62 protein-coding genes (1 of these 62 running past the window's edge) are annotated in these 57671 nt (G+C 46.5%); 2 read left to right on the top strand and 60 right to left on the bottom strand.

From position 1 onward, the window contains the following. The 13 genes from mraY to A7D23_RS06950 form a co-directional block, all read right to left on the bottom strand. On the bottom strand, positions 1–278 hold the beginning of the coding sequence (gene mraY, locus A7D23_RS07010; protein WP_019226180.1) for a phospho-N-acetylmuramoyl-pentapeptide-transferase. The gene continues 730 nt to the left of window position 1, outside the view; 278 of the gene's 1008 nt are visible here — the first part of the coding sequence; the start codon lies at positions 276–278; the stop codon falls past the left edge of the window. Positions 279–403: 125 nt separating this feature from the next. After that, a complete protein-coding gene (gene murF, locus A7D23_RS07005; RefSeq protein ID WP_019226179.1) occupies positions 404–1813 on the bottom strand; it encodes a UDP-N-acetylmuramoyl-tripeptide--D-alanyl-D-alanine ligase in 1410 nt (469 codons plus the stop codon). After that, positions 1803–3281 (bottom strand): UDP-N-acetylmuramoyl-L-alanyl-D-glutamate--2,6-diaminopimelate ligase, encoded by a 1479-nt coding sequence (locus tag A7D23_RS07000; RefSeq protein ID WP_019226178.1) that lies wholly within the window; start codon positions 3279–3281, stop codon positions 1803–1805. Before A7D23_RS07000 ends, murF begins: the two co-directional genes overlap by 11 nt. Before the next feature lie 78 nt (positions 3282–3359). Beyond that, positions 3360–5417, bottom strand: coding sequence for a penicillin-binding transpeptidase domain-containing protein (locus A7D23_RS06995; RefSeq protein WP_019226177.1), 2058 nt, complete (start codon positions 5415–5417; stop codon positions 3360–3362). A gap of 47 nt (positions 5418–5464) precedes the next feature. After that, positions 5465–5989: a septum formation initiator family protein gene (locus A7D23_RS06990; RefSeq protein ID WP_019226176.1), complete on the bottom strand. Its 525-nt coding sequence runs from the start codon at positions 5987–5989 to the stop codon at positions 5465–5467. Between the two features lie 21 nt (positions 5990–6010). Further along, positions 6011–6949, bottom strand: a complete 939-nt coding sequence (rsmH, locus tag A7D23_RS06985) for a 16S rRNA (cytosine(1402)-N(4))-methyltransferase RsmH (RefSeq protein ID WP_019226175.1) — start codon at positions 6947–6949, stop codon at positions 6011–6013. A 77-nt stretch (positions 6950–7026) separates the two neighbouring features. After that, a complete protein-coding gene (mraZ, locus tag A7D23_RS06980; RefSeq protein ID WP_019226174.1) occupies positions 7027–7464 on the bottom strand; it encodes a division/cell wall cluster transcriptional repressor MraZ in 438 nt (145 codons plus the stop codon). Between the two features lie 176 nt (positions 7465–7640). Beyond that, positions 7641–8900, bottom strand: coding sequence for a patatin-like phospholipase family protein (locus tag A7D23_RS06975; protein WP_019226173.1), 1260 nt, complete (start codon positions 8898–8900; stop codon positions 7641–7643). A 169-nt stretch (positions 8901–9069) separates the two neighbouring features. Next, the gene (locus A7D23_RS06970) at positions 9070–9264 is read right to left on the bottom strand and encodes a DUF1858 domain-containing protein (RefSeq protein WP_015043552.1); all 195 of its coding nucleotides are present in this window, start codon (positions 9262–9264) and stop codon (positions 9070–9072) included. 97 nt (positions 9265–9361) lie between these two features. After that, positions 9362–11530: a beta-galactosidase gene (locus A7D23_RS06965; RefSeq protein ID WP_019226172.1), complete on the bottom strand. Its 2169-nt coding sequence runs from the start codon at positions 11528–11530 to the stop codon at positions 9362–9364. Between the two features lie 253 nt (positions 11531–11783). Continuing rightward, positions 11784–12206: a transcriptional repressor gene (locus A7D23_RS06960; RefSeq protein ID WP_019226171.1), complete on the bottom strand. Its 423-nt coding sequence runs from the start codon at positions 12204–12206 to the stop codon at positions 11784–11786. Positions 12207–12373: 167 nt separating this feature from the next. After that, on the bottom strand, positions 12374–12544 hold the full coding sequence (locus tag A7D23_RS06955) for a 4Fe-4S binding protein (RefSeq protein WP_019226170.1): 171 nt from the start codon (positions 12542–12544) through the stop codon (positions 12374–12376). 352 nt (positions 12545–12896) lie between these two features. Then, positions 12897–13676, bottom strand: coding sequence for a histidinol-phosphatase HisJ family protein (locus tag A7D23_RS06950; RefSeq protein ID WP_019226169.1), 780 nt, complete (start codon positions 13674–13676; stop codon positions 12897–12899). A gap of 414 nt (positions 13677–14090) precedes the next feature. Here A7D23_RS06950 and A7D23_RS06945 point away from each other — a divergent pair, with 414 nt between their 5' ends. Next, complete coding sequence (locus A7D23_RS06945; RefSeq protein ID WP_019226168.1) at positions 14091–15008, top strand: Na/Pi symporter; 918 nt, start codon at positions 14091–14093, stop codon at positions 15006–15008. Here the strand turns inward: A7D23_RS06945 and A7D23_RS06940 are convergent. The 4 genes from A7D23_RS06940 to selA form a co-directional block, all read right to left on the bottom strand. After that, complete coding sequence (locus A7D23_RS06940; RefSeq protein ID WP_019226167.1) at positions 15005–16954, bottom strand: FapA family protein; 1950 nt, start codon at positions 16952–16954, stop codon at positions 15005–15007. The two genes, A7D23_RS06945 and A7D23_RS06940, sit on opposite strands and share 4 nt — an antisense overlap. Positions 16955–17200: 246 nt before the next feature. After that, a complete protein-coding gene (locus tag A7D23_RS06935; protein WP_019226166.1) occupies positions 17201–18442 on the bottom strand; it encodes an LCP family protein in 1242 nt (413 codons plus the stop codon). Then, positions 18439–19533 (bottom strand): selenide, water dikinase SelD, encoded by a 1095-nt coding sequence (gene selD / locus A7D23_RS06930; RefSeq protein WP_083221881.1) that lies wholly within the window; start codon positions 19531–19533, stop codon positions 18439–18441. Before selD ends, A7D23_RS06935 begins: the two co-directional genes overlap by 4 nt. A gap of 151 nt (positions 19534–19684) precedes the next feature. Continuing rightward, complete coding sequence (selA, locus tag A7D23_RS06925; RefSeq protein WP_019226165.1) at positions 19685–21130, bottom strand: L-seryl-tRNA(Sec) selenium transferase; 1446 nt, start codon at positions 21128–21130, stop codon at positions 19685–19687. A 143-nt stretch (positions 21131–21273) separates the two neighbouring features. Between selA and A7D23_RS16020 the strand changes: the two genes are divergently transcribed. Continuing rightward, a complete protein-coding gene (locus A7D23_RS16020) occupies positions 21274–21456 on the top strand; it encodes a hypothetical protein (RefSeq protein ID WP_019226164.1) in 183 nt (60 codons plus the stop codon). A 21-nt stretch (positions 21457–21477) separates the two neighbouring features. Here the strand turns inward: A7D23_RS16020 and A7D23_RS06915 are convergent, their stop codons facing one another. The 43 genes from A7D23_RS06915 to A7D23_RS06705 all read right to left on the bottom strand — a co-directional run bounded on the left by A7D23_RS06915 (position 21478) and on the right by A7D23_RS06705 (position 56924). Further along, the gene (locus A7D23_RS06915) at positions 21478–22101 is read right to left on the bottom strand and encodes an adaptor protein MecA (RefSeq protein ID WP_019226163.1); all 624 of its coding nucleotides are present in this window, start codon (positions 22099–22101) and stop codon (positions 21478–21480) included. Positions 22102–22216: 115 nt separating this feature from the next. Further along, positions 22217–22669: a hypothetical protein gene (locus tag A7D23_RS06910; RefSeq protein ID WP_019226162.1), complete on the bottom strand. Its 453-nt coding sequence runs from the start codon at positions 22667–22669 to the stop codon at positions 22217–22219. A 2-nt stretch (positions 22670–22671) separates the two neighbouring features. Then, complete coding sequence (locus tag A7D23_RS16620) at positions 22672–22782, bottom strand: RCKP-type rubredoxin-like domain-containing protein (RefSeq protein ID WP_019226161.1); 111 nt, start codon at positions 22780–22782, stop codon at positions 22672–22674. A 126-nt stretch (positions 22783–22908) separates the two neighbouring features. After that, the gene (locus A7D23_RS06900) at positions 22909–23337 is read right to left on the bottom strand and encodes a chemotaxis protein CheW (RefSeq protein WP_019226160.1); all 429 of its coding nucleotides are present in this window, start codon (positions 23335–23337) and stop codon (positions 22909–22911) included. Between the two features lie 40 nt (positions 23338–23377). Next, positions 23378–24157 (bottom strand): flagellar hook-basal body protein, encoded by a 780-nt coding sequence (locus A7D23_RS06895; protein ID WP_019226159.1) that lies wholly within the window; start codon positions 24155–24157, stop codon positions 23378–23380. A 31-nt stretch (positions 24158–24188) separates the two neighbouring features. Then, entirely contained in the window at positions 24189–24596 is a 408-nt protein-coding gene (gene flgB / locus A7D23_RS06890) for a flagellar basal body rod protein FlgB (RefSeq protein ID WP_019226158.1), read from the bottom strand. A 2-nt stretch (positions 24597–24598) separates the two neighbouring features. Beyond that, the gene (locus A7D23_RS06885) at positions 24599–25432 is read right to left on the bottom strand and encodes a flagellar hook-basal body complex protein (protein ID WP_019226157.1); all 834 of its coding nucleotides are present in this window, start codon (positions 25430–25432) and stop codon (positions 24599–24601) included. Positions 25433–25575: 143 nt separating this feature from the next. Continuing rightward, entirely contained in the window at positions 25576–26499 is a 924-nt protein-coding gene (locus tag A7D23_RS06880; protein ID WP_019226156.1) for a flagellar hook-basal body complex protein, read from the bottom strand. Positions 26500–26525: 26 nt separating this feature from the next. After that, a complete protein-coding gene (locus A7D23_RS06875; protein ID WP_019226155.1) occupies positions 26526–27002 on the bottom strand; it encodes a flagellar hook capping FlgD N-terminal domain-containing protein in 477 nt (158 codons plus the stop codon). A 15-nt stretch (positions 27003–27017) separates the two neighbouring features. After that, positions 27018–28295 carry a flagellar hook-length control protein FliK gene (locus A7D23_RS06870; RefSeq protein ID WP_019226154.1) on the bottom strand — a complete coding sequence of 426 codons (1278 nt, stop codon included), beginning with the start codon at positions 28293–28295 and terminating at the stop codon, positions 27018–27020. A gap of 99 nt (positions 28296–28394) precedes the next feature. Further along, positions 28395–29147, bottom strand: coding sequence for a FliA/WhiG family RNA polymerase sigma factor (locus A7D23_RS06865; RefSeq protein WP_019226153.1), 753 nt, complete (start codon positions 29145–29147; stop codon positions 28395–28397). Positions 29148–29162: 15 nt separating this feature from the next. After that, the gene (locus A7D23_RS06860; protein WP_019226152.1) at positions 29163–29579 is read right to left on the bottom strand and encodes a hypothetical protein; all 417 of its coding nucleotides are present in this window, start codon (positions 29577–29579) and stop codon (positions 29163–29165) included. After that, positions 29579–30061, bottom strand: coding sequence for a chemotaxis protein CheD (locus A7D23_RS06855; RefSeq protein WP_019226151.1), 483 nt, complete (start codon positions 30059–30061; stop codon positions 29579–29581). The genes A7D23_RS06860 and A7D23_RS06855 overlap by 1 nt, the downstream gene beginning before the upstream one ends. After that, the gene (locus A7D23_RS06850; RefSeq protein WP_019226150.1) at positions 30058–30654 is read right to left on the bottom strand and encodes a chemotaxis protein CheC; all 597 of its coding nucleotides are present in this window, start codon (positions 30652–30654) and stop codon (positions 30058–30060) included. Before A7D23_RS06850 ends, A7D23_RS06855 begins: the two co-directional genes overlap by 4 nt. 2 nt (positions 30655–30656) lie before the next feature. Then, a complete protein-coding gene (locus A7D23_RS06845; RefSeq protein ID WP_242837088.1) occupies positions 30657–31307 on the bottom strand; it encodes a flagellar brake domain-containing protein in 651 nt (216 codons plus the stop codon). 54 nt (positions 31308–31361) lie between these two features. Beyond that, complete coding sequence (locus A7D23_RS06840; protein WP_019226148.1) at positions 31362–32228, bottom strand: MinD/ParA family protein; 867 nt, start codon at positions 32226–32228, stop codon at positions 31362–31364. Beyond that, positions 32221–33411 (bottom strand): flagellar biosynthesis protein FlhF, encoded by a 1191-nt coding sequence (gene flhF / locus A7D23_RS06835; protein ID WP_019226147.1) that lies wholly within the window; start codon positions 33409–33411, stop codon positions 32221–32223. Before flhF ends, A7D23_RS06840 begins: the two co-directional genes overlap by 8 nt. Then, positions 33412–35475, bottom strand: coding sequence for a flagellar biosynthesis protein FlhA (gene flhA / locus A7D23_RS06830; protein ID WP_019226146.1), 2064 nt, complete (start codon positions 35473–35475; stop codon positions 33412–33414). Positions 35476–36020: 545 nt separating this feature from the next. After that, positions 36021–37088 (bottom strand): flagellar biosynthesis protein FlhB, encoded by a 1068-nt coding sequence (flhB, locus tag A7D23_RS06825; protein WP_019226145.1) that lies wholly within the window; start codon positions 37086–37088, stop codon positions 36021–36023. Beyond that, positions 37076–37855 (bottom strand): flagellar biosynthetic protein FliR, encoded by a 780-nt coding sequence (gene fliR, locus A7D23_RS06820; protein WP_019226144.1) that lies wholly within the window; start codon positions 37853–37855, stop codon positions 37076–37078. Before fliR ends, flhB begins: the two co-directional genes overlap by 13 nt. A gap of 23 nt (positions 37856–37878) precedes the next feature. Continuing rightward, positions 37879–38151 (bottom strand): flagellar biosynthesis protein FliQ, encoded by a 273-nt coding sequence (gene fliQ, locus A7D23_RS06815; protein WP_019226143.1) that lies wholly within the window; start codon positions 38149–38151, stop codon positions 37879–37881. 34 nt (positions 38152–38185) lie between these two features. Further along, positions 38186–38836 (bottom strand): flagellar type III secretion system pore protein FliP, encoded by a 651-nt coding sequence (fliP, locus tag A7D23_RS06810; protein WP_019226142.1) that lies wholly within the window; start codon positions 38834–38836, stop codon positions 38186–38188. Further along, positions 38820–39308 carry a flagellar biosynthetic protein FliO gene (locus A7D23_RS06805; RefSeq protein ID WP_019226141.1) on the bottom strand — a complete coding sequence of 163 codons (489 nt, stop codon included), beginning with the start codon at positions 39306–39308 and terminating at the stop codon, positions 38820–38822. The genes fliP and A7D23_RS06805 overlap by 17 nt, the downstream gene beginning before the upstream one ends. A 2-nt stretch (positions 39309–39310) precedes the next feature. After that, positions 39311–39673 carry a response regulator gene (locus A7D23_RS06800; protein ID WP_019226140.1) on the bottom strand — a complete coding sequence of 121 codons (363 nt, stop codon included), beginning with the start codon at positions 39671–39673 and terminating at the stop codon, positions 39311–39313. A gap of 17 nt (positions 39674–39690) precedes the next feature. Next, positions 39691–40878, bottom strand: a complete 1188-nt coding sequence (gene fliY / locus A7D23_RS06795) for a flagellar motor switch phosphatase FliY (RefSeq protein ID WP_019226139.1) — start codon at positions 40876–40878, stop codon at positions 39691–39693. Continuing rightward, positions 40871–41863: a flagellar motor switch protein FliM gene (gene fliM, locus A7D23_RS06790; RefSeq protein WP_019226138.1), complete on the bottom strand. Its 993-nt coding sequence runs from the start codon at positions 41861–41863 to the stop codon at positions 40871–40873. The genes fliY and fliM overlap by 8 nt, the downstream gene beginning before the upstream one ends. A 27-nt stretch (positions 41864–41890) precedes the next feature. Continuing rightward, on the bottom strand, positions 41891–42328 hold the full coding sequence (locus A7D23_RS06785) for a flagellar basal body-associated FliL family protein (protein ID WP_019226137.1): 438 nt from the start codon (positions 42326–42328) through the stop codon (positions 41891–41893). Further along, on the bottom strand, positions 42318–42533 hold the full coding sequence (locus A7D23_RS06780) for a flagellar FlbD family protein (RefSeq protein ID WP_019226136.1): 216 nt from the start codon (positions 42531–42533) through the stop codon (positions 42318–42320). The genes A7D23_RS06785 and A7D23_RS06780 overlap by 11 nt, the downstream gene beginning before the upstream one ends. A gap of 1 nt (position 42534) precedes the next feature. Continuing rightward, complete coding sequence (locus tag A7D23_RS06775) at positions 42535–42978, bottom strand: flagellar FliJ family protein (RefSeq protein ID WP_019226135.1); 444 nt, start codon at positions 42976–42978, stop codon at positions 42535–42537. Continuing rightward, the gene (gene fliI, locus A7D23_RS06770) at positions 42978–44291 is read right to left on the bottom strand and encodes a flagellar protein export ATPase FliI (RefSeq protein WP_019226134.1); all 1314 of its coding nucleotides are present in this window, start codon (positions 44289–44291) and stop codon (positions 42978–42980) included. Before fliI ends, A7D23_RS06775 begins: the two co-directional genes overlap by 1 nt. Next, positions 44257–45123 (bottom strand): FliH/SctL family protein, encoded by an 867-nt coding sequence (locus tag A7D23_RS06765; RefSeq protein ID WP_019226133.1) that lies wholly within the window; start codon positions 45121–45123, stop codon positions 44257–44259. Before A7D23_RS06765 ends, fliI begins: the two co-directional genes overlap by 35 nt. Then, on the bottom strand, positions 45107–46114 hold the full coding sequence (gene fliG, locus A7D23_RS06760) for a flagellar motor switch protein FliG (RefSeq protein WP_019226132.1): 1008 nt from the start codon (positions 46112–46114) through the stop codon (positions 45107–45109). Before fliG ends, A7D23_RS06765 begins: the two co-directional genes overlap by 17 nt. Before the next feature lie 2 nt (positions 46115–46116). Then, positions 46117–47712 (bottom strand): flagellar basal-body MS-ring/collar protein FliF, encoded by a 1596-nt coding sequence (gene fliF, locus A7D23_RS06755; protein ID WP_019226131.1) that lies wholly within the window; start codon positions 47710–47712, stop codon positions 46117–46119. An 18-nt stretch (positions 47713–47730) separates the two neighbouring features. Beyond that, entirely contained in the window at positions 47731–48051 is a 321-nt protein-coding gene (fliE, locus tag A7D23_RS06750) for a flagellar hook-basal body complex protein FliE (RefSeq protein ID WP_019226130.1), read from the bottom strand. A 3-nt stretch (positions 48052–48054) separates the two neighbouring features. Continuing rightward, positions 48055–48537 (bottom strand): flagellar basal body rod protein FlgC, encoded by a 483-nt coding sequence (gene flgC, locus A7D23_RS06745; protein WP_019226129.1) that lies wholly within the window; start codon positions 48535–48537, stop codon positions 48055–48057. Between the two features lie 6 nt (positions 48538–48543). Further along, positions 48544–49659: a chemotaxis response regulator protein-glutamate methylesterase gene (locus A7D23_RS06740; protein ID WP_019226128.1), complete on the bottom strand. Its 1116-nt coding sequence runs from the start codon at positions 49657–49659 to the stop codon at positions 48544–48546. After that, positions 49643–50089, bottom strand: a complete 447-nt coding sequence (locus A7D23_RS06735) for a chemotaxis protein CheW (protein ID WP_019226127.1) — start codon at positions 50087–50089, stop codon at positions 49643–49645. Before A7D23_RS06735 ends, A7D23_RS06740 begins: the two co-directional genes overlap by 17 nt. A 19-nt stretch (positions 50090–50108) precedes the next feature. Next, positions 50109–52214 (bottom strand): chemotaxis protein CheA, encoded by a 2106-nt coding sequence (locus A7D23_RS06730; RefSeq protein WP_019226126.1) that lies wholly within the window; start codon positions 52212–52214, stop codon positions 50109–50111. A gap of 226 nt (positions 52215–52440) precedes the next feature. After that, on the bottom strand, positions 52441–52950 hold the full coding sequence (locus tag A7D23_RS06725; RefSeq protein ID WP_019226125.1) for a hypothetical protein: 510 nt from the start codon (positions 52948–52950) through the stop codon (positions 52441–52443). 2 nt (positions 52951–52952) lie between these two features. Continuing rightward, positions 52953–53357: a flagellar export chaperone FliS gene (gene fliS / locus A7D23_RS06720; protein WP_019226124.1), complete on the bottom strand. Its 405-nt coding sequence runs from the start codon at positions 53355–53357 to the stop codon at positions 52953–52955. 72 nt (positions 53358–53429) lie between these two features. After that, positions 53430–54869, bottom strand: coding sequence for a flagellar filament capping protein FliD (gene fliD / locus A7D23_RS06715; protein ID WP_019226123.1), 1440 nt, complete (start codon positions 54867–54869; stop codon positions 53430–53432). A gap of 48 nt (positions 54870–54917) precedes the next feature. Beyond that, on the bottom strand, positions 54918–55292 hold the full coding sequence (locus A7D23_RS06710) for a flagellar protein FlaG (protein ID WP_019226122.1): 375 nt from the start codon (positions 55290–55292) through the stop codon (positions 54918–54920). A gap of 174 nt (positions 55293–55466) precedes the next feature. Beyond that, positions 55467–56924 (bottom strand): flagellin, encoded by a 1458-nt coding sequence (locus A7D23_RS06705; RefSeq protein ID WP_019226121.1) that lies wholly within the window; start codon positions 56922–56924, stop codon positions 55467–55469. Positions 56925–57671 lie beyond the last annotated feature (747 nt).

Here is a 57671-nt window from a genome sequence, read left to right as displayed (position 1 = left end):
AAACCAAGCAAGCCAAAGCCCAAGGTCACAAGGAGCATGGTTATTATTCCGGGTGAATAAGGTTTTTCCGCAATAATCAGCACCCCGGCTGTTATTCCAATAAGAAATATAAGTCCGCCAATCGTCGGTGTCCCGGCCTTGGCAAGATGCCGTTTGGGACCATCTGCCCTAATACTTTGACCAAATTTTAACGTACGCAGAACCGGAATCAAAAAAGGTCCCGCCAGAAGACTTACCAGCAGGGCAATTCCTGCCGCCAAATAGATTTTTTCCGTCACTTCCCGAATGTTCCTTTCTTAGCTAAAATAACTTAGTCATTGGGGTAGGTCTGCAGGCCACAATACCGCTTTTCGGCGAATTGCGGTATTGTGGCTCGCAGACCAACCCGAAAAAATATCGTCGTCTACTCTTCCTGACAAAGCGCACCGCTCACGCGCTCCATCCTCATGCCGCGAGACCCCTTAATTAAAATCCACACGTCACTACCCATCTCCTTAATAAGTGACTTCGCAAGCGAAGCGGCCTCAGCGCATTCGCTGCAAACATGAAGGCCGGAGACAGGGAAGCCTGCCTCCGAGGCTCCTTGCGCAATATCTTCAGCCATTTTGCCGACCGTGATCAGCGTGTTGATTCCCAACTTCGCAGCAGTCCGACCGACATCCCGGTGACCGGGGACGGCAGAATCCCCCAATTCATACATTTCGCCAAGCACTGCGATCGTCTTTGCCCCTCCCCTTTCAGCCAGCACGTGCAGTGAAGCTTTCATGGAGGTAGGATTTGCATTATACACGTCATTAATGATCGTACTCCCGAAAACGCCCTGCTGAATCTCAAGCCTCATTTTGGACAGTTCCATTTCCTCGAGTGCTTTGGCTCCTTCAGCCAGGGATACCCCTTTAGCCAGCCCAACACTCAAAGCCGCCAGTGCATCGAGCACATTGTGCTCTCCTGGCAGCGGGAGGCGAACCTCAGCTCTGTCCTCGCCGGATACAACTTCAAAACACGTCGTTAGCGTCCCGGAGCTGTGGATATTGACAGCATAAACATCTGGAGACGCATATTTACCGGAAATCCCGTAGAAGACTTTTTTCACATCAGCAGCGGCTGCCTTGTTGACACTGAACGCATCCTCTGCATTCAGCACGGCTATGCCTCCTTCCGACAGAGCGGCAACCAGTTCCCATTTGGCCTTCGCAATATTCTCCTGTGATCCTAACAACTCCAAATGTGTTGTCCCGATATTCGTGATCACAGCAACCGAAGGGCTGCAAATATGGCAAAGGGCCCTAATCTGCCCGAGTCCGCGCATTCCCATCTCCAGAACCATGATCTCGGTTCCTGCCGGTGCATTCAGGATGGTCAGTGGCAGCCCGATCTCATTATTATGGTTTTCCAGATTTTTATGAACCTTAAAGCTTTTAGCAAGTACGGCAGCCGTCATATCCTTGGTCGTAGTTTTGCCGCAGCTGCCGGTAATCCCAATGACCACAGGATCCAGCGTTTTTCTCCACGCCCTGGCTAAATCCTGCAAAGCCCGTAGAGAATCCTCCACAGCAATGATTGCTTTGCCTGCGGGAATAACCGGAAGCCCCAATTCTCCCAGGCTGCGGGTTTCCGCCAACGCAATTGACGCCCCGGCTTCAAAAGCTTTGTTGATGAATAGATGCCCGTCGGTCTTTTCTCCCCGGATCGCAGTGAACAGCACTCCTTCGAAAGCTGCCCTGCTGTCAATGACGCATCCCTTAAAATAAGCCGACTCCGAACCGTAAAGTCTGCCGCCAAGAATTTCGGCAATTATACCGCTATTCCACATAACCCAATCTCCTAAGAACTTTATCTGCTTCTTCCCGGTCATCAAAATGTATTTTCTCCGTGCCAAGAATCTGATAGTCTTCATGTCCTTTGCCGGCGATAAGTACCGTGTCCCCGGAACCGGCTGCCATACAGGCCTCGTCGATCGCACTGCGGCGGTCTTTTATCACCTTGTAATTGGCTGATTTAAGCCCCGGAATAATATCTTCAATAATTTCATCAGGATCTTCAGTCCGGGGATTATCTGAGGTTACGACAATGTAGTCGCTAAAACGGCTGGCGGCTTCTCCCATGAGCGGCCTTTTTTTTCGGTCCCTGTCCCCGCCGCAGCCAAATACTGTGATCAGCTTTCCAGCAGTAATTTCTCTGGCCGTACGCAAAACATTTTCCAGGCCGTCCGGTGTATGTGCATAATCGACAATAACCAGAAAAGGCTGGCCTTTGCGAATACTCTCAAATCTGCCCGGAACCCCTTTGATACTGTGAAGCGCTTGCATCACAATCTCAGTCGGATATCCGCTTTCCAGTGCCCAGGCAATTGCGGCCAAGACATTGTAAACACTGAATTTACCAGGGGTACTGTAAAAAAGTTCGGCGCTTTTCCCGTGAAAAAGCACGTCAAATTCAACACCTCTGTCTGAAAGCCTGATATTCACAGCCCGGTAGTCCGCCTCGTTGTCAACGCCATACGTGACTACCCTGCAACCTGCCTGTTCTTTCAGAAAAACGCAGGAGCCGTCGTCAGCATTGAGCACAGCCAGCTGGCCGGCTTTTCCGCCGTTCAAGCCGGAGAAAAGTAGCGCCTTCGCTTTGAGGTATTCCTGCATATCCTTATGGTAATCCAAATGATCCTGTGTCAGATTGGTAAAAATCCCGGCATTGAATACGCAGCCGTTGACTCTTCCCAAATCGAGCGCATGCGAAGATACTTCCATCACAGCGAGATCCACATTTTCCGCAACCATTTCAGCTAATAAAAGTTGAATTTCCGTCGATTCAGGCGTGGTATGCTGGCCGGGATACGCATTGTTTCCTATTCTGCTGCCAAGTGTACCGATCAGACCAGTTTTCTTGCCGCTTTGCTGCACGATCCGCTCAATCAGATGCGTCACTGTGGTTTTGCCGTTCGTCCCGGTTACACCGACAAGTTCAAGTCGGTCGGATGGTTTCCCGAAGACCTCAGCAGCTAAAAAACCCATAGCCTTCCGGGTATCCGTAAATTTAAGCTGGGGTACGGCTAGCGGCAAGAACTCCTCCACGGCTAACGCTGTAGCACCAGCCCGGACCGCAGCCTCGGCAAACGCATGACCGTCCGCCTGATAACCTCTAATGCATACATATAGATTGCCCGGAGATACCGTTCTTGAGTCATGAGCGATCCCATTAATTACCGTCTGCGTATCTCCAAGCACTTCAACCTGTTTCATAGTGTCAATGATTTCCGCCAGTGTTTTTTCAAAACTAGACACGAGCTACACCTCTTCTCAGCTATCTTACCACAATCATGCTTTTTTTTCTAACTCCATCCCGATTGTGACCTATCGTCTTTATTCGGCCAGGTCCGGATTCAGGCTGATCGGGATCCGCTCTCCCAGGTTTTCAATCGCTTCCACATCCGGGTCACTCACTTCCAGCCAGGGAGCTAAGGTTTCTTTACCTGTTTCCGTTCCGAGATAAAGCAGCACTGTCGAACCCTTTTCGATCTCTGCGTCACCATGCGGGATCTGGTCAATTACAACTGCGCCGCTTCCTTCAACTTTCACGTTGAATCCCTGTTTTTTAAGGGCGTTTTGAGCCTCAGCTGGAGAATACCCCAAAACGGAAGGCACTGTAGCGGCCTCTTTAACAGCGGGAAACTCCACACCATAAAGCGGTTCTCCCGGAGTGAGCGGAGCATTCAGATCAGGCTGGATGCCAAGATATTTCAGGGAATCGAGCATAACGCTCGAGAATACCGGGGCTGCCACGACCCCGCCGTAGAAAGGGACACCATCAATGACGACCAGAATCGCTAGACGTGGATTATCTGCCGGCGCAAACCCGATAAAAGAAGCAACATATTCTCCCTGGATATAACCGCCGCTGCCGACTTTCTGGGCTGTGCCGGTTTTCCCGGCTACCCGGTAGCCGGGAAGAAAGGTTCTTCTTCCCGTGCCATTGGTGACGACAGACTCCAGGATTTCACGTTCGAGCTTAGCTGTATCCTCACTGATGACCCGACGTACCGTCTTATTTGCAAATGGGACAACCACTTGACCCGTTTGCAGCGTGATTTCCTGAACCAACTGGGGCTCAAGCAGCGTGCCCCCGTTGGCAACTGCCGAAACTGCTGTCAGGAGCTGAATAGGGGTAACATTATTGGTTTGGCCAATGGACATCGTAGCCAGATCCAAGGCCGTTGCTTTCTTCTTTTTGGCCAGGATACCTTTCGCCTCTCCGGACATTTCAATCCCTGTCTTCTGCCCGAAACCGAACGCCGTCAGATATTGATAAAACTTATCCATCCCGAGGCGCTGCCCCAGCATAATAAATCCCGGGTTGCAGGAGTTCTCGACAACTTCCACCATGGTTTGAGTTCCGTGCCCGCCAGCTTTCCAACAGCGGATTTTTTTGTTTAAAATTGTCGCATAACCGGGATCTGTAAAGCTTTCTTTCGGGTTATAGTCACCCTCTTCAATCGCTGCTGCGAGTGTAATGATCTTAAAGGTTGACCCTGGTTCATAGCCATTTTGAATTGCAATATTCCGTCGGGTTGACGCATTGGACGCTTGGTAGTTATTCGGATCATAAGTGGGTGCAGAAGCGATCGCCAGCATCCGTCCTGTTGAAGGCTCCATAACAAGAATAGAGGCATTCTTTGGGACTTTGCCTTCCATGTTGACACCCTGGCCGGCCATCAGTTTAGCCAGCTCTCTTTCGGCAAAAGCCTGGATGTTTTTGTCTATGGTAAGTTTGACTGTATTTCCCTGAACCGGCTGGATAAATTCATGCTGGCCTCCGGGAATTTTTATGCCGTTTGCCCCGTATTCGGTAAGGATGCTGCCGGATGTTCCTGTAAGCTCTTCATCCCTGGAGTATTCAATTCCTTCCAGCCCCTGACTGTCAATTCCGGTAAAACCTAAAATATGCGCCGCCAGTGAGCCATTCGGATAAAACCGTGTACTGTCTTCGATAATACCGATACCCGGGAAATTTTTCCCGGTGATCTCTGCCGCAGCTTCCGCAGATACTTTCTTTTTGACATACTCGACGGAAGTCCGTTTCGTAATTTTTTGCAGGACCTGTCCTTGCTCCATATCCAGAATAGCGGCAAGTCCGGCCGCTATTTCATCCTGCCTCTTGGATTTTCTGACTTCGGCCGGAATCGCATAGACTGTCTGGGCACTGACACTCATCGCTAGGATATTGCCGTTGCAGTCTTCAATATTGCCTCTTTTAGCTGCGACCGGAACGCCGCGGTAATGCTCGGCATCCGCCAGGTCTTTTAGAAAAGGGCCGTCCCGCAGCTGAACAAACGCGAGCCGGATAATCAGAATCAGCAGGAAAAGGCTGCATAGCCCAAATAATAAGAGAATTCTTTTACGCGTCTTGATGTATTGCACCATAGAAAATCTACCCCTTTTGAACAGAGGTAGATTAAACTCAGGCGACGCTATCTTTGGGTTGAAGCAAAAAAACTAGAAAATATGCTGAATACATTTCCAAGTATAGAATTGGCTTTGCCTTCATCCGGCACCGCCGCAGTCTTCTGAGTTTGGTCAACCTCTGCTGTACTCTCAGGCTGGATCAGGCTGCTGGCGATATAGATCGTTCCTTCCGGCTTCTCCATGCCCATCGCCAGAGCAACCTTTTCAATTCTGGAAACGGAGCTGAGCTTGTCGACTTCAACCTGCAACAGATCATTTTCTACGTTCAGGGTCTGAATTTCTTTTTGCAGGGCTTTGATTTCCGCAGCTTTGACCACGGTGATGTGTACTGTTTTGGCCCCAATCAGACCGAACATTCCAATGATCCCCAACATGACCAAGAGCGCTATGGCCCGGTACTTCAACATCTGAGAGGTCTTTTTGGACGGGGTGGCTTTTTTGGCCTTTGGCTTGCCTTTATCAACAATTTGATCATATTCCTGATAGGCAAAGGATTCATTGAATTGTAGTTTTCTCTGTGCTGTTAACATCGTATTCTTCTCCCCCCCTATTTAGACCTTAAGTTTCTCAGCAGTACGAAGCTTGGCGCTCCGCGATCTGGGATTATCATTTTCCTCTTCCCTGGATGGAACAATCGGTTTTTTATTGACCAGCCTCGCAAGGGGTTTTGCCCCGCAGCAACATACCGGAAGAGAAGGCGGACATGTACATTTGCCCATCCAGGACTGAAATTTGTTTTTAACAATTCTGTCTTCCAAAGAATGAAAGGTAATGACGGCTATTCTTCCGCCATCCTGCAGGCAACGCAGAGCCTGATCCAATGTTTCTTCCAGTACCTCAAGTTCTTTATTCACAGCAATCCTTAAAGCCTGAAAAGTGCGCTTGGCAGGATGAGGTCCCTCTCTGCGGGCTGCAGCAGGGACCGCATTCTTTATGATTTCAACAAGTTGCCCTGTTGTTCTGATTCTATCGTGAGTTCGGGCTTCGCCAATAAACTTTGCAATTCTCAGCGCCCATTTTTCTTCTCCGTAATCCCGGACGATTCCGGTCAGGTCTTCCACACTCCAGCTGTTGACGATTTCTTCGGCAGTAAGCGGTTTTCTGCGGTCCATGCGCATGTCGAGCGCTGCATCCTGCATATAGCTGAAGCCTCTTTCCGCTTCATCCAGTTGGGGCGACGAGACCCCTAAATCATACATGATCCCCGCTACCGGCAATAAGCTATTCGCTCGAATCGTATCCTCAAGTTCCACAAAGTTCTTTTGAAAAACAGTGACTCTTGAGTTATTGGTGAACTTCATACGGGCATTGGCAACAGCAGTTTCATCCTGATCAAAACATACCAGCCTGCCCGAAGCACTCAACCGCTGGAGCAACAGTGCCGAGTGTCCGGCTCCCCCCAGCGTACAGTCCACGTATAGTCCGTCAGGGTCTGTAAACAGCATTTCAATTGTCTCTTGCAGCAGGACGCTTTTGTGTTCAAAAACCACTTGAGAGCCATTCCTTCCTTTGCTTTATCGCAAGCGTACCCACTTTTCGTTTACCCTATGTACGATGGTGTATTTTTCTAGATCATTAAACCCATTGCAGCAAGGGACTCAGCATCATCTTCATAATTTTTGGCAGCGTTGGTGCTGTATTCTCTCCATTTCAAGGAATCCCAGACCTCGATTCTATCCATGACACCGACAACAACGACATCTTTTTCCAAAAAAGCACGCTCCCGCAAATTTGCAGGTACCAAGATCCTCCCCTGTTTATCAAATTCACACTCGGCAGCGCTGGAAAAGAACAAGCGGGTAAATTCACGGGCTCTGGTTTGCGATACCGGAAGCTGTTTCAGCTTCTCCACAAAATCAAACCATCCGTTTTCAGGATAAAGAAAAAGACAGTCCTCCATCCCCTTGGTAATAAACGACTTATTGCCAAGAAGCTCTCTGAACTTTGCCGGTATGATCAGACGGCCTTTATTGTCTATCGTATGGAGAAATTCCCCCATGAACATAATCTTCACCCCACCAGGCACCACTAACTTACCACTTCAACCCACTATACCCCACATATTCTCTATTTTTCTGAGAATTCCTGCTACAAAAAAAAGAAAACAAAAAAAATAGGAATTTAGTCCCTATCTTTCATGTTTTCCTTAATCCGCTAATCAAAAAAATCCAAACATAATGGTTAGGTAATGTCCTGCGAATTTTTATTTGGCAGGATCGCAGCAGCAAAATTCTGTTCTTGGAAAAGTTCACGAATCAGTTCCCGCAGAATCAGATTTTTCACCATCTTGGGCAGAACGCCGCTTTGCTTCACGAAAGCAGGCAGGGCGAATGCTTCCCCGCTGCTTTTTGTTTTCACTTCCCGTAAATTCGTACTGACCAATTCCAGAAAATCCTGAAACGAATAGACTCGAAACCGATAAATATCCTGTTCCAGGGCAATAAATTCCAAAAGAGCAATTACCATTTCCTCATAACTTGTTTCTTTTTTCATATCGAGCAAAGCAGCAATCTTCGGTATAATATATTCATAAAGCATCCTCCTGTAAGGAATGCCTTTAAAGCCCAGCTTTTCTCCCAACGCCAAAATTTTTTTCTCACCGAGAGACAGCATCATGCGAATAAAAAAGTCCTCATCCCCTGTTGGTTCGATATAATACTTTTGGCCTTTCAGACGCCTGAACTGCCTTATAACATCGTAATAACCAAGTTCAAGATGGTATCTGGCCTGTTCATTGCTGAAATCCAGGATACTGCCAAGCGTCTCGGCGGGAGAAATATATTGAACATGAACCTCCCTGTCCGTAAGCTTTCTGCGACGGCCCAGCGCGTTGGTCCTGATAGCAATGATCTCTTTGAAACCTTTGCCCACCAGCATGTTTAAAGGCAGATTGTCATAGAAACCGCCGTCAAGATAGTGTTTTCCGTCAATTTTTTCTTGCTGAAAAGCAGGAAGGTTTGAGCTTGCCAGTAAATATTCTACAACTTTGCCCTTGGGGACATCCTCGAGAAAAAATTCCATGGGTTTCATATCCGACAGGGAAACCGTCGTAAATCCGAACAACATTTTGGATTCTCTAAGCTTGTCTTCATCCACGATTTCCTGAAGCAGTTTTTTGATAAATGTGATATCCAGGCCTTTGCTGGAGGCAATCTCCTTGGTCTTTTTCATGTAGTAAAGCAGTCCATCATGGGATATGTCCAACTTTTTAAGTTCTTCCAGCCGTACTTCTTCGATATCAAATACCTTCGAGGGAGACATCTCATACCACAGCTCATACGCTTTATCCAGTTCGTCCTGAACAATCATCGCTCCATTCAGCGCCCCGATAGACGTACCGGCCACTGCCCCGTAGCTTATGCCCAATTCCTGCATCGCCTTACAGGCTCCAATCTGATAGGCGCCCTTTGCCCCTCCGCCTTCCAAAACAAGACCGTACATCCTTCCACTCCTTCACTCAAACTCCTGAGGTTAATACCGATCTCACCTGCACTTAGTTCTATCAAAAATGCTTACACTTTTATGATACACTAAAAAAGCCCTGCGGAATATACCGCAGAGCCTTGTTGTTGTGAGAATGATCGGGGCACTTAGAGTGTATTTAGAGTCCTTACTGTCCGACGGCTTTGTTAAGCTCTGCCACCAGATCATCAGGGTTTTTGCCATGCGTGATCGCAGCGCCTTCAACACTCTCCCTTGTTGCAGACGGGCATCCCAGACAGTGCATACCAAGTGCCACAAAAATTTCTGCAGTTTGCGGGTATTGTCTGAGAACCTGGCCGATAACCATATCTTTCGTGATCATTCGAGTTCCTCCTGTACAAGTTAGTTCAATGCTATTATAAAATATTTCATTATAAGAAGCAAACAAATTCATCGCGATTAGAATTTAGTAATAAATATTAAAATAAATGAAAAGAAAAGTCGATGTTAGGCAAGACCATTTGAATCAGATAGAAAAAATCCTGATAATGCCATGAACACGTGATCAGAATGCCAAAAAAGACTGTGGCTGGAACGATCAGCAGGCGTGAGTGTTTCCCACCGGCTTTCCAGGAGCCTCTGATCCTGGCAGGCAGGAATATAACGGACAGAAGGATATACGTCGCAATCGGGAAATAGTAAGGCATGCCGTATATTGTCAGCACGAAAGCAACGCCAACAAGAACAATCCAGCCGTATTTTCTTTCCATCCAGCATGTCAGCCCCAACGTCCCCGGATTTTGAGGGAAGGCTGAAGCTGCAACACCAACCTGCAGCAATCTTAAGACGATCAAAAAGAAGGAGATAAGGATGCAGACAAGTGCGAACGGGAGATCCTGTACTTCCTTAAGCCAGGTGAAGTCATAAGAAATCCAGGGCGGTATGGTATCGACCGGCAAATTAAAAAGTGGAGAAGCAACAATCGCTCCGAGCGTTCCCATGCGGGCCACGAGCGACAGACAACACCAAAAAAAAGCTCTGCGCACGGCCCTTTTGGGCAAATCATTAAACAGCTCCTGGTATTTCCATTTAATCGAGAAGAAGTTTTGGGCGCTCAAAAACACGAGGCAGATCAGCCATAAAATTACGGCAACTTTTTCCGTTTTCCATTTGGAATCTGATGGTTGCACCATGTTGGCTGACCCATCGGAATAATAAGTCAGTTTTCCCCATTCACCCTGCAATCCTTCAGGCAGGATCAAAATATTCTCTGTTACGCTTGAATCAACCGGACCTTTTGGGAATGAAAGTTGATACTGTGAAAAGCCGGAAATCATATCTCCAGCCTTCCGAAAGTATTCTGAGGAAGCCGCGGAATCATCAATGCCTTTGGCAATCGTCCAGGCTAATACCGACGGATGCTTTGCCGCAACGGCAGCAAGATCTTCAAAAACCGCCGGATCCGGTATCTTAGACGACGCCGTAAAACCGACAGGCATTTCCAGCCATACGCCCACGCCAAGCTTGTCTGCGGCATACAGCCAGCTCTCATCAGGGAAGAAGCCCATAAAGCAGATCACATGATAGCCGCCGGATTTAAGGTTCTTCAGAAAGGTCTCCGTCTGGCGCTGATTTCGAATTGTGTAATCCTGTTCCTGGGAAATGATTTGGCCCCGGACGTCCAAGGCTGTACCGTTCATTATCCATTTTCCGTTTGCTGTTCCCAGCTGACGGATTCCGACCGGGAGCTGAAGACTGTCATAGCCTCCGCGGTTATTGGTTATATTCAGATTAAGCTCATACAGGAAAGGATCTTCCGGACTCCAGGAATGCGCAGTCGGCACCTGAAAAACCAGCTCCGCGTCTTGCTCAAATTTGCCGTTGGTACTCAGCGGAAGTACACATTCGGCGAGCTTCTGCTGATTAGCGGTTAAAGCTCCGTTTAAGACCCAAGGTCCTTGCTCCAGCATATCGTGATGCTTGATCTTCACGCGGGCCTTCACTTGCTTTTTCGCTGAATCATACGAAACAGCTATGCTCGATAAATCAATGGTCGTTTCTGATACTGCCTCCAAGCGTACCTGACCGGTAATTTTTCCTTGTTCCGGCCATAACCAGCCAAAAATTCTGTTCTGCTGAACGCTGTTCTTCTCAGCCTTCAGGTACAACGTGTTTTCCTTGCTGAAATCAAATCTGGAGGCAGGAAAGTTTAAAATATATACGCCGCCGTTTCCTTCAACTTCACCGATCAAATTCACATCATCAATGCCGTTTAAGAATACGCTTACCTTTCCGTTTACCCCTTCCAGAACCAACTGAGCCGTCTTGTAACTCCATTTGCCGGTAACAGAAAATTTTTTAGCGGCAACATCGAACCCTTGACTCGAAGGTATAATCAAATCTTTGGCCTGGTTGAGGTCCAAAACATCAATCATGTTATCCATTGCCTCATTTTCATAGGTCAAAGCCTGTCTTAAGCTTGAATAGCTATTCCATTTTCCGCCTAAGTCCTGGGCAATCCTGTACGGTTTAGTGACAGGGTTATCACTGTATAGTTCAACACCCGGAGTGTTTTCCCAGCATATGGATACTGCAAGAGCAGCAATAATAAACATCGAAACAAGTATGACTGTAAATCTTTTAAACATAAAACCTCGCAAAATCTTGCATTTTCATATTTATTTCGAGCAAAGCCCTAAAAAAACCTGCAAAAAATTAGAAAACTTGGCTGCCAAGCTTTGGCAGCCTTAGTTACACTTATATCCATCAGAAAGATGTTATGACCGCGGCATTTATCCATCCACGGACATCAAAAATGCTGATAACAGTCTGAAACTATTACCAGCATCATATTTAGCGTTCTCTTGTTTAGAAGTTCACCCCAACATTTGACGGAGAGCCTTATTCTTTGCTGTCTTGACAACCTGGACATACCCCATAAAACACCAGGTTATGGGTATGCACATCAAAGCCTGTTTTATCAGTGACCATTGCATCCATATCAATTAATGCGCTATGAAAATCGACAACCCTGCCACATCTCGAACACATCACATGATAATGGTTTACCGGATTACCATCGAAACGGCTGGACATATCCCCACAAGGAAGTTCCAGAAGAAACCCATGTTCCTTGAGCATATTCAGTGTGTTGTAAATCGTGCCCAGGCTCACACCGGGGAACTTCGTCTTCACCTGTTTGTAGATCTCTTCCGCAGTGGGATGGGAATCAGTAACTAATAAAAATTCCAAAATTGCCTGCCTTTGGGGAGTAAAGCGTATTCCCTTATCCTTTAATCCCTTTAGAATTTCGACAGCATTCACGGCTTTCAATTCCTTTCGTCAATTGTTGAGAAGCTTTGAGTTTGTATATAAATTTAGTCTATTTTTAGAATCATTATAATTATTTGTATTATATACCCACTGGACAAATGCCGTCAATAAAAAGAAAGAGCATCTTTCAGATACTCTTTCTTTATTGCAGTATTTAATTATCCTTCAATAATTGCACCAGAAGGACAAGCGTCTACACAAGCGCCACATTCTGCACAGGTATCAGCATCGATGACATATTTGCCGTCGCCTTCGCTAATAGCTCCTACTGCACATTCATCGACACAGGATCCGCATGTTGTGCAGTCGTCAGTAATAATGTATGCCATAGTCCCAACCCTCCTTTTCCTATTTCACCAGCAACTATATCAAAGTGCAGACAAAAAGACAAGTGTATTTTTGAGCTAAGCTATTTCCGGAAAGAAAAATGATTGCCATGCAAACCTTAAAATATTTGAAATACTAAGGCCTGTATGGCACCTTGTATAATCTCCTCAGGCAATAGGAACAGTATGGAAGCATCCGGTTGCTGACGTGGTTGCGGCGAAATGTGACCCTGGAAATATCATCGTGTTCGTGTCCGCAGGAACGGCATCTTTCAATCATTGAATTTCCATCTCCCATTTGTGTTATTGTGAACAAAGAAACGCAATTAACAATTAACGTCAATGTTTAGTTCTATTATTCTCCAATCAGCGTGTTTTTAAACATCAAAGCATGAGGTCTTTGCCCCGCAAACCCGGTTATTTCTTTTACGCCGAATAGCTTTAACTGCTGGACAACCTCTTCAAGATCACGTCCCACCGTACTTGGTTCATGCGCATCTGAGCCTAGGGTGATTGGGATGCCCATCTGGTAAATCAGTTCAAGCAGTTTCGGCTCCGGATAAAATTCCTGCACAGGCTTATACCGTCCGTTGGTATTGACTTCGATGGCCAGTCCTTGCTTCCTAATCGTTTCCAGGGTCCTGCCTGCAAGAATCCTTACGTCTGTCCGCGGCCTGATTTTGAACAGTTTGATCAAATCGAAATGCCCGATAATCTGAAACATTCCGCTGGCAGCTGCTTTTTCCACCAGCGCGAAGTACTCCAGGTACAAGCTGTCAGGGTCCCGCCTAAGATGTTCTTCTTCTTCCTCGGGATAATCGAAGAACCATCCGCTAATTTCATGGACAGAACCGATCGTATAGTCAAAGGGATATGAACTAATCCGTTTGCGGATCAGTTCTTCATTTTCTTCCCGATAGTCGACCTCAAGACCTATTCTCACCTGCAATTCAGGATACTCTTCGGCGACTTCCCTGATCAGATCCAGGTTTAGGTCATTCCAGTACATATCATGATCTGCAAAACCAATCTGAACTAAATTCTTCTTTTTAGCCTCGTCAAGAAAAAGACGGATATTTCCCCTTGTTACTTCCCGGTCAAGATGCCCGAGCAAATGAACATGTAAATCAAGCATAACCTACCTCGTAACCTTTAATACTTTTTTTAAATCTTAGATCGAATGATTCATTCTATCTAAAGATTATCCGGCGGAATATGAAACATCTGTATGCAATCTATTTTCCATAAAAAGCACCAAATTCCTGCAAAAAAACTTTTGCATAGTTTCTTAGAAAACAGGACACAATGATATTAGTCTCACGTTTTCCAATTTTATCCCCACTCCTCTCTTTTCTTAACTTGCGGCAGATGGTCGCAAGTTTTTTTGTTATTTAACAGAAATATATATATTAAAAATCATGTTGTTAGGGCTGCTTGTGTAATTATTTAACGAAAGTTGTACTAGCGTTTGATAATTCAGACATGCGGCTGGTTCAAGCGAATAGAATTAACCGAGTAATCTTATTCTGAAAAGCTGAAGGAGCTGCTGATGCTTGTCCCCATCTGTTTTACTTTTTTAGGCCTGATGATATTATTGACAGGAATAAAAATTCTTAGAGATGGCCTGGAAAAATTCACAGGGTCTTATTTCCAGCTCGTTCTGCAGAGATTCACCGCAACCACCGGGAGAGGATTCATCAGCGGCATTCTGGCGACAAGTATCCTGCAATCGAGCACAGCGCTGACCGTAATGGCAATTTCCTTTGTTGACGCCGGTTTGTTAAGCTTTCAAAATACGTTCGGACTGATCCTCGGAAGCAATATTGGCAGCACGGTAACGCCCCAGCTTTTGTCTTTGCCGCTCAAGGATTTCGCCATATGGCTGGTCCCGCCCGGATTTCTAGGGTTCTGGCTGCTGAAAGGCAAAATAAAATTCTTTTGCTATGCGTTGGCCGGCTTAGGCCTGATGTTTTTCTCTCTTTCCGTTTTGGAATCCGCGATGATCCCGCTTGCCTCGACCTCATATTTCCAGGAACGGCTACTCCATCTAAACAGCAGCTATCTTGAAAGCATTGTGGCAGGTACCGTTCTCTCGGCGGCCCTGCATTCTTCAAGTGCAACGGCAGGCCTTGTGATGGTTTTAACAGAAAGAGGCTGGCTTGATCTGCCAACCTCCCTTGCGTTTATTTTCGGAGCCAATATCGGGACCTGCTTCACCGCTTTGATTGTCTCAGCTTTTACCTCAAGATCAGCTCAATGGGTTGCGTTATTTCATGTGTTCGTTAACGTTTTTGGCGTTCTGATGTTTTACCCGCTTCTGGATCCGCTGACCGAGATGATCAGGTTCCTTGGAGGAAGCCTAAGCCGCCAGATTGCCAACGGTCATACAATTTTTAACATCCTGTCTTCGCTTATGGTTCTTCCTCTGCTGCCCTATATCAGCCGGTTACTGGCCAGATCCCGTTAGCGCGTACTACCGTCCCATCTTAGCTTTCCAACCTGAAGGTTCCCTTTGTCCCTGAAAATATCAACTTTTTGAGCCGGTTCATCAATCTTGATCAGCTCTTTGCCAATGAAAATTTTAATATTGGCGTGGCAAAACTCAATATTGATATGGCTGTCTTTGGATGCCTTGATTGTCGTGGCACTGATATTCGAGCCGCCAAGTTCCCAAATGTAAACATCACCCGAGCAACTGATCTCGCCGCCGCGGCAGACACCATGAATTTTCATACAGCCTTCAATTTTTAAAATGGAATTGTACACGCCTTTATGGCAGAAGAAATCGCCGGCGCAGCTGATTTCAGAGTTCTGGACATAACTGACGTCACAAAGAACACTGGCCGAGGCGGCCAGTCCTTTGGTGGCCATGAAGAAACCTACAATCTTCAGGGCATTTTTAAGATAAAGCGTATCTTTAAGTTGAAGCGGTCCTAATCCGATCATAAAATGCTTCACCGAACGTATCGCCTGATCAAGCTCCGGGGATACAAACCCGCGTTCCTGGCTGTTAAGCAGTCTCTCCAGCTCTTCAACCTTCTTTGGCAATTGTTGAAAATTCTTCTCCAGGATGACCTTGAACAGCTGGCCAACACTCGTATTGGCGGATACTCCCTGCAGCTGCTCAATCTGATGAACACAGAGCGCAAGCCCTTCACTGACTTCCTGCATGGTTTTGATAAACTCGGATCTAGAGACATGTTTCTCTCCGACAAGTATTTTACTGGCTATAATATTATTTCTTACTGCCAGTCCCGTTTCCGCTTTAATATCAGCGCCTGAGACAGAACCCTGTACTTTGACTGTGCCGGAGGAATGAATATACAGTCCGTCCGCAACATTGCCCCCGATAAACACATCGCCTGGAAAGTCGATGCTTCCGGTACTCAGATCAACATCTTTGTTTTGAATAAACGCGTTTTCAACTAAGTATGTATTTTTATTGACCCTTACCGGTGTACCGGAACAGGAGGCTTTAACTTCCATATTCTCAGTCAGATAGACATTCTTCTTCATTGTAATCATGAAGTCTTTGATTTTATCAACCTGAGTGGCTTTTCCGAAAATGTTCGTACCGGGGACCCCTTCTTTACCCGGGATCTTCCTGGCCAGAATATCATCCTTCTGGCAAAGGACAATCTTACAGGCGAAATAATCAATTTTTTCTTCATTGCTTTCTTCATTCTGAAATACGGGTTCACCAACATAGTCGATTAGCTGGGGCTGAACAGTTGGAATCGGCAGGGTTGCTTCAGCGATGACAATTTCCCTTTCACCATCGACTGCCATAAAATCCGCCCAAAGATTGCTCTTTATTCCATAAACAATTCCTTTGTCATTGATTTCTTTCAGCAGGTTTGCTTCCGTTGGCAGCTCATCAGGTTCAGGGGAAGCGTCAAAGGAAACATGTTGTTCCAGTACAAACTGCGAATAATTCGGGAGAGAATTGGCTAGGACGAATTTACCCGCACGGGCGTGTCTGACTCTCGCGACAGCTTTGCTGCCATCCGGCTCAACTGAGATTCCCCAGGAAAGTCCACCCTGCTGGACCAAAGGATAGAATTCAAAGGTATCACCTTTATTAACGGGCATTTCATATCCAATTTCGTTGCCCAGCATAAATAATTTCCCAGCATGTGGATAAGGAACGATGCTTTGCACCTGCGATCCGGGATAAATCGTATATTTGACTTGATCCCAGAGGACCCGGGTATCTTCCTCCTGAGTATCTTCCTGCGGAAAATTTTGTTTATCCGAATCCGGCAAAATTACTTTTACCTTATAGAGTCTGCTGAAGACTCCCGGTTTCTCTATGGTCTCTATCTGCAGCGCTTCAGGATCACAGCCCCATTCCCGAGACCATCTCTCTCTGATTTCTTCCAACGTTTTACCTGTTGCAATCATTTCTTTCATGGCCCGCACTCTCCTTAAACAACCTGGAAAAATAGTCTTATTTCAAAAACAAAGCACACAGGACTTTAGTCCTAAAAAAACATATATATTAAATAAATGTATTAGATTATTAACGAAAATTAGCCAAAGATTATCTGTTAATTTATAATTTTTTTAAAAAAAGAATACTGTAATAGCATGATTACAGTATTTTATGATTATTCTCTCTCATTTTACTGACTATTTCGATATTTGTCTACAAGAGAATTATTCAGGAATGATTAATAGCTTTATTTCCTTCGTCTTTTTATTTGAAGCATTGCCATTGTTCAAATTACTTTCATCCTGCCCCAAGCTGTTGCCCTGGTCCGGACTACCCGTACCCTGTCCAATGTCCGTACCGGTTCCGCCGCTTGTTCCCGTACTTCCGTCATTCAACGCTGCTCCGGATGATTCTTTACTGCTCCCGCTCGTACTGCCCGAGTCATCGTGACCTGGAGATGCGGTGCCGTTTGGATCTGAAGAGCCTCCGGGTACCGTGATATGGGATCGAAGTTCCGGGCTCAGCAGGTCGAGGACTGTCCCGTCGATGGTTATATCGGTGGTAATCCCGAGCAGAAGATTCTTAGTCACTTGTTTGGCATGATCGGGATTGACTTCCCAGTAACTGATATTGTCAAGATAAAGTCCATAGCCAGGCAGTGTTTGATTCACCATGTTTGAACTGTCGAAAGCCGCAGCTGCCTTGGATAGTCTTAGAATATCCGCGAGTTTCAGATCGCTTTCAACAACTTCATTGATTTGAGGAATAAGCTTGGGTAGTTTAATAATGGTTGAGGGCTGCAGGACTGCTTTGGCCACTGCTTTCAAAACCTTCTGCTGCCGTGCAGTTCTGCCGATGTCCGCGGTGCTGTCTCCCCGGAATCTAGCATACTGGAGCACCTGAGTCCCGGTCAGATGCTGCTCTCCGGCTTTCAGGTCAATCACGCCGTCAACTTCGTCTCCGGTCTCTTTGTACATATCCATTTCAACATCGAGTTCAATTCCGCCCACTGTGTCGATAATACTTTTAAAACCGTCAAAATTGGTTACGACATAGCCGTCAAGCAGTATGCCCGTCAGTTCGGTAACCTCATCCATCAGCTCAGGAATTCCTCGGTACATCACGACCGAATTAATTTTGATGTAAGAATTTGATCCGGGAAGGCTGACCCTGGTATCCCTGGGAATGGACAAGAGAGAAATTAATTTCGTATCAGGATCCACACTCGCAACAATAATAGTATCCGTATTATAGGAAGTCTGTCCGGGCCTTTTGTCTGCGCCGATTAACAGGAAGCTTATCCGTTTGTTAAGAGAGTCCGTACTTGCGTTTTCTGTACTCTCCCACATACCTGTACTTCCTTGATTTAAGAAAAAGTAGCCAAAGGCAGCCGAACCGGCAATAATCCCTGCGAGCAGAACTGCAATGATCGTAAAAGCTTTCCTTTTTTTATTTTTTTTCCTCAAGTCTGTCCCACTCCATTTATCGTTGTCTTGGTAAAGGCATGGGTTCCCCCACGAATTAATACTTTTCCGGGTTCTCCCTTCGATATTCTGCCAATGATTTCGACAGAATGCACATTCCTGTTATGACATTCCGTGATTAGCGTTTCAATTTTTTCTTCAGGCACTGCCAGAAGCAGCCCACCTGAAGTCTGAGCATCACCGAGGATCAATTTCCAGTCCAGACTGCACTCTGCATCCAGATAATCCTCGAGATAAATCAGGTTGGACAATGTTCCTCCGGGGATTGTTCCTTTCTCTAGACAGTCCCAGGCACAGTCCAAAACCGGAACATTCCCTGCAAATATCTCAGCCTGCATACCGCTGGCTTTCATCATTTCGTGAAGATGTCCCAACAGACCAAAGCCGGTAATATCCGTACAGGCATTTACTCCGGTCTGGACTGCAATCTCCGACGTTTCCTTATTCAGCCGTGCCATGACCTCAATGGCGGCTTTCTCATCCGTTGCTGGGACAATCCCGTTTTTTATCCCAGTCGTGATAATCCCAAGTCCTAATGGTTTTGTCAGAACGAGCAAATCGTTTTCCCTGGCGCTGGAATTAGTCAGCACCCGATCAGGATGAATAATGCCTGTTACGGACAGACCATACTTCGGTTCAGGATCATCGATCGAATGCCCACCGATGATTAAGGCTCCGGCTTCTTCAACTTTGTCTTTTCCCCCTCTTAGTATCTCCATTAATATGCTTTTATCAAGCTTATCAATCGGAAAAGAAACAAGATTCAGCGCAGTCAGCGGACGCGCACCCATGGCATAGATATCACTGAGGGCGTTGGCTGCGGCAATTTGCCCGAAAGAATATGGATCATCAACGATCGGAGTAAAAAAGTCAACTGTCTGGACGATCGCCTGATTGTTATTAAGACGGTAGACACTCGCATCATCTGACGTATCAAAGCCGATCAGAAGATCCGGGTTGGACGTTTGTTTTGGAAAGTGACACAAAACTTGTGCCAGGTCACCAGGACCAATCTTGCACCCTCAGCCAGATTTGCTCGAGTACTGCGTCAGTCTTATTTTGTCACCGGACATTGCTTTCCCTCCTTTCGTTTTCTCCTTGTTGCTCACTTTGTTTTTTTCAAAAGCAATTATATCACAACATGATCTGCAGACCTAATATAAAATACAAAAGGATAAATCAACAATTTAGTAAGAAATTTTAGAATGCTGTACGAGTATTTTGTCACGGATTCCATTCCCGTAAACGGTCTGCAATCACCTGATAATCCTCCGGAAGCAGCGTCCGAGGGTCAAAAACAACTGCATCTTTCACAATGCGGGCAAGAATAGGTACGTCTCCCTGTCTTAAAAAACTTTCAAGATCAACTACGGAATTCTGCTTTGGCTTTACCGCACATACGTAAGTCGGAAGCACCGCCGTCGGAAAAGCCCCGCCTCCGACGCAGGATTCAGCGTCCATAACCTGTATTTCCAAACCGGGCAGGCCGGCAAGCATTTCACTAAGCTTCAGCGCGTCTTTCCGAAGATCATCTTTTGTATGGGAAAGCATATTCCAGACAGGTATTTTACCGATTTCCCCTCTCTGATAGAAACGGAGCGTTCCAATCAAGGCAGCCAGAACCAGCTTATCAACTCTCAAAGCCCGAGTAAGCTGATTTTTTTTCAAGCAATCAATCAGTTCCTTTTTGCCAATAATAATTCCGGCCTGAGGGCCTCCCAAAAGTTTATCTCCACTGAAAGAGACCAGTGAAGCTCCGCTTTTCAGCGTATCCTGCACCGTCGGTTCCTGCGGAAGACCATATTCCGATCCATCCAGGAAACTGCCGCTGCCAAGATCCACGACAACCGGAATCCCCGACTCTTTACCGAGCACCACAAGCTCATCAACCGGAACTTCATGCTGGAATCCCTGAATCCGATAATTACTGGTATGTACTTTCAGCAGCATCGCCGTCTCCGGGCCAATCGCCTCCTGGTAATCCTTCAGCCAGGTCTTATTCGTTGCTCCGACTTCCACCAGTTTTGCCCCTCCTGCTTTGAGCACTTCAGGAATGCGGAAAGATCCGCCGACTTCCACCAGTTCTCCGCGGGAAACAATGACTTCTTTATGGACGGCAAAAGTATTCATGATTAAAAGTACCGCTGCTGCATTGTTATTCACAACAAGGGATGCCTCGGCCCCGGTCAGCTCTGCCAGAATTTCTTCGATATGGCTGTACCTCGAACCGCGATTTCCGGTTTCAAGGTTAAGCTCAAGATTGCTGTAAACAACAGCCTGTTCCGCGACATAAGCGGCGGCTTCCGGAGCAAGCAGTGCTCGTCCGCAATTCGTATGCAGAATTACACCTGTAGCATTGATGACTCTCTTCATACTTCCGTAACCTCTCAATTCTGCCCGGATCTCCTTATACAACCACGCTCGAAAGACCGGTACAAATTCTTCAGGCTGACAGTGCAAAAAATTCTGAAGTTTTTTAGTTTTTCCACTATTCAATTCTTCACCATCTTGATTCAGATCATCCAAAAGAATCTTTCTGGCTTTTTCCAAAGCCTTCCTTACAGCCCAGGTAATTGCCGAAAGTTCATAACCGTTACAGGCATCGGTTTTTGCTAATTCGGCAATGACCTCGTTTACCGGAGGAAGAAGACGCAGTTTGCTGTTTCTCAAAAAAACACCCCGAATTCTGCAATCTAAGACAAAATGTTCATTCTTACCCGCTTGGTTTTTTTTAGGATTTCGACAAGCCGGATCGTTTAATATTATCATAATAACATTTCAGCCCACTGAAATAAATCCAAGGGGGAAAGGCAATGGAGCCGTCCGGAACAAAAATATACGACTTCTGCGTGTTTCAAGCAAAAAAAAAATCGAAATGCATTTTCTGCAATGGCAAGGATCAGCTTCTGTTGTTTAAAAAGCAACCCGTTTGCCCGGATTGCCTGATCAGTATCCGCAAGCTCTACAAGGCAGGCCATTTCAATCCTGCCGGCTAGTACCCAAAACAAAAGGAGCTGTTAGCTCCTTTTCTTTTTCTCGAGGCGTTTTAAGATTTTTACGGCATCTTCCTCGATAATCGTTTCACCGTGCTCTTTGAGAAAAGTATCCGTGGTCATGACAGATTCCCCAAATTCATCCAGTATCGCTTCAGCCAGTTTCTTTTTACGCGGGTTTCCAATATTGCTGATTGTCAGGTAATATTCACCCTCATATTGGAACAACGCGGATTGAAGCTGGAGAATCCCCGGCAAAAGACGGACTGCGGAAATAACATCTTCGAATTCTTCAAACAAATATACCCATTGCTTTTCAGACGCAAACTTCGGAGAAGGGCGTGGATTCTTTTTCTTTTCTCCAAAAGCGGTTTGAATAATATGGTTAATTTCCGCATCAATTTGTTCTTCCTGCTTAATTACCGTTATGACAAATTCATCTTCTGAAGCAACAGTAGCCTGGATCCAGAAAGGCTGATCTAAACTAAAGTCTACCTCATCTCTGGCTTTTGAAATCAATTCCCAAAAAAACTGTTCAGTTCTCGCGGAACGTTGAAACAAGTCAGCAAGAGATATATTGCGATCTGCGAGCTCGGTAAAGGAGATAAAAATGCGAACCGTATTGTCATTTACCTTAAGAATACGCATAAGTTCCACCTCTCCTTTCCATGGACGTGATTGATAAAAACACGATTGCTTAATTATATTATATCATGAGACGTCAATAATCAATTCCATTAAATGTCAAACATAAGCTATGCTATTATATGAAATTGTCAGCTTGTCGGGTTAATACGCTGCATTGAACTACCTGTTTTTTCTGGTGAAGATAAGTGACTTCCACTAAATCGTTCTTATGAAGCTTATGGAAAGCAGCCGCATTAATACTTAACGTGAGTATCTCTTCTCCGCTGCGTAAAATGAGCGTATACTGCTCAGCTTCCGCCGTGAGGCTTTCGATGACCCCTTTCGATACTGCAGGGTCGTTCAGCCAATCCTGATTGTAATCCATAAACATCAGGGAGTAAATAAAAACGATCAAGACCAGGAAAAGCGATTTGGCTGCAGCAAGAAATTTGCTGAAATAATTCTTTTCGGCCAACGCCTTTCTAAGTATAGAAAGACATTTTGTCCCTATAAAAATGCAGACAAGAAAAAGACCGCTCAAAGCCGGCCAACTAATTTTAAAAAGATATAAGTAATAGTCGATATGCACTGCTAATCCTTTTTCACTATCTTTTCTTTATCAGCGCCGCATTCGGGACATTGTTTTGGACGACATCTTCCTTCAGAGACCTTTTTGCATACACTGCATTCCCACAAAGCCATACTCAGATGCCCTCCTTTTCTAATTTAAAATGAATTCAATTTTAAATTAATATAAATCAATATCTGAAAAAAGTCAAGTTAGCCTACCAAGCCTCCAGCCACCAGTAAACAGGCAGGCGGAGCCAATCAGGCCAAAGCCTTTAAATCTTCCAGCTCATCGGTTCTAAAAATAAATGCCGGATCAAGCTGAACGATCAGTCTATCCGGGAGATTGACAATTCCTCCGATAAATGAGGCAGCAACCAAAGGAGGAGCCTGGACAACATTCTCGAGTGTCCTTACCTCAATGATCTCATCAACGGCAATGCCGACAACATTGTCATTAATTTTCATAATGATTGCAAAACCAGCCTCATTCCGGGACGGAATCGCAAATTTGGCATGCAGATCAATCAACGGAATTGCCTGACCTCTGATAATAATAAGGCCCTTGACATGTCTCGAGCACTGTGGTACAGGATGAACTTCTGTCAACTGAGTTATTTCCTGAACAGTCTCGATCGGGAGGCCGTATTCTTCGCTACCAAGTGAGAAAATGACGGATTGGGAGCCCATCGTAATCACCTCTTACACGTTTCTACTTTTTAGAAGCCGGTTAGACCTTTCCTATTTCATTGACGGCTTTCTGTAAAATTTCATCATTGGTTTGGACCACTTTTTGATTCGCTGAATACGAGCGCGTTACCTGAATCATTTTGACCATTTGCGCATTTAGGTCGACGTTTGATTCCTCAATAAAACCTTGTTCAACCCGGATGTTTTTCGGTGGTATCTCCGTAGGCTGATTCTGGCTGTTATAAAGACTCGTAAGTCCGTCACGATCCAGATCTTCCGCAGGGATGTTCACAATTGTAAGTCTGTCTATGACCTGGCTGCTCTCAGTACTGATAATTGTTCCATCCTGCAGAATGGTGAAATCGTCCGGCAAAGGGCCGATTGCTCCATTTTGACCAAGAACAAGATTACCGCCTGCTGTTCTGAGCATGCCGGAAGGATCAACCTGAAAATGTCCGTTTCTGGTATAACGTTCCCCGTCAAGCGTTTCAATGGCGAAAAAGCCGTCACCGTTAAGCGCCACATCAGTCATATTCCCGGTTTCCCGGATCAAACCGGGTTCTGTGCTGTATAAGACTTTCTCCGCGTAGACACCCGTTCCCATGATTCCCAGTGGAACATTTTCCGAAGGCTTATCACTGGTCGTAGAAGGGGTAAGCCTGCTGACCAGCAGACGCGGAAATGAAGTGACTCTTTCACTTTCCTCGAGATAACCGGGATTGTTCATGTTTTCAAGATTCCGGTCTATTGCCTCACTCTGTTGGTTATTCATAATCATACCTGAAGCTGCTGTATATAATCCTCTGAGCAAAAAACTCACGCCCCTCCAACGAACGTTTATTCTTGGATAGCTATTCTTGAATTGCCTGTTTCAGCATGGAAAGATGCATCGTCAGCATCCTGGATAATGAATTGTATTGAAGCGTATTTTCTGCAAGCCTGGTCATTTCGAGGTCAATATCCACGTTATTTCCGTCATTGCGGTAGGTGGTGTTCTCATCCTTAACTACAAAGCCGTCTGAAGTCAGCCCTGTCCCGATAATAGGGATATGGCCGGGCTCTGTACCGGATACTGCTGCTGTATTGTTCATGCTGTCCATCGTGGCCTGCAGGATTTTATCGAAACTAACATCTGATCTTTTAAAATCGGGCGTGTCATTATTAGCAATATTGTCGGCTAAGACACGCTGACGCAGTCCGAGTCCATCCAACCCGCCCTCGAGTAAATTAAAAATCGGACTATCCAGCCAACCTGCCATACTCATCTCCTCATCGCAATAGTTTGAACCGTCATCTCATCTTGATCCTGCCTTAGCCTTAATTCCACCTGATAGGCTCTTTGAATCTGGATCAGATCCGTCATCGAGCTTAACAAATTGGCATTGGATTTTTCCAGCATACCACTCTTAATAATTCCACAGCCGTCCTCACCTGGGACTTCTTCAACTGCTTTACCTGAAGCATCGGTAGACAGGAAAATATTATTGCCTGTGTGTTCCAAACCATTAGGGTTAGCAAATCGAAAAAGCAGCACTTTACCTAATTGAACTCTATTGTCCTGGCTTTCTTCATCATTAGAATTCTGATCATCAGAAGAGTACTCTGTATCCTCTTCTGATGTGGCTATTTTTACACCACTGATAATCCCTTTATCATCTATACTGATCTCTGAAACATCCCCGGGTATAGTAATCCGCGGCTCAAGCAGCATACCTTGGTTATTTACTAGGTTACCCGCACCGTCCTTGCTAAAAATTCCTGCGCGTGTATACCCTAGCTGTCCATTCGGCATTCTAACCTGAAAAAAACCATCCCCGACAATAGCCATGTCAAAATCATTACCTGAATTCGCAAGGTTACCCTGGCTAAAATCAAACCGGTTTCCGGTGTAGAGATTAATATTCAAAACCGGTTTTCCGCTTCCCGGCACACCACCATACAGAGCTATTGTATTGCTGTAATCCTGCGCATCATAGCCTTCTTCAACGGAGAGCAGCTGCGCTTTAAACCCTGAAGACAGATTATTGGCCATGTTATTACCGACCCGGTCTATTCTGCTTTGCAGGGTACGGAGATATTCTGTGGATACCTGCATATCCTTTACTCCTTTTACTCTTTCGTCGCAAAATAACATTCAAGCTCATAAATGTTTAAACATCTAATTCTCTGTAAAAGCCTAAATTCCTTTAATCTTTTGATTACATCTTTTTACTACATATACCATTCATAGCTGGATTATTAGTTCCGCTTCAAGTCGATCAGTTCCTGCAGAAGCGTATCGGATACCGTGATAACCCTGGAATTGGCCTGGAACCCGCGTTGGGTCACGATCATGTCCGTAAACTCCTGGGAAAGGTCAACGTTGGACATTTCCAGGTAATTCGGGATAATCATCCCGCGGCCCTTTGCTCCCGGCGAATCGATAGCGGCAGGTCCGGAGTTATTGCTCTCGGAGTAATAGTTATTTCCTTCTGCAGTTAAACCACCCGGATTCGGGAATGTCGCAATGGCGATTTTAAACATCGCCTTCGTTACCGAGTATATTCCGTCGGAATAAACGCCCGTAACGACACCATCCTGACCGATGCTATAGCTCGACAAGGTATAATCTGTATCTCCGGTAAGCGTTTCACCAAGCTTAAACTTGATGCCATTCGGAACAGGAGGATTTCCCCACGGATTAGCCGCATCAGGGGTAACCACAGCCGCTGTGGTCGCGTTTCCTGCAGTAACAGCACAGACACTGGTATACCCCTGAACCTTAGCGCCGGTTCCCACATTAATTAAAGTGCCGTCTTTATCAAAATCAAAATTACCAACGCGGGTGTACACATTGTTGGTCCCGGTATTCAAGACAAACATTCCTTCTCCCTGGATCATCATGTCGGTGGCTTTTCCCGTATATTGTGAACTGCCCTGGCCCATGACTTTATCCACAGAACCAAGGATGCTGCCTAAACCGATGCTGACGCCATTCGTCCCCCCCATCGTTGTTGTCGGCGCGGAAGCTCCGCGGATCTGCTGGCCGAGCATCGTTGCAAAACTGGCCCTCTGCCTTTTATAACCGGCAGTATTCACATTCGCAATATTATTACCGATGATGTCCATACTGGTTTGATGATTTTTCAGACCGGTAATGGCTGAATATAATGAACGCATCATAAGGCGCTACCTCCAATAATTATTTTTTATTCCGTAACGGGATCAGCGGTTCCGGCTTCTCTTATTTCCAGAATATCTTCCATACCCAGCGCTTGGTCGCCGATCATCAGTGTTAAAGAACCCTCCGACCATTTAACTGAGGAGATTGTTCCCGTGATTTTTTCTGTTTTCCCATCGGTCGTGATTTGCCCGACAACCTCTTTGCCGATCATCGCAGCACCTTGGGTAAGCAGCGATTGGCTGTTTAACGTAACCATACTTTCCTTCAATTCATCAATCGCCGTTGCCATATTGCCCATTTGTTCCAGAGAGCTGAACTGAGCAAGCTGGGCAACAAACTGGGAATTGTCCATCGGAGACATTGGATCCTGGTTTTTCAACTGAGCAATCAAAAGCTGAAGAAAAGCCTGTTTATCCAAAGCTGCATTGTCGGTACTGCTTTTGGTGTCTGTGGGTTTGGTTGTATCCGTCGTCGAACCGGCTACATGATAAACGCTTGCCATCGTTTCCTCCTCGTTTTAGACACTGACATTAATGCGATTGCCCTGTATATTTGAAGTCAGGTAAGAAGTAAACACCGGCAAAATACCGCCTGCCTCTTCTTGAAGGGTTAAGGCTGTCTCCTGCTGACTGCGGTAATTGCTCCTGTCCTGTGAAGACTGCTGGTCATTCTGACGGTAGCCCATTTCCAGCGTTCCGCACGAAACACCGATCTGGGCAAGACCGTTCCGAAGGTCCTGCAGATTGTTCTGGAGCAAAGATCCCGTAGCCTGCTCAGAAGCATTAAGGACCAGATGCAGCTGCCCATTCTCCAGCTTCATCGATACATTCAGCTTTCCAAGATCCTGCGGCTGCAACTGAATGGTGAGCTCCTTAATCTCTCGAGAATTCAGACCCTGTTTGTTCAGAATGTCCAAAACCTGGTTCCAGACCGAATTTGCACTAAGCGATCCTGCTTTCCCACTGCTTAAATCCGTCATTGAACCGGAAAGCGCCGCATCGGTCTTGTCTCCCGAACCAAAGATCTGGTTGGGGTCTATCATGCTGTCCATCGCGTGGTTTTGAGCGTCATCGGCCGCTGCCACACCGGTTAGGTTATCCTGGACTGCCGTGTCCAAATTGTCTGCTCCGTACTTATCTTGAATCAGAGATAATTTATCGGACAGCCAGTTAAGCAGCTTCGCATTCGTATTAAAAACGTTTGTTGCTTGATTATTCTGGTTTTTCTGTGAAATAATTTCCCCAGAAAGTTCTTTTAAATAACCTACTATATCATCCAACTCCGCTGGATCGAGAGAATTGGCTGTTGAACTAGAAATCCCTTTTAGTCCGAAAGCCTTCAGGTAATTCCCAAGGTGCAAACCTTCACCCTTAGCCATAATCTTATCGGGTTGCCCTGCTGATGAGGATAGAACCTCTTTCAAGGCTTGTTCAAGCATCATCCAGGCAGCATTGCTTTCTTTTAACGCTGAACCTGATACCCGGGAACTATTTTGGTCTCCGTTTGATCCGGAAGTGGCCTCCATGCCAGCCGGAAATAAATTTTGAAGAAATTGCAGATATGTGCCCAGTTCCGAAGCCATCCCGTCAGAAACGGTGTCTTCTCCGGAATTGGAATCCGAACGATCTCCCGCCACTTCTCCAAGCGTTTGTTCATCAGCCTTGCTGGAAGGATCCAAATTCTGCATAAAAAGCGCAAACAGAAGGTTGTTCTGGTCAATGCCCTTCCCTTCTTTTCCTGCTGCAGAATCCGTTTTTGCTCCTTCAACATTGACAGGCGTCAAAACTACATTCATCCTTTCACCTCCTTGTACTGCTATTCAATATATCGGCAAACTTTCGTCCGGACTTTAGTGTCTGTCAAATAAAAAAACCATTTTGTCCTCAAAAATGGTTTAAAAAATATTTTTTTTCTGTCTCCCGAGATAGCCCCGTAACCGTAAGATGGCTTGAGAATGAATTTGGGAGATCCGCGATTCCGATAAGTTCATCACCGCCGATATCTCTTTTAAAGTCAACTCTTCCCGGTAATATAAAGCGATCACCAGCTTCTCTTTCTCTGATAATTTCTCAATGGCTTCTGTCAAAATTTGTTTCTGCTCCTCTTTTTCGATCTGGCCGAACGAATCCTGCGAGCTCGGGTCGATGATCAAATCAAGAGGTGAACCGGTAATGTCCTCGTTATCATGGAAATTGGCATCTTCGATCGATACAAGTGTCATATACTGTCCCTGCAGCAAGGTCGCATTCAATTCATCAACGGAAATATCCAGATGCCGGGCTGCTTCTTCCAGTGTTGGGCTGCGTCCGAGCTGGTTTTCCAGCTGAGCATAACCCTGGGTAACCTGTTTAACCTTCTGACGGGCCGAATGCGGAACCCAATCCATCGATCTTAATCCGTCGATGATCGAACCCCTGATTCTTAACGTTGCGTACGTTTCAAATTTCACGCTGCGGGAAGGGTCAAATCTCTGAAGCGCATCCAGTAATCCAAATACGCCGTAACCGAATAAGTCTTCCTGATCAATATGTTCCGGCAGTGACATCGCCAGCCGACCTGCAATCCTCTTCACGAGCGGCAGGAATTTCTCTAAATGCTCTTCTGTCCATACAGCTTGTTTGGGTGTATTATATTGTCCTTGATACATGCGGCTTACACCTCCTTACTGATCATCACTCCAGCCCATTTTTCTGACAATCTCCGCTCTGGCCGCTGCATCCGGCAAATGATCCATCATCTGGTTGTTGATTTGGCCCGGAACCCGTTTTTTCAGTGACTGAAGGCTCTCTTTCGGCTGCCCCGTCTCGTAGGGAGCGTTATCGTCCTGACTTTCAGTATCCCCTAGGAAGATATCGATTCTGGAAGACGGTTTTTCTTCTTTAACCGGAGGAGCAACTCCGTTCCATAATAGAATAAGCCCTTTGCCTAAAAGATAAATAAATAAAAAAGCCAGTATGGTTCGGAGTATAATAGCAGGATAACGATAACCGTTGAAGATGGAAAACACCAGAACAATTCCGGCGCTGACAACTGACAGTCTGAATGCGTTTTCTTCAAGTTTTTTATCAGACTCCACCATTAGATCACCTTTTCCCCATGGTTAATCGTTCTCACATGCAAATCGCCAGATTGAATATCAAAAGTGATCGTCCGCCCGAAGCTGCCGCCAACGTCATAGACGAGCAGAGGAACCCCGACCTTCTTTAATTCCTGTTCCACTGCCTGCGCGTTGCGCTCTCCGATTTTCAAGAGCGGTGCCTTATTCCCAAACGAAAACATCTGAGACCCGCCGGCCATTTTGGCTTTGAGTCTCGATCTCATGACCCCTAACTTAAGCATTTCCTCAAGCATCATGGCCAGGCACGTATCAGCATACTTTGCCGGATTGCCCTGAAGGCTCTCCAAAGAGCTTGGAAGCATGATATGGGCCATTCCTCCGATCTGGGTTGACGGATCATAGACACATATCCCGATACACGAACCCAGGCCGGCCGTCATCAGCTTGTCAGGCGCTCTTCCTACTTTGTAATCAGCCATCCCTACAACGATCATCTTGCTCATATACCGAATACTCCTAATAATTTATCAAGTGAACCTTTATTCGGAATAAAGAAAAATTTTCCTTCCACCTCTTTAACTCCGGATAATTTCGTATCTATGATCAAAACGTCGTCATCGATCATCCCTTCTTCCAGCAGGACACCGTCAATCATCGCGCCGACCATGTCGATGGCCATGGCCGGAACGGACGGCTGAAGAAAAACTCCGGAAAACTTGGATAATGCAATCACGAAGGAACTAACCAGAATATTTCCGACTTCCTGCAGTGCCGACTGCGCCATTTCGTCCTCAAAAATATCCGGGCGTTCCGGAAGCGCAAGCAATTTCTGGGCAATAACCCTGGCGCTTTCAGTCGGCAGGACAAATATGGCCTTTCCGGGGGCATCACCTTCAACTTTAAGATAAAGGGCCACCTGGACCGTATCATACTCACCAAGCGCCTCGTTAAGCTTTTCGAGTGGCACAAGCCAAACTTTCGGAACGGACATATCTATTCTTGCCTGCAGCAGCTTAGAAAGTGATGTTGCCGCATGCCCGGAACCTATATTCCCAATTTCCTTAAAGGCTTCCAGCCTGATTGCAGATATCTCCATGTTCAAACCAATCCTTTCTTACGCATCTCTCGTTGCAGCTCAAAAACATAGGAAATGATTTTATCACGCATTCTTTCAGAAATCTCATAAAATTCCGCTGAAACCAGGAAAGCATTTTTTTCTTCTTCTTTCACGCAACGAACGACTATTGCCGGAATCTGCATCGCCGTATCCCCAATGACAGGTTCCACTACGACCAGCGTTTTTTCGGGTACACACCCTTTTGTCTGAAAAAGCAAACCGCCGCCGCTTAAATCATGCATAAATCCTTTCTGCTCAATCCCTAAACCTTCTTTTTCCACGGTCCTATATTGAAGAGGACTGACGACTTGGATCCTGACATATTTTCTTCTTTGAACTTTGAATATCTTTTCCGGAAATTCAATGATAAACGTTGGAATAGGCACAGAAAACCTTTTAATCAGAACGGTCGAAAAGGAATACGCCGACAGATCGTCGACAAATACAACTTCCAACGCGGTTCCCTCTCTGAGCGGAATAAACTGACCATCAACAACCGGTACCCCGATTGTTATGATTTTTTGCCCAACCTCTTCAACCCTGGTCTTATATCTGCCTTGATATTCTCCTTCAGGGACTACGATCTGGACACTTAAGCCCTCATAGATTTTGTCTTTATAGAGCACCTTCATCACTCCCCAAATAGCGCTCTGACCAGGCATATCATTTTCGTTTGACAAAAGACGTTATTTTAATTTCAACAGAGAAGAAATAAATCCTCTAATCCCGCTGTTTTGAGTCGGAGGCTGCATAAATACGCCCGCAACATTTCCTGCAATCCATTGGACGCATCGGTAAGCATAACTTTGAGGATCCAATAGCCCAACCGGCTTTTGTTCCATCACGGAGCGCCCGACTGACGGATCGTCGTAAACCCATCCCAATAAACTGATGGGCATACCCAAAAACTTCGTAACCGCATGCTCCAGTCTTTCATAGGCCTGCCTGGCTTCTTCCTCACTCTTGACCCGATTCACCACAATGTTGAGATTCACTTTTCCGGTCGGGCTTTTGATTGATTTGATCAGCCCATAAGCATCGGTCATGGAAGGCGGCTCCGGCGTCAGAACGAGAATGACATCGTCCGCAGCACTGATAAAGTTCAATACGGTATGTCCTAAACCAGCTCCGGTATCAATCAGCAGAATATCCGCCATTTTTTCGAGACGGCCAAGATTAACAAGAACATTTTTCAGCTGTCCCCTGTCCAAATTGGCGAGCTCTACCATCCCGGATGCTCCAGGCAATACTTTGATTCCTTTGCCAATCGGGTAAAGAATATCTTCAATTCTTTTTTCGCCGGTCAGCAGGTGCTTAATATTGTATTTCGGCGTGATCCCAAAAGCGACATCAACATTAGCCAGCCCGAGATCACCGTCCAGAATGATCACCTTGTAATTGTATTCAGCCAGAGCAAGGGCCAAGTTCACCACAAAACTGGTTTTGCCCACACCGCCTTTCCCGCTGCTGACTGCAATGACCCGCATATTTTTTGGTACCGTAACTTCTCTTTCACTCGCCATCTGCCGGAGTGTACTGGCCTGGTCATACATATGGATTTTCCTCCCCAAGAACGTACCGGGTAAGTTTCTCGGAAGTAGCTGCATCAATATCATCCGGGACATTCTGTCCGTTTGTTAAATAAGCAACAGGCAAATTGGTTTTTGCCAAGAGATCAAGTATGGAACCGAGAGAAAAGCTCTCATCCAGCTTCGTTAAGATCAGATGCGTGGATAATTTTTTAAATCTTTCATAGACTTTCATCTGGTCAGCCAGGTTGGTCGTAACACTCATGACAAGCATTGTCAGATCAGGTTTTGCCTTGTCCAGAAAAGCTTCCAATTCATCCATATGAAGATCGTGCTGTGGACTGCGTCCGGCTGTATCAATAAAAATAAGCTCTTTGTCGGCATGGATGTCAATCGCTTCTCTTAACCCTTCCGGCGTCATAACGACTTCAACCGGAACACCGATGATTTCTCCGAAAGTTCTGAGTTGTTCCACTGCCGCTACTCTGAATGTGTCGGCTGTTATCAGCGCGACCTTTCTTCTTTCAATGATGCTGAAACCTGCCGCAAGCTTCCCAATGGTTGTTGTTTTCCCGACTCCGGTAGGTCCTACCATCGCGACCACCAATGTCCTGGATTTGCTGGGCCTGATAACTTCGGTATTTGAACATAGCCGCTCTACTTGATTTTCCAACAGTTCAAATACTTTCACATTATTTTTCCATTGATCTTCGGCAAGATCGTTTTTAATAGGCTCGAGCAGTTCAGCGGCAGTTTCTCTGCTGGCCCCTCTATCCGTCATAAAATGGATCCAGTCAGAGTAAGGTTTGGATTCGGCACTGATGCTTACGTCCCCTTTGGTGATATGCCCTTTGATTTCTTTCAGAATCGTGTGCATTTGTTTGATTTCGGACTGGGCATCATAGGAAATACGCTGCTCTCTCGTGTTTTCATTTTCTTTTTCTCTGTAAGCTTCATAGGCCTTCTTTATCGCATCCGTATTAACGACCTTGACAGGTTCCTCCTCCGCTGGGTTCATCGCGGCATGGTTCGGCTGCCTATCTTCAATCGCTGCGGTAATTTCCACTTTTGTACGCGCAAAAAAACCCAGGAATCCGCCTTCTTTAATTTGGCGGGTCTGCAGAATCACTGCCTCCGACCCAAGATCCCGTTTGATCTTCCCCATTGTATCCGCCACATTGTCACCGATGAACCGTTTCACCCTCATTTAATCCAACACCACCATTCCAAGAGCCTGAACCTCTATTCCCTGTACAAGTTCATTATAAGACAAGATGACCAGGTGAGGAAGCTGACGCTCTGTCATTCTTTTTAAACTTATCCTGACCACAGGAGCACACAACATTACGGGATTGTGTCCCTGCAGCATGATTTTTTCCACTTGGGCACCTATTTTTTTTAAGAGCTTCTGCAAAACATTCGGATCAATATTTACGTAACTGCCATAGTCCGAAGGACGAAGGTTATCTAAAATCATCTGCTCAATCCTCGGTTCAAGCGTGAGTACCGGCAATTTTTTTTGAGGATTCAGGAAGGGCTGTACAATCTGGCGGGCCAAGCCTTGCCGGACATGTTCGGTAAGCCTGTCGATATCTTTTGTCAAAGGAGCACTATCCGCGAGCGTTTCCAGGATCGTCACCAGATCTCTGACCGATACCCTTTCCCGCAGCAGATTGCTGAGCACCTTCTGAACCTGCCCCAGGCTGAGCAGGTCAGGAATAAGCTCTTCAACGACTGCCGGCGACTGTTCCTTGGCATGGTCCATTAACTTCTTCACATCCTGCCGGCTGATAATCTCATGGGCATGCGTTTTAAGAATTTCCGTCAGATGGGTCGCGAGTACTGTCGGTGCATCGACGACGGTATATCCGGAAAGTTCTGCCTGCTCTCTGACCGACGCATTAATCCATTTGGCATCAAGGCCAAAGGCCGGTTCTTTGGTCGGAACGCCCTGGATGGAATCATCCTCGATCCCCCCGCTGAAAGCTAGGTAATGATCGGTCATCAATTCCCCGGAAGCAACCTCAGCGCCTTTCAGTTTGATCGTATACTGATTCGGCTGCAGGTTCATATTATCCCTGACCCTGATCACCGGAACGATAAATCCAAGTTCCCCAGCCAGCTGCTTGCGGATCAGAATAATCCTGTCCAAAAGATCCCCTCCCTGACCGGCGTCAACCAGCGAAATCAGCGCATAGCCGATCTCCAGCTCCATATGATCCATTCCAAGCATATTCATCACATTTTCAGGCTTCTTGGTCTCATCCATATCGTTTTTAACCGCCGCCGCCGATTCTATTTTGGCTGCCTGAGCAGTGCTGCGCTGAAGATAGTAACCCATGCCGGCAGTAGCTGCGGCAAACATCAGCATGGGTACCCGAGGCATACCAAAAATAGCAAGGGCTATCAATACCCCGGAAGTAATATAGAGCGCCTTTGGCGTCCTGAAGAGCTGTTTGGCTAGATCCTGGCCAAGATTACTGTCCGATGCGGCTCTTGTCACGATGAGACCTGTGGCTGTGGAAATAAGCAGTGCCGGGATCTGGGTTACCAGACCGTCTCCGATCGTCAGCAGCGTATAGGTGTATAGCGCGTCGGTGACCGCCATGCCCTTGGTTACCATCCCGATAATAAAGCCACCGATAATGTTAATCAGCAGGATAATAATTGCCGCAATGGCATCCCCTTTGACAAACTTGCTGGCCCCGTCCATCGCGCCGTAAAAATCCGCTTCCTGCTGGATATTGAGTCTTCGGGTCCTGGCTTCCTGATCCGTGATGATGCCGGCGTTCAGATCGGCATCGATGCTCATCTGTTTTCCGGGCATCGCATCCAGGGTAAAGCGTGCCCCGACTTCGGATACGCGCTCCGCACCTTTGGTAATGACCATAAACTGTACCACGACTAGGATGCAGAACACAATAAAACCGACAACCGGATTTCCCTGGATAACAAACTGTCCAAACTGCTGAATGACCTGCCCCGCGTGAGCCTCGAGCAAAATCAGTTTTGTGGTGGAAAGGTTCAGGGCCAGTCGAAACAGTGTCATGGTCAGCAGTAAAGAAGGCAGTACGGAAAACTCCAGCGGGTCCTTCGTGAAGACAGCCAGCAGAAGAATCAGGACTGACCCGGTAATGTTCAAGGTGATAAGAAAATCAAGCCAGCCTGCGGGCACGCCAAGGACCATGACGACAATAATGCCGACGATGCCGATGGCTACGATAATATCCGTATTTCTTGCTAATCTGCCCGCGCGAGTTGTCGTCGCCATTCTGCCGTATCCTCCTTTACTTAATTCTGTGTTTTCAAAAATGATCCTTGGATCCATTCAAAAAAACTTTTGGGGTAAGTCTCCGTGATATATAGCCGCTCTCGGCCGTTGCGTCTTCCTGACGCGTCGCTCCTTGCCATCCGTGGCACCGCGACATTAGGCCATCCGTGGCCGTCAAAAGGCCGCGCTGCGCACTCCATGCTCCGCTGACGCTGGCTATATATCACGGAGACCTATCTCTGAAGCTATCTTTGTTTGGGTATTCCTTCAAGAAGTTTACTGTTTGCATGTTCTCATAGTTTGGAATAGGTCTGCAAGTACATAATTCCACAATGGCATACAAACCTGCGTGAATGAGCTTACGTTCAATTCGGGGCAAAAAAGCTAGACCCTATAATAAGCATAAGATCAGTCTGCGTGCCACAGTTCCGCGGCGAGCGGAGCCTGGATGGCGCAACGCGGCCTTTTGTGCCATGGATGGCACAACGGCCGAAAGCGGAATTGTGGCACGCAGACTTGCCCCGACATAATGGTGCCAGCTCCCGCTACGCGGAATAGGATCGTCTCTTCTTGTTGAGACGGAAGACAAACGCGAGGACTTCGGCGACCGCCTTGTATAGCTCCCCCGGCACAACCTGTCCCAGCTCAACCTGGGAATAAAGCGATCTGGCCAAAGGCTTGTTTTCCATAATCACAATATTGTTTTCTTCCGCAACCGCCCTGATTCTTAAAGCTATTTCATTCTGCCCTTTGGCGACGACATAGGGAGCAGGATATTTGGCTGTATCATATTTTAAGGCGACTGCATAATGCGTCGGGTTTGTAATGACGACATCTGCCTGCTTCAGGTCCTCCATCATTCGGCGCATAGCCATCATGCGCTGGCGCTTCTTAATCTGACCCTTGATGAGCGGATCTCCCTCCGTTTGTTTGTATTCTTCTTTGATTTCTTCCTGGGACATCCTAAGGTTTTTCTCATAATCCCACCATTGATAAAGGAAATCTGCAAACGCAATCACCAGAAAGGCCAGCGCGATCTTCCAGGCCATTTCAAACAACAATCCGCTTAAAAAAATGACGGACTGCCCGACTTCAGCCCCTTGCAGCGCCGGAAATACATCCATGTTTTTGCGAATGATATCGATAAGAAAATAACCGATTACCAGTACTTTGAATAAAGACTTGACCAAATTGACCAGGGCCTTCAGCCCGAACATCCTCTTGGCCCCTTCAACAGGATTCATCCTCGAGAATTTCGGAATCATAGGTTCGGTAATGAATACCGGTCCCGTCTGCAGGATATTTACAGCAAATGCGACCACCAGCGCAGCCGCAAATACTGGAGCCAGAATCAGCAGGCACTGCCAGGAAATATCGATAACAACCTTCCAGAGGGACTGAAGATTCCAGTCCCCGGAAAAATTTGCTGTGTACGTAAAAATGTTGGCTAATCTTTGAAACACATTCGGCAGCCACATTTTCAGCAAACCGACGATAGCCAGAAGCATTACGGCCGAAGTCAGTTCCTGACTCTTCAGTATCTGGCCTTTTTTACGGGCTTCCTGCCTTTTTTTAGGAGTCGCCGGGAACCTTTTTTCTGCTATGTACGCCACCCCCTCAACAGTTCAAAAAACCACTGCATCGTAACATCAAAAACCCGCGATACCGTATCACCAAAGAAAGTAATCATCAAGTACAGCATGGCGAGGCCAAAGATGATCTTTACTGGGAATATCACAGAAAATATATTAAGCTGGGGTACGGTCTTCGCTAAAAGGCCGATACCGACATCGGCCAGTAAGATGGCACCAAAGATCGGCATCGCAATCTGCAGCGATAAACTTAAGACCTTCCCGGTAATGTCTATAAAGAATGCTGCGCCGTAGTTCACACCAGAAGGATTAATCGGCAGAAATTCATAACTTCTGGTCACCGCAGCAATGATATAGTAGTGGGAATTGGTAGCCAGAAGAAGCATGGTCGCCAGCAAAGCTAGGAAACTTCCTGTCATCGGGCTTTGCATACCATTGATCGGATCAACAATGTTTCCGGTCATAAACCCGAGCTGAAAATCAATCAGCTGCCCGGCTCCCTGCATAGCCATCGTAAGCAAGCTGATAATGAATCCCATCGTCAGGCCCAGGAGTATCTCCTTCACCAGTACTCCGATCAGCGGAATCCATTCATTCGGTATCATGGGGTTTTGGGCTTGAATCAGCGGATAGGCAACGACTGACAGCCCTGCGGCGAGACCAAGTCTTATCATCGCCGGAACGCCTTTGGCACCGAACACCGGCGCAAGCATGACCACTCCTGCCCAGCGGGAAAAGATAAGCATAAATAAAATAAGATTCCACTGTAAGTAATCAGACAGGTTCAAGTTACGTCCTCCATTGGACCGCTTTAATACCGGGCATATTTGGCAATCTCCGTAAAGAGCGTTGCCGTGTAAGTGGTCATCACATTGAGCATCCAAGGACCCAGGATAAGCAGAATCACGGCAACACCCAATAATTTTGGAATAAAGGACAGCGTTTGCTCCTGTATTTGCGTCATAGCCTGGAAGACACTAACAACAAGGCCGATAAGCAAGCTCACGGCCAGGATCGGTCCGCCAACAATGACTGCTACCGCTATGGCTTCTTTAGCCATCGCAAGAATTTGATTTTCAGACATTCCGTTTCACCTCTGGCAAATTTCTTGGGACCCTTTAACTGAAACTTGAAACCAGAGACTTCACCACCAATGACCATCCGTCAACCAAAACAAACAGCAATATCTTGAACGGCAGGGAAATCATCATCGGAGGTAGCATCATCATCCCCATCGACATCAGCGTGCTCGATACAACCATATCAATAATAATAAAAGGAATAAAAATCGCAAAACCCATCTGGAAAGCCGTCTTCAATTCACTGATGACAAAAGCCGGGATTAAAACATACGTGGGGATATCCCCATACGTTTTGGGCTGCTCTATTTTGGCCATATTCACAAACAACGCCAGATCTTTTTCTCTGGTTTGTTTGAACATAAACGTTCGCAGCGGCTGTTCGGCCTTGTCCAAGGCTTCCTCCTTGGTAATCTGGGTTTTCATGTAAGGCTGAAGCGCATGGGTATTAATCTCGTTGAACGTTGGCATCATGACAAAAAAAGTCAGAAACAAGGAAAGTCCGATAATGACTTGGGTAGGAGGCAGCGTTTGTGTTCCCAGCGCATTACGGACAAAAGATAAAACGACAACAATTCGGGTGAAAGAAGTCATTAATACCAGAATAGCCGGTGCAAAGGAAAGGACCGTAACAAGTAAAAGGATCTGAACGGCAGAGCCGGTCTGGCCTGCATCAAGTGTAATGTTCATTTTTTTCCTCCTTGAGAAATCTCTCAAGTTCAGCAGAAAACGGTTCATTCTTTTGTTTCTTTTTTAACTTCTTCCAGATCACGGACATCCATTCATCCATTTTTTCTTGCGGTTGTCGTGCAATTTCATCAAGAATTTCAGCCGCCACATCCAAATCATCGATCTCAGCCACCTTTGTAATATGATGGTCCGTCCCACCGAGAACCTGGATCTTCCCGGCTATTTCGACCAGGTACAGTGCCTGCTGGCCGTTTAAAACCTGCCGGTCAAGGACCCTTACCCACGGAGACTGGATACTCCGCATGGAGAAACGGTTCAGCCGTTTGATCAGCCATAAGGCCACGACAAGAATAATCAGAAAAACCACAATCATCCCGATCAGACCGGGCCAGGAAAAAGCTTCCGTTGGGGTTACCGCTGATCCCGCAGCTCCTGAAGCACCGGGATAAGGCAGTTTATCATAATCGTTCATGGCTATTTCAGCGCCTTGGCGATCGCTTCAAGCACTCTTTCCGCCTGGAAGGGCTTGACGATGAAATCCTTTGCTCCGGACTGGATGGCTTCAATAACCATGGCCTGCTGACCCATTGCACTGCACATGATGACTTTGGCCTGCGGATCCTTGGTTCTGATCTCTTTTACAGCCTGAAGCCCGTCCATTTCGGGCATGGTAATGTCCATAACCGTAATATCCGGTTTCAGCTCCATGTATTTATCGACTCCAACCCTCCCGTTTTCTGCCTCACCAACAACCTGATAACCATTATTGACCAGGATATCCTTGAGCATCATTCTCATAAAAGCAGCGTCATCAACAAGCAAAACTGTTCTACTCACGATTCTTCCTCCTCGATCTAGTTTAATGTGTCAATTCTTTCATTTGGATTCACAATTTCTGTGATACGGATACCAAAGGTCTCGTTGATCACGACAACCTCACATTTGGCAATTAGTTTTCCGTTGACAATCATATCAACCGGTTCACCTGCCAGGCGATCAAGTTCAACGACGGATCCGGGACCCAAGTCCAGGATCTCCTTAATGGTTTTTATTGCTTTACCAAGTTCAACATTGACCTGAAGCGGAACATCATAAATCAATCCTAAATTGTTCGGTAGACTTGCGAGCCCCCCTGAAGAAAGCGGTGCAAACTGCGCCGGCTGCACAAAGGTCGGCTGGACCTTCGGGGAGGGGAAATCCACGGGCGGCTGCCATTTGGTTTCCATTGGCAAAGGTGGCGGAGCCTGAGGTCTCGGAATATTCGGCTCAAGCTGTACCGGGTCGGACGGTGCAGTATACTGGGGCATCGGCTCCGGTACTGTTTCCTGAGCCGATGCCGTGTACATTTGTCCCAGAAGCTTATCGGCCATGCCTTTGGCGACGTCAAACGGAAGTACCTGAATCAGAACGCTGTCAATAATTCCTTCAATGATCATTCTAAAAGATACTCTGATCAATAATTCATCGGCATTCAGATTCTTGCTTAATTCATAGGCCTCCTCGTCCTTCTCCGCTACGATAACGCGGGGTGGTGTAATATCCACAACGGAATTAAACACCGTGGACATGGATGTGGCCGCTGACCCCATCATTTGATTCATCGCTTCTGAAATGCCGCTTAATTGGATATCGGACAGTTCATTTGTCGGATTCTTGCCGGTTCCTCCCATCATCAAATCCACAATAATGGAACCATCTTCTCGGGAAAGAACCAGCATATTGGATCCTTCAATCCCTTTTGTATATTTGACATCAATCAGTACATGCGGCACGGGATAATCTTCAAATACTTTCTTTGCTGTGGTCAAATCAACTTTTGGAGCAGTTATCTCAACGCGCTTTCCAACAAGCTGAGATAGCGTCGTTGCTGCTGTCCCCATCGATATATTCGCAATTTCTCCCATAGCGTCTTTTTCCATATCAGTAAGCTCAATATGCTGGCTGCTGCGGGAAACAGGCTCGTCGGCCTCATGGGAATCGATATCCATCGAACCGGACAGCAAGGCATCTATCTCCTCCTGCGAAAGCATTCCGTTACCCATCCTCATTCCCCCCTTTTTTTATGACCTCAGTAATCTGTACTGCCATTTTGTTTCCGAATAAACCAGGCATTCCCTTAAATTTAATGTATTCCCCGACGTAGACGGAGAGAGGATCCTTGATGCCCTGATTCAGAGGGATCACATCCCCCCGTTCCAGATTGATCAGATCCTGTATCGTAATCTGGGCTTTACCGATAATGGCTTTCATCGGCACTTTGGCCCATTCAATCTTTTGCCGGATCAGTTCTCTCTCTGCGGATGATATGACCTTTCCTCCGGACGAGAACAGCAGCAGATTATTCAGTTTTTCTAAAATCGGCTTCATAACAATATATGGAAGACAAACATTGATCATCCCCGATTGTTCTTCAATCTTCACCTCCATGGTTACAACAACCACCATTTCGTTTGAAGCAACAATCTGGGTGAATTGGGAATTTGTCTCCACATTAACCAGCTGAGGATTCCCTTCAAAAATTTCAGCCCAGGCTTCCCCCATTAATTGAACGATCTTGCCGAGCCGGCTGACAATGATTTTACGTTCGATTTCAGTCAGATCACGATTTTTGGCCGGTTCCGCACCATGACCGCCAAGCAGTCTGTCCACCAGAATGAAGGCCAGCGAAGGGCTAAGTTCAAGCAGTCCATTTCCTTCCAGCGGCGGCATGCTGAAAATTCCAAGGATCGTCGGATAGGGCAAAGAACGGATAAATTCATCATACGTCACCTGCTCGGTAGACAGCACTTTGGCATCCACGGCAGTATGCATGTTCCCAGCCAGAAAAGTCGCCAGTGAACGGCAAAAATTCTCATGAATATTCAGCAAGGAGTTCAGCTGCCCTTTGGAAAACTTGTTGGGCCTTTTAAAATCATAAACTTTTATTTTATGAGGGCTGGACATTTTGATGGTTTCTTCATCAACTGAGCCGTCCGATAACGCATTTAGTAAAGCATCGATTTCCGCCTGGGATAATACTTCACCCATCCAATCCCTCCTCCTTAAAATTATGTTTTAATCATAAATGAAATTTTTAAACAACACTTCTTTGATCTGGTCGCCGCAGACGTCATTCAACTCGGTCAGCAGCTCCTTTTTGAGTTTTTCACGTCCTTCATTTGTCCGAATATCGTCAATTCCTTTTGATCCAACCACAGAAATGATACGGTCTCTCAAGAATATTTCTTTTTCAGTGATCTTCTCTGCAGATTTTTTGTTTGCGCCTTCCAGCACAATATTCGTCTTGACCATTCCACCTCCGTCGAGGTTGATCATGAATTCCTCTTCCATTTCGATCAGCGGTCCGACTTCCTCCGTATCTTTTTTTTCGACCTGCGCGGTGCCTGAAGCGGAACCAGGAAAGATTTTATCTTTAACAATCATGCCGCCTACGCCAAGCCCGGCTCCAATGACCATAAAGATAAGGGGCACGACAATGCTTTTAATTTTCATTACTGCGGGTTCCTCCTCTGAATTCTGGATGACAGCGTCTTCGAAATGCTGCAATCTTTTCGATGAGCTCATCGATGGATTCTTTGACGACGTACTTCTTTTCAGTGGTCAGTGTAATGACCGTGTCGGGAGTAGCTTCCGCCGTCTCAATCAAGTCGGGATTTATGGTAAATTCTTTGTTGTTCAGTCTTGTCAAAAAAATCACATCAATCCTCCTGTGTTTTCCAGCCTCTGAGGTTCTGGGCGATTTCATCAATCTCAGTCTGTTCTTTCTTTAATTCCGCTATATGAAAAAGTCTTATTTTCTTTTCTTTAAGCCTTTTGTATTTTTCTGTTTTAATTCGGCATTCCAGCAGCTTTTCCCTTTGTTTTTCGACCCGAATATTTTGTTCTTCGACTTCTTTTTCCCGCTTCAGTAAAATATTCCTTTGATCATAACAGTATCTTTGCCAGAGACTCAGCATCTGCGGCTCTTCAAGACAAGCTATTTTCTGTTTCTCCAAGGCCGCGTTCAGAAGCTGCGCCTGGAGATCCTTTTGTTCAGCCGCCTCGCGCAGCGTTCTAAGCTCCTGCGCCAGTAAGCCCTGCTCGATATCCATTTCCTGCTCGGCCAGCCGGAGAGAAGCCTCCAGCCGAAATTTGAAAGGCATCACGTACCGTCCTCTTCAAAAACATTTTGCATGAAGCTCAGCATTTCGGCAAAGCTGCATTTTCCATTTGTATTCTGACAGACGAAAGCGCGTATCTTTTCATCATATTTGATAGCCTGGTCAATCCGGCTGCTGCTTCCCGCCACATAGGCACCGATGTCGATCAAGTCTTTGGCTTCACGGTAGACTGCAAGATGTTCCCGGATTTTCCCGGCGAGTTCCTGGACCCGGGGATCCGCAACATCGTTCATTAAGCGGCTGATGGATTGCAGGACGTCGATAGACGGATAATGATTTTTTGACGCCAGCTCCCTGGTCAAAACAATATGGCCGTCCAGTATTCCTCTTACAGCATCTGCAATGGGTTCATTATGATCATCACCATCAACAAGGACGGTATAGATCCCTGTGATACTTCCTTTCTCCGATAAACCAACTCTTTCCAAAAGTTTTGGCAGCATAGCAAATACGGAGGGAGGATATCCCCTGGTTGCCGGAGGTTCCCCGACGGTCAGGCCTATTTCCCGCTGGGCCATCGCGAAGCGGGTCACGGAATCCATCATGAACAGCACATTCTTCCCTTTGTCGCGGAAATACTCGGCGACCGCAGTTGCCGTAAAGGCGGCTTTCAGTCTGACGAGAGCAGGCTGGTCCGATGTCGCGACGATGATTACAGACCGGGATAAACCCTCTTCGCCGAGATCTTTCTCCATAAAATCCCGCAACTCTCGTCCGCGTTCCCCAACAAGCGCAATCACGTTTACATCAGCCTCCGAATTCCGGGCCATCATCCCTAAAAGGGTGCTTTTGCCGACACCTGACCCGGCAAATATACCCATTCTTTGACCCCTGCCCATGGTCAGCAGTCCGTCGATGACTCTGACGCCAACGTTCAGAGGCTCACGAATACGCGGTCTAAGCAGCGCGCTGGGAGGCCTATTATGAAGCGGATAAGCTTGATCCGTATTCAAAGATCTTCCATCAAGCGGCTGTCCAAGTCCGTCCAGGATCCTACCCAGCAATCCAGGCCCCACTTTGACATTCAGCGTTTCATCCTGGGGGACCACCTTATCACCGGGGGCTACGCCTTCCAATTCCCCGAGCGGCATAAACAGGGTCTTTGTTCCTCTGAAGCCGACAACCTCAGCAGGGATTGCTTTGGAGCCGGAAGCCATAATATGGCAGTATTTCCCGACGCTGACCCTCGGGCCGTCCGCCTCAACCAGAAGGCCGCTGATTTTAGAGACTAATCCCCAGGCTGAAATAGGCTCGTATTGTTCAATCTTCCGGGCCAGCGTCTTCCAGTCGGCCATACTTCAACCCCTCCCTGATGTATTTCTCTATCTTTTCCAACTGCATATCTATCCGGGCGTCAAATATCCCTTCTGAACATTCCAGAAAAATATCACCGCCCTTGAGCGTTTCATCGACAATGACCAAATAGCCCGGTTTGCTCTCCGCCGGAAGCTCTTTGTACCACTCCCAATCTCTGCCGGACAGGTGAATTTTAATACTCTGTTTATCACTGGGCAGCAGGGTAAGATTCTTGATGAGACCTAAAAGAATTTCCGGATTGATATCCAATGAGGTATGTATAATTCTGCTGCAAATCTTCAGACAAAGGTCTGCTAATTCCCTGTCTGCTTTGTTGAATTCATCCGCCAGAACCTTTTGGGCCATCTCCAGATAGTTTTTGGCCTGCCGGGTAATCACGTCCGCTTGAGACTGAGCTTCGTCGAGCCCTTTATTGTAACCTTCCGTGTAAGCGACGGTTGCAATCTCACTTTTGGCTTTTTCCTGGTACGCGGTAGTTAAGGCTTCGCTTTCCTTCCGAGCGTTTTCAATGATTTGAGCCGATGTTTTTTTTGCTTCGGCAATCAGCTCATCCGCTTCAGCCCTGGCTTTCGCCAGGATATCGGATACCTCCGGTCCCCAGTCTTCCTCTGGAAGCGCAGCCGTTTCAGTTACACACTGCTCCATGACCATACGTTCTTCCGATACGGACATTACGGCCAGGGACGACGTGGTATCATAAACATTCGTCCTATTTCTGTATTTCTCCGGGTCAGGTGACTCCAGAATCCGCGGAGAAGAAATTTCAATAACTTTGCTCTTCAGAACCGAGGTCTTAATAGATAATTTCATCTGCACCACCTCTGGAGATCACAATCGCTCCAGCTTCCTCCAGCTTACGAATTACTTTGACAATCTTCTGCTGAGCCTCTTCCACTTCACGCAGCCTAACGGGGCCCATAAACTGCATATCTTCCTTCAGCATACCGGCAGACCTACTGGACATATTCGCGAGAATCTTCTGCGTGACATCTTCATTGGAACCTTTTAGCGCCAAGGCAAGATCCTTGGTCTCCACTTCACGTAGCACCAGCTGAACAGAACGGTCGTCAAGTAGGATGACGTCATCAAACACAAACATCTGCCTCTTAATCTGTTCGGCAAGATCGGGATCATCCATCTCCAGAACGTCCATGACCGTTTTTAACGTACCGGGATCCGTCCGGTTAAGCATATCGACGACAGACTGCATCCCGCCTGAAGATGTATAATCGGTCGGGGCAAGATTGGAGATTTTATTTTCAAGGACCTTCTCTATTTCTTTCAGTACTTCCGGACTTGTTCTTCCCATCAGAGCAATCCTTTTCGTGACTTCAGCCTGGAGGTCCTGAGGCAGGCTCCCTAAAATCGTAGCCGCTTTGTCCGACGGAAGGTGCGTCATAATTAAAGAAATCGTCTGCGGGTGCTCGCCCTGAATAAAAGAAAACAACTGTTTGGCATCCGTACGGCGAACAATGTCAAACGGACGCATCTTCAGCGAAGAGGACAAACGTCCAATAATATCAAACGCTCTTTGCTGTCCCAAAGCCCGTTCTAAGACATCCCTGGCATATTCAATGCCGCCTTGCGCGATGTAATTGCTGGCCAGACACATTTTATGAAATTCATCAATCACCGAGTCCCTTTGTTCCTCAGACACCTTGCGCATATTGGACATTTCCAGCGTAAGCTGTTCGATCTCCGGCTCCGAAAGAAATTTTATGATTTCCGAAGATCTTTCCGGGCCCAAGGTAATCAGTAGTACTGCCGCTTTTTGTAATCCCGTAAAAATTCCGCTGCTCATCTTTATTGCTCCTCAGTCAGCCAGGTTTTGACTAATCTTGCCACATCATCCGGATTTTCCACCGTAAATTTTTCGACTTCTTGACGAATCTTCTCTTTTTCAATCTCTTCTGTCGTTTTGGCTTTCTTCCGAGCAAGTTTCAAATCGGCCTGCCGTTCAGCCTCAATCTGCGACGCCAGGATCTGTTCAGCTTCCTGCAGCGTGACAAATCTCGATCCATCCGCTATATCCATCGACTTGAGCGCCGATTGTTTCCTTCTAGACCTTAAGAATGCAAGCAAAAGAACAATTGCCAGCAACACACCTCCGCCAATTTCCGCATATTGCAGAATTTGGGCCTTGCGGACGGCATTTTCTATCGCTGCCTGTTCTTCAAGCGCCGTCGTCTTTTCAAAAGGCAGTCTGGCCGCCTCAATCACATCACCGCGATCCTGATTATAGCCGACCGCAGAAGAAACAATATTCTTAACATTATCAAGCTGTTCATCCGTCACGCTGTCCGAATCCGCCAGAACAGATACGGTCAGCCTTTTGATCTGCCCCGGAGTTACGACCGTTTCTTCCTGCGTCACGCTTGGTTGGAAATTTTCCGTCAGACTATTTTTCTCCGAAGTTGAGGTCGTGCCGTTTTGGCCGGTAACCGGATATCCGGGCACATTGGTTTCCGTGCCGGCAACACCCCCGTTGGCAGAAGTACTGCTGCTTTTCTCCGTGACTTCCTGACGGCTGGTAACAGCCCCGGTTTCATTTTTCTGACTGGTAATCTTTTTTTGATCAAAGTCAATGGTGGCGTTCGCTCTGACGATGGTGGTACCCGTCCCAAACACTTTATCCAGCATCGTTTGCACGGAATTCTGGATGTCGTTTTCATACGTTTGCTGAACCTGAAGCTGGGTCGCAGATAATTTTTGCGGGGAAGTACTGCTCCCGAGAGCATCGGACAAGACATTGCCGTTCGTATCGACAATCGTTACCTTATCTATGCTAAGACCTTCAACCGAATAGGATAAAAGATTTGCGATTGCCCTTACCTGATTTTCCGACATTTCCTTTCCGTATTTTCGTTTAATCGTTACAGCAGCGGTTGTCACTTCCTGCTGCTCGGTAAACAGCGAGTCTTTAGGCATAACAATATGAACCCTTGCATATTCCACACCGTCAAGCGTTCCGATCGTTTGTTCAAGTTCTGTCTGCAGCCCCAATACGTACCTCAGTTTACGGTCCTCGTCAGTTTCACCGATTCTCATTTGATTCAGGTAATCAAAACTAAAGGTACTTTCACTGGGAAGGCCTTCATTGGCCAGCTGCAGCCGGACTTCTGCAGCATCCTTTTGAGGAACCTCGATAGTTGAACCCCCATCCGCCAATTGATATTGGATCTTTAATCCTTTCAGCGCCTCCGTGATCGCTCCGGCTTCCTCGGTTTCCAAACCGGAAAACAGAACGGTATACTCGGGACGGCTTGCCCAAAAGATAAGTGTAATCAAAGCAGTCGCAACAATAACCGGTGCGGCCACAAGAATGATCCTTTGCGGGTTGGTCAGTTTTTCCCAAAAATTACGCACAGCATTCCGTATTTCAGTTAAGGAAAAATTCAACTACCTTTCCCCCTAGAATTAGATTTGCATCTGCATGATCTGATTATAAGCATCTATAACTTTATTACGTACGGTAACAGCTAGACCTAAAGTCAGGCTGGCTTTTTCCATGGCAATGACCGGCGTATGGAAATCATCGACTTGGCCCGTGGCCAGATCTGCCGCAGCCTGTTCAGCCTCCGCCTGCGTACGTTCAAGCTTATTGAGCGCGTCACTCAGAAAAGAAGAAAAACCAGTGGCACCATTGGCGTCGTTCGCTTTGGATGTTTGGGAAGTGCCTGTGTTATCCAAAGGAGAAAGCGGAACAATCGTCGTCAAAGGACCCAGCGCATTACTCATAGATTACCCCTTTCCAATTTCCAGAGCTGTGGAAGCCATCGATTTACTGGCGTTCAAGGCGGTTACATTCGCTTCATAAGACCTGTTAGCCGAAATCATGTCAACCATTTCCGCTACAAGCGTCACATTCGGATAGCGCACATAGCCGACCGGGATTCCATCTTCGGCTGTTTGGGCCGCATCCGGGTTATCCGGATCATATTCCAGCCTGAATTCATTGTCATCCTGAATAACAGCGGTGACCTGAACTCCTTCACCGCTTAAGCTGGTGCGGGCATCCTTAAATACACCTGCAAAATCCTTCTCCGATGGGCGAGAGGAAAAGACGGCGACTTCACGCTGATAAGGAATGGGGTTACCGGCCGCGGTTGTTTGTCCCGTATTGGTTGTATTGATATTGGCAATATTGTTAGAAATCAGGTCAAGCCTCAGCTTCTGAGCAGTGAGACCCGACGCGCTGATATTCATACCGGTAAACAGACCCATATTTTACTACCTCCTTTTCACACATTCGACGATTGTATTCCCGATATCGGGAAGCATTACAACTCTATCCGCGAGTTTCGCTTCAATAATGGCACGGGGCATGCCGTAAATAATACAGGTTTTCTCAGATTCGGCAATCGCATAAGCCCCTTCTGCCTTCAAGGACTTCATGCCGGCCAGACCATCGCTCCCCATCCCTGTCATCACGACTCCCATGACACCGGCTCCGGCTTCTTTGGCCAGGGACAGAAACATTACATCGACAGACGGCTTGTAAAGAGTGGCAATCGGTGATTCTACAGTGACATTCGCGATAAGCCCGCTGCTGTTTCTTGTCACCTGAAACTGTTTTCCGGCCTGTCCGATATAAACCGTACCTGCTTTCAGCAGCTCGCCGTGCTCAACTTCCTTCACTGCAACCTCACAGATGCTGTTCAGCCTGGAAGCCAGGGAGGCTGTAAATCCAGCCGGCATATGCTGGGCGACAATTACGGGAACCGGAAAATTTCGGGGCAGCTTGCTCAGAACATTCTGCAGAGCGCTTGGTCCGCCCGTCGAAGTACCGATCGCCACAATTTCTATTTTGCGGCCGGGAACGTTAACGACCGGCTTGCCTGCATCCTGTTTTCCCAATCCGGGAGTTGGCTGCATCTGCTGTCTAACAAGCGGTGGCGCAGACCCCATACTTTTTTTGTTCAAACGCGTAGGATCTACACCGGCAACACTTTTGATCTTCAAGATAATCTCTTCAGCCAGGACTGCGAGATCATCTCCCTCTCTGCCTGAAGGCTTCGCGACAACCTCAACAGCACCAAGGTCAAATGCTTTCATCGTCATCTTGGTGCCGTCAGTTGTTACGGAACTTAACACAATGACCGGTGTCGGCTGCCAGCGCATGATCTCTTCCAGCGCTTCCAATCCGTTCATCACCGGCATCTCTACATCCATGGTCACAACATCCGGTTTTAGGGCTTGAAGCTTCAATATCCCTTCTTTTCCATCCTGTGCAGTATCCACGACTTGAATAGCCGGATCACTGCTCAATATTTTTTTCAAAGACATCCTGATGAAAGGTGAATCATCGACAACCAGGACCTTGATCGGCTTAAGCAATTTGTTCATTCATACCATCTCCACTTATCAGTTGATCCAGCTTCAGGAGGATGAGCAGTCTTTCACCTATCTTGCCAACTCCGCGGATGTAATTTGAATCCATGCCAAGTGCTATCGGCGGGGGCGGTTCTATCGCTTCACTGTCCAGCCACAGCACTTCTGTCACGCTGTCAACCCGAATGCCAAACACCCTGCCGTCAATTTGCAGAACAACGATCCTGCTTAAATCGGTTTCTTCCGCGGCAAGCATACCAAACCGGGACCTGAGATTAACAATCGGAATGACGTTTCCGCGCAAATTGATGACACCCTCAATATAGCTGCGGGCCTTTGGTACTCTGGTAATAGGAGGGATCCGGATGATTTCCTGGACCTTCATAATATCCACTCCAAATTCTTCCGAACCTAACGAAAAAGTAACCATTTGTTCTTCCGCCATAATTAGAGTACCGCCTTTCTTAATGCTTGATTAAAATATCCTGTAGAAGAGATCCGATGTCCAAAATCAATGTTACTTTGCCGTCTCCGAGAATGGTTGCCCCTGCAATCCCCGGTAAACCGTTCAGATAATCTCCCAGAGACTTGATGACAACCTCCTGTTGGCCCTGTAGTTCATCGACGATAAGTCCTACGGTTTTATCGCCCAAACCAACCACAACGACATAGACTTCATCATGGATGGCTGCACTTTCGGGTAAATCAAATTTCTGTTTTAAAGAAATCAGCGGCAGGGTATTGCCCCTGAGCTGAACCATCGGCAAGCTTCCGACACTCTTAATATCACACTTGTTGACAAGAAGCGTCTCAACCACGGAAGACAAGGGTACTGCATAGGTCTCATTACCCACTTCAACGAGCAGCGCCTGAATAATAGCCAGCGTCAGCGGCAGCCGGATAATCATCGACGTTCCGGCACCCCTACTTGTCTTGATATCAACGATGCCGCCTAAATTCGTAATGGCTTTTTTCACAACGTCCATACCGACACCGCGTCCGGAGATATCCGTTATTTGATCGGCGGTGCTGAATCCGGGCAGAAAAATAAGATTGGCAATATCGTTTTCAGATAAGCCTTCCCTTTCACTGATCAGGCCTTTTTCTACAGCTTTTTTGTAGATTTTATCGAGGTTAAGTCCGGCGCCGTCATCCGAGACGATGATGGCAATATGGTTTCCTTCATGGTAGGCATCAAGGGTAATCGTTCCTGCTTCAGGCTTTCCGACTGTGAGCCTTTCTTCTGGCGGCTCTATGCCGTGGTCAACCGAGTTGCGGATAATATGTGTCAACGGGTCACCGATCATTTCGATGACGATCTTGTCCAGTTCTGTTTCTTCACCGTGAATAACAAGTTCGATCCTTTTACCGGTCTTCCGGCAAAAATCCCGGACAAGACGCGGATAACGGCTGAATATCGTGCCAATCGGCACCATACGCAGCCTCATGACACTTTCCTGAAGATCATTCATCAAACGCCCAAGGTAGACATTTGCTTCATTAAGGTTTGAAACAAGCGGATCGGACTGGTTTTCCGTCTGCAGGTCCTGACCGATTTTCACCAGTCTGGTTCTGGTAATCACCATTTCTCCGACAAGATTAATCAGGTTATCCATTCTGGCTGTGTCCACACGGATCGTATGCACCTGATTAACATCTTTCTGCGGCTGTTCATTGTTTTGTTCAACAGGCTGATTCGCTTGTTTTGAACGGCTCATGGAAGCGGGTTCTTCGACATTCTTCTCTGTCCTGATAGGATTTACATCTGATTCCGGCAATGTGTAATTCATGACCCGGACGTCGAAAATTTCGGATATTTCTAGAATGTCAGCCCGGATGTCTTCCTGCGATTCATTGGTCACAAACAGCATATTGAACTCCAGTGCATCACTAACTTCAAGCTCATCAATTGAAGGGATGATCTTCACAACATTGCCGAGCAGCTCCAGCCTTTGAATAGTCATGACCGCCCTTACCGCTTTCATCATGGTATTCGGTTCAAGTACCACGTTCAGCCGATAAACAGACTTGCTGGCAAATGCCGCTTCTCTGACCGTCCCGGTTTCCTCCGGTGACAGAGCGAAGGCAACCCCGGGCTTGTCTTCCTTTTCTTCTGCCTGATTTTTTCCGGCGAACGGCTTGCTTTCTTGCGCCAGGGCTCCGGTCTCGGTGATGGTCTTCATCTGAGAGGTCAGATCCCCATAATCGACTGAAATAGCTAAACGCTGCCCGACCTGCGCCAACATCATTTTTACTTTATCGGTTACCGCCAGCAGCACATCAATAATCTCATTGGTTACCAGCATTTTTCCCTGTCTCAGTTTATCGAGCAGATCTTCCGCGGCATGCGTTAATTCGACGATCGGGGTAAATCCCATCGTTCCCGAGGCGCCTTTTAAACTATGCGCACTTCGGAAAAGATCATTAACCAGCGAAATATTTTCGCCGTCTCTTTCTAATTCCAGCAGGCCGGAGCCAAGCTTTTCTATTTGCTCCTGAGAATCGAGTAAGTAGAACTCCAGAAAGTCATCAAGATCAATCCCCATATTTTTTTTATCAGCCTGACTCATAATTCACGCCTCCATTATTATTCCTTATAAACCAAAACGATAAAAAGCAGGCATCTGTTATAAAGTATGTCAAAAAACAAAATTCGCCATTTCTTATGGAAATCCTCTTAAATGACTGAATTATGCACAATTTTTCCTTAAATTTTTTGTTGAAAATTGTAATGAATCATTTGGGAAACGACAAATTAAAAAATTCCTTGGCAGGAATTTTTTTGGGGATTGGCATCTATTTTAATTTATTAATGAATCTTGCTTCTGCCGTTCCTTTTTGATGATACGCATTGCGTGTTGTCAGAACGTTTTGAAACCGGTGAAGTTCCAGTTTAACAGCTTCCAGCTCCATTTGTAATCTCGGTATAATGATCCTGTCCAGTTCCAAGACCTCCTGCCTATGCCTCTGCAAACTTTGCCCTGCCGCAAGCAGTGCTTCATAGCTTAGTTTACTTATACGAGGCTGTAAAGCCAATAGTCCAAAAGTACCATTTCCAGTCTCGGAGCAGATCTTTTCTTGAATCGTCTGGGACTTTACCGCTCTTTCCCGGAAACGAACGAAGGATTCATCCCGGTAAGCGGAAAAAGCGGATAACGCCTGTTCAAGGCGTTCATCTAACCTTTCTTTCATCTCCATATTATCCAGAAAGCTCCTGAAAGTATTCATTTTCCCCAGGAGCTCCTGGTAATCCAAAAAATCCTCCGTATATAATTCAGTCAGATCCTTGACCAGTTTTTCCAACATACTTATGCCCCCATACGGACGATCCTGGCAGTTTCTATCCACATATCCCTGAAAGCTTCGAAGAATTCAATCACCGGCCGCAAATAGTCAGGATCTTTTTTGATATTCGCTTTGACGACTTCACCATAATAGAAATCATACAACGATCTGAGGTTGACGGCAATCTCTCCGCCGGCCTCCATATCAAGGGTTGTATTAAGCTCATTAATGATATCGCCAACACGAACCAAGCTGTTGTTCGCTTCTTCGTATCTGTTCTCTTCAAGCGCCTTCTCCGCTAAACGCAGGAACTTGATCGCACCCGTATAGAGCATAATTAAAAGTTTATCCGGTGAAGCTGTTTCCACCGCTGCCTGCCTATAGGCCGTCTGAGGATTGCTGAAAACATTTGGTTGCATGTTGCTCATGATGCCACTCTCCCTTGTTAATGATGCAGTCATACGCTGTGCTACTGCCGTAAAAGCACAAAATCTGTAAGCTTATTTGTCACTGTTACTGCTTGTCGACATCGATTTCACCATTGACGTCAGCCAGTCGCTCTGACTGCTGATCCCAGCCAGCTGCGTTTCCAGCTTGGAGAATTTCAGCCGGGTTTTTTCCTGGTAGTCGGCGATTTTCGCTGTAAAATCTGTAATTTGTGTTTTGATATCTTTAATCTGATCATCATACGTGCTCTTCGTCTTATCCATCGTGCCGCCATACATGATCAACGGATGGAGATACTCCTCCATGATATTGGCAAGACCCTCGGCCTGCTGAGAGGCGGTTGACGCATCCACGGGCGTTACCGCTCCTGCCGGGGCCCCAAACAAGTTGGCGACACTGTTGGCATTTTCCTTCATGGCCGTGTTAAATTTTGCCGTGTCAAATGTCAAGGCGGCACTTTTACCATAATTGTCCGCCGAAGTCGAGATGCCAATATCAGACAGGACTTTATACGGGCCGGTCGGGTTGTTAACCCCATTGGAAACCATCTGCCTCAGCCTGCTTTGAATTGCCTGCAAGGCCGGATCCGCATACAGATCCCCTTTGCTCTTTGTTGTATCATTAAAAGATACCTTGGTATCAATAAAATTCATCACAGAGTTATACTGATCGACAAAAGACTTGACCGCTGCTTCGGCCTCTGAATAGCTTGCTGTTACCTTCACTGTCACTGTCGTATCGGGATCTTCACTGTTGATGTTCAGCGTGACCCCGGGAATAGCCGACGTAACGGTATTACTGGCACTCTTAATATTGGAAATTCCGTTAATCGTCAGCTGGGCATCTTTGGCTTCCTGACTGACATTCAGGCTATCGTCCGCCTTGAGAATTCCAAGCTGATGCAGCACCGTCCCACTGACTTCAGAGAAGGATGCCGCATTTTCCTCCCCGGTCTGCTTGGACATGACCGCCAAACGGTAACCGCCTTCGACCTGAATGACCGATGCGCTGACACCCACCTGGGCATTATTGATGGCATCCGCAAGATCTTTCAGGCTTTCCCCGGCGGCCACATTGATATCTGCCGTCTTTTCACCGACGGTGATCTTAAAACTCCCTGCACCCAAAGAAGTTGCAGAAGTGGTATCCATTACGGTCTGAACCTCACTGACGGCTGTTTGGGCTACTGCTGCCTGAATCACTTTGATGCTGTATGTCCCCTGAACCGCTCCGGAAGCCCCGGAAGCAGTCAGCAAAGAAGTATCACTGGAAGAAGCCGAAGTCGAACTCCAAGTAGCAGCCGACTGCAACTTGGTCAGCGTATTTTCGAGACTGGATAATCTTGTATTGACATCCTGCCAGGCACTCTGTTTCGTTTCCAGTGACGTCTTCCGTTCCTGCATCGTGGTTAACGGCTGGCTGTAGCTGGTTACCATCGTACTGACAATGGAAGAAAAATCATATCCGGATAAACCGGGCAAATTTACAGACATTTTCAATCCCCCCTACGGGCTGCACATGCCGAATACCATTCCGGTATGTTAGACCTTTTTATCAACCAATAATCCTACAAAATTATCCAAGGAACTCAGCATATCTAAAAGCTTTTTTGACGGAATTTCATTTAAAACCTCGCCGCTGTCTTCATCGATGATCTTAACCATCACCCGGTTGGACTGTTCATGAATTTCAAATTTCATTCTTTTATTGACCAGACCCAGGAGCCGGTTCATTTTTTCCGCAGCTTGTTCCACTTCTTCTCTCGGCGCATCTTCCTTAGCGGACGAAGCATTGTCTTTCTTGTCAACGACAAACTGGGGCAGCTCATCATTACCCCGCTGGAGCTTCTGTCCGGAAAAAGTGTCTGCAGGTATTACGGGCAGCTGGTTGGCAACAGGTTGGATCGGCGAAACCACCTCGATCGCCTCCCTTTCTTATTTTCGTTCTCTTTGAAATCTATTCGATTTGCCTTAAGCAAATATCTTTCCATTTGTCCCTTATACTGAAGAACCGGCCGGCAGAAGCCGACCGGTTTTTAAGTTCACACAAAGTTTAAAACCGGCAAACTTCGGGCGAAAAAGTCTAAAGTATCAACCCAAGAGTTTCAGAACAGCCTGCGGTACCTGGTTAGCCTGGGCCAGCATCGCAACACCGGCCTGACTCAGGATCTGGCTCTTGGTGAAGCTGGACATTTCCTGAGCCATATCGACGTCTTTAATAGTCGATCTGGAAGCAGTCAGGTTCTCAGAAGCAGCCTGCAGGTTGTTGATGGTGTGTTCCAGACGGTTCTGCATAGCACCAAGGGTGGAACGCTGTGCTGAAACACTTTCCAGAGCGTTGTTGATGGTTGTAATCGCCGTGTTGGCAGCTGCTTGGGTGGAGATATCCGCACCTGCTACAGTTACGGCCTGCGCCAGTATCGTTTTGTCAGTATTAAATGTAGCAGCGGAAGATGACAGCATCGTTACGACCTGCGTAGCAGTTCCATCAGTTAAACTACCTAAGCTTGCAGAATTAATTTTCATTGTTCTGCTGGATGCAGCATCCCCAACGGTAACAGAGCTCATATCGTTGTAGACGGTAACAGCAGCTCCAATATTAGTTCCAGCGGCATCTTGCAACTGGATTGAATCGTTGGCTGCGGTTAGGGTATATTGGGCGGTCTGACCTACAGCATTACCGGCATTGTTTCCAAATGTGAAAGTTGCACCTTTATAAGCAAATGCATTGGCAGCAACCGTTGCGCCCGTCCAAGTAGTCCCACCGTCGAGTGAATAACTTGCTGCTGTAACATCACCAGCTGCGACAGCGTCAACTTTGATCATCAAATTTTCATTTCTGTCTCCATTATATGTGCCAGCTGTAATACTCACGCCTCCTGTAATACCGTCGGCTATTTCAGCAGTTGAAGCAGCAGTATTGTTTACTACAATTTTATATGTCTGGGCACTTAGTCCTCTGCCTAAAGAGCTAGCTTCAATACTCCCAGCTGCTAATGTTGTTGCACCGGCACCATACAAGCCCAGTTGTGCTCTTGAGGTCGATACCCCTAATGAAAATGCATCCATCGCACCAATTGAGAGGCTTACACTCTGTCCGGCGTTAGCACCGACATGGAAGGTGTCACTCAGTCCACCGGCCAACAGGTTCTGGGTGTTGAATTCAGTAGTATTGGTAATACGGGTGAGTTCCCCGGCAAGCTGGTCAACTTCAGCCTGAAGTTTGACACGGTCACTTGCTGTGTTGGTATCAGACGCGGACTGAACAGCCAGTTCTCTCATTCTTTGCAGAATGCTGTGGGATTCGCTCAAGGCACCTTCAGCAGTCTGCACTAAGGAAATTGCACTGGAAGCGTTGCTGATGGCTTTGTTCAAACCGTTGATCTGTCCGGTCATTTTCTCAGTAATGGCCAGACCTGCTGCATCATCGGCAGCCTTGTTGATTCTGTAACCTGAGGAGAGTTTCTCCAGAGATTTCTGCATAGTATTCTGGGTACTATACAGACTGCGCTGAGCATTTAAGCTCGAAATGTTGGTATTAACGATCATGATTATCCCTCCATGAATTTTATTCGTTCCGCATCCTTGCAGAACGTTCCTGATTTTGTTTCCAGGCCGGTCCGGAAACCATTTCAGTTATCTTATCGGAATAAGTCTTTTGCTTCTTTACAAGCATATTCGATCAAAATATAGGACTTATTCACAATTATCTCTTGATTTCGCTTTATTGCTTTGTTTTTTAGCAAATTATCTTAGGTATGCATTTTGTTTAAGAATGCTCAAAAATTGATTTATATATTAAGAAAAGCCCAAATTCCTAGACTATAAATGATTTTACAATCCTAAATTATATAATTAATGACTCAACTTTCCCACCATTAAATAATGGTTAAAGCCATGATTTTTCTGACACATCAGGTTGCAAACAACAATCGTTCTTTGAAAGACCGTGGAATAGTGCTAAGAAAAGTATCCATAATCATATTGGCTAATTCCTGGCTTATGACAGGAAAATTGCTTAGAACACGCCTGAGAGTGTCGATTAACAATACTAATGCTTGAGAAAGTTTGAGATCTTCCATTTCATCACTGTAATAGTAAAATAGTTCTCCAATTGTCCTATCATCCTGAGTATTTCTGCTTTCAACTGCTAACATAATGTATCTTAGGGAACCACTGATTAATAACGTTTTTTATCATCCCAATAAATAATAAAGTGGGATAATCCCAAGTTAGCGGCCCTATCGCCGCCGATTTCAGCTGCCTTTTCCGAGTAATTCTCGAAAAAAGGCGTAC

The sequence above is a fragment of the Dehalobacter sp. TeCB1 genome, assembly GCF_001707455.1.
Taxonomy (GTDB): Bacteria; Bacillota; Desulfitobacteriia; order Desulfitobacteriales; family Syntrophobotulaceae; genus Dehalobacter; species Dehalobacter restrictus.
Note: the sequence above shows the minus strand (reverse complement) of the source record. Positions and strands in the feature narration are given on the sequence as shown.

What these genes read in the sequence shown, in the direction of transcription:
- murF (WP_019226179.1), bottom strand. Translation starts at nt 1,813, where the DNA reads ATGTGGAATAGCGGTATAATTGCCGAAATTCTTGGCGGCAGACTTTAC.
- A7D23_RS06995 (WP_019226177.1), bottom strand. Translation starts at nt 5,417, where the DNA reads ATGGTGCAATACATCAAGACGCGTAAAAGAATTCTCTTATTATTTGGG.
- A7D23_RS06990 (WP_019226176.1), bottom strand. Translation starts at nt 5,989, where the DNA reads ATGTTAACAGCACAGAGAAAACTACAATTCAATGAATCCTTTGCCTAT.
- mraZ (WP_019226174.1), bottom strand. Translation starts at nt 7,464, where the DNA reads ATGTTCATGGGGGAATTTCTCCATACGATAGACAATAAAGGCCGTCTG.
- A7D23_RS06975 (WP_019226173.1), bottom strand. Translation starts at nt 8,900, where the DNA reads ATGTACGGTCTTGTTTTGGAAGGCGGAGGGGCAAAGGGCGCCTATCAG.
- A7D23_RS06970 (WP_015043552.1), bottom strand. Translation starts at nt 9,264, where the DNA reads ATGATCACGAAAGATATGGTTATCGGCCAGGTTCTCAGACAATACCCG.
- A7D23_RS06965 (WP_019226172.1), bottom strand. Translation starts at nt 11,530, where the DNA reads ATGTTTAAAAGATTTACAGTCATACTTGTTTCGATGTTTATTATTGCT.
- A7D23_RS06955 (WP_019226170.1), bottom strand. Translation starts at nt 12,544, where the DNA reads ATGGCATACATTATTACTGACGACTGCACAACATGCGGATCCTGTGTC.
- A7D23_RS06950 (WP_019226169.1), bottom strand. Translation starts at nt 13,676, where the DNA reads ATGCTTGATTTACATGTTCATTTGCTCGGGCATCTTGACCGGGAAGTA.
- A7D23_RS06945 (WP_019226168.1), top strand. Translation starts at nt 14,091, where the DNA reads ATGCTTGTCCCCATCTGTTTTACTTTTTTAGGCCTGATGATATTATTG.
- A7D23_RS06940 (WP_019226167.1), bottom strand. Translation starts at nt 16,954, where the DNA reads ATGAAAGAAATGATTGCAACAGGTAAAACGTTGGAAGAAATCAGAGAG.
- A7D23_RS16020 (WP_019226164.1), top strand. Translation starts at nt 21,274, where the DNA reads ATGGAGCCGTCCGGAACAAAAATATACGACTTCTGCGTGTTTCAAGCA.
- A7D23_RS06915 (WP_019226163.1), bottom strand. Translation starts at nt 22,101, where the DNA reads ATGCGTATTCTTAAGGTAAATGACAATACGGTTCGCATTTTTATCTCC.
- A7D23_RS16620 (WP_019226161.1), bottom strand. Translation starts at nt 22,782, where the DNA reads ATGGCTTTGTGGGAATGCAGTGTATGCAAAAAGGTCTCTGAAGGAAGA.
- A7D23_RS06900 (WP_019226160.1), bottom strand. Translation starts at nt 23,337, where the DNA reads ATGGGCTCCCAATCCGTCATTTTCTCACTTGGTAGCGAAGAATACGGC.
- flgB (WP_019226158.1), bottom strand. Translation starts at nt 24,596, where the DNA reads ATGGCAGGTTGGCTGGATAGTCCGATTTTTAATTTACTCGAGGGCGGG.
- A7D23_RS06885 (WP_019226157.1), bottom strand. Translation starts at nt 25,432, where the DNA reads ATGCAGGTATCCACAGAATATCTCCGTACCCTGCAAAGCAGAATAGAC.
- A7D23_RS06880 (WP_019226156.1), bottom strand. Translation starts at nt 26,499, where the DNA reads ATGATGCGTTCATTATATTCAGCCATTACCGGTCTGAAAAATCATCAA.
- A7D23_RS06875 (WP_019226155.1), bottom strand. Translation starts at nt 27,002, where the DNA reads ATGGCAAGCGTTTATCATGTAGCCGGTTCGACGACGGATACAACCAAA.
- A7D23_RS06870 (WP_019226154.1), bottom strand. Translation starts at nt 28,295, where the DNA reads ATGAATGTAGTTTTGACGCCTGTCAATGTTGAAGGAGCAAAAACGGAT.
- A7D23_RS06865 (WP_019226153.1), bottom strand. Translation starts at nt 29,147, where the DNA reads ATGTATCAAGGACAATATAATACACCCAAACAAGCTGTATGGACAGAA.
- A7D23_RS06860 (WP_019226152.1), bottom strand. Translation starts at nt 29,579, where the DNA reads ATGGTGGAGTCTGATAAAAAACTTGAAGAAAACGCATTCAGACTGTCA.
- A7D23_RS06855 (WP_019226151.1), bottom strand. Translation starts at nt 30,061, where the DNA reads ATGAGCAAGATGATCGTTGTAGGGATGGCTGATTACAAAGTAGGAAGA.
- A7D23_RS06850 (WP_019226150.1), bottom strand. Translation starts at nt 30,654, where the DNA reads ATGGAGATATCTGCAATCAGGCTGGAAGCCTTTAAGGAAATTGGGAAT.
- A7D23_RS06845 (WP_242837088.1), bottom strand. Translation starts at nt 31,307, where the DNA reads ATGAAGGTGCTCTATAAAGACAAAATCTATGAGGGCTTAAGTGTCCAG.
- A7D23_RS06840 (WP_019226148.1), bottom strand. Translation starts at nt 32,228, where the DNA reads ATGTATGACCAGGCCAGTACACTCCGGCAGATGGCGAGTGAAAGAGAA.
- flhF (WP_019226147.1), bottom strand. Translation starts at nt 33,411, where the DNA reads ATGAGGGTGAAACGGTTCATCGGTGACAATGTGGCGGATACAATGGGG.
- flhA (WP_019226146.1), bottom strand. Translation starts at nt 35,475, where the DNA reads ATGGCGACGACAACTCGCGCGGGCAGATTAGCAAGAAATACGGATATT.
- fliQ (WP_019226143.1), bottom strand. Translation starts at nt 38,151, where the DNA reads ATGTCTGAAAATCAAATTCTTGCGATGGCTAAAGAAGCCATAGCGGTA.
- fliP (WP_019226142.1), bottom strand. Translation starts at nt 38,836, where the DNA reads ATGAACATTACACTTGATGCAGGCCAGACCGGCTCTGCCGTTCAGATC.
- A7D23_RS06805 (WP_019226141.1), bottom strand. Translation starts at nt 39,308, where the DNA reads ATGAACGATTATGATAAACTGCCTTATCCCGGTGCTTCAGGAGCTGCG.
- fliY (WP_019226139.1), bottom strand. Translation starts at nt 40,878, where the DNA reads ATGGGTAACGGAATGCTTTCGCAGGAGGAGATAGATGCCTTGCTGTCC.
- fliM (WP_019226138.1), bottom strand. Translation starts at nt 41,863, where the DNA reads ATGGGTGAAGTATTATCCCAGGCGGAAATCGATGCTTTACTAAATGCG.
- A7D23_RS06785 (WP_019226137.1), bottom strand. Translation starts at nt 42,328, where the DNA reads ATGAAAATTAAAAGCATTGTCGTGCCCCTTATCTTTATGGTCATTGGA.
- A7D23_RS06775 (WP_019226135.1), bottom strand. Translation starts at nt 42,978, where the DNA reads ATGCCTTTCAAATTTCGGCTGGAGGCTTCTCTCCGGCTGGCCGAGCAG.
- fliI (WP_019226134.1), bottom strand. Translation starts at nt 44,291, where the DNA reads ATGGCCGACTGGAAGACGCTGGCCCGGAAGATTGAACAATACGAGCCT.
- A7D23_RS06765 (WP_019226133.1), bottom strand. Translation starts at nt 45,123, where the DNA reads ATGAAATTATCTATTAAGACCTCGGTTCTGAAGAGCAAAGTTATTGAA.
- fliG (WP_019226132.1), bottom strand. Translation starts at nt 46,114, where the DNA reads ATGAGCAGCGGAATTTTTACGGGATTACAAAAAGCGGCAGTACTACTG.
- fliE (WP_019226130.1), bottom strand. Translation starts at nt 48,051, where the DNA reads ATGAGTAATGCGCTGGGTCCTTTGACGACGATTGTTCCGCTTTCTCCT.
- flgC (WP_019226129.1), bottom strand. Translation starts at nt 48,537, where the DNA reads ATGGGTCTGTTTACCGGTATGAATATCAGCGCGTCGGGTCTCACTGCT.
- A7D23_RS06740 (WP_019226128.1), bottom strand. Translation starts at nt 49,659, where the DNA reads ATGAACAAATTGCTTAAGCCGATCAAGGTCCTGGTTGTCGATGATTCA.
- A7D23_RS06735 (WP_019226127.1), bottom strand. Translation starts at nt 50,089, where the DNA reads ATGGCGGAAGAACAAATGGTTACTTTTTCGTTAGGTTCGGAAGAATTT.
- A7D23_RS06730 (WP_019226126.1), bottom strand. Translation starts at nt 52,214, where the DNA reads ATGAGTCAGGCTGATAAAAAAAATATGGGGATTGATCTTGATGACTTT.
- A7D23_RS06725 (WP_019226125.1), bottom strand. Translation starts at nt 52,950, where the DNA reads ATGTTGGAAAAACTGGTCAAGGATCTGACTGAATTATATACGGAGGAT.
- fliS (WP_019226124.1), bottom strand. Translation starts at nt 53,357, where the DNA reads ATGAGCAACATGCAACCAAATGTTTTCAGCAATCCTCAGACGGCCTAT.
- fliD (WP_019226123.1), bottom strand. Translation starts at nt 54,869, where the DNA reads ATGTCTGTAAATTTGCCCGGTTTATCCGGATATGATTTTTCTTCCATT.
- A7D23_RS06705 (WP_019226121.1), bottom strand. Translation starts at nt 56,924, where the DNA reads ATGATCGTTAATACCAACATTTCGAGCTTAAATGCTCAGCGCAGTCTG.